Origin of the sequence: Kitasatospora sp. NPDC056651, from assembly GCF_042792155.1 — a bacterium.
GTDB lineage: Bacteria > Actinomycetota > Actinomycetes > Streptomycetales > Streptomycetaceae > Kitasatospora.
The window spans coordinates 1-45,828 of the sequence record NZ_JBHTWX010000074.1 but is presented as its reverse complement, the minus strand read 5'-3'; the positions used below and the strand labels follow the sequence as shown (position 1 = coordinate 45,828).

Sequence of the window (45,828 nt, the reverse complement as noted above, 5' to 3'; positions counted from 1 at the left end):
TATCTCTTTCTTAAATTTGTTTGGGTCTTTGTTTTTTTTAATCATCGCCGACACCCCACCCGCCCCGCCCCCCCCGGCGGGCGCCGGGCCCCCCGGCGGGAGCCCGGAGCGACGGCGCGTCAGAACATGTGTCAGGACGCGCGTCAGGACGCGCGCCAGGACGCCACTGCTCGCCGGCGAGGCCAAGCACCTGCGGGCCCCGGACCGCCGGGCACAGGCCGGCTGACCGGCCGCGCCCGGAGCCCCGGGGCCCTCGGGTCCGTCAAGCCGCGGCGGGCCCGGCGGTTCCGTCCGGTTCGGCCGGGTCGTCGATGATCGCGACCACCCGGCTCCAGCCGGCGCCCAACCCGGCCAGTCGGACCGGGAAGCAGCTGACCGTGAAGCCGTGCGCGACGGGCAGCTCGTCCAGCCGGGCGAGCTTCTCCAGCTGGCAGTACGCCCGCTCGCGCCCGTACAGATGGGCCGGCCACAGCACGCCGTTGTCGCCGGTCTCCCGGTAGTCGCCGAGCATCGAGGCGAACGGCCGGTCGAAGCCCCAGGCGTCGATGCCGATCACCTTGGCACCGCGCTCCACCAACCACGCGGTGGACTCCCGGGTCATCCCGGGGTGGTCGGTGCGGTACGCCTCGGTACCCCAGAGCCGGTCCGCGCCGGTCCAGATCAACGGGATGTCGCCCGGCTGCAGCTGGTACGACTCCTTGGCCAAGGCCTCCTCCAGGTCGGCGGCGGTGATGCCGACGCCGGGCGGCACGTGCCGCAGGTCGAGCCGGACACCCGGAGCGAAGCACCACTCCAGCGGGACCAGGTCGATCGCCTCGGCCGGCCGGCCCTCGCTGACCAGGCCGTAGTGCAGCGGCGCGTCCATGTGCGTGCCGGTGTGGGTGGTCAGGGTGATCGTCTCGTTGGAGATCGCCTCGCCCTCCGGGAAGTCCTCCGGGCGCAGTCCCAGCGCGGCCGGCGCGGAGGCGTGGTCGAGCACACTGACCTCCACCGGGGTGGCCTCGCTCGGGCCGTCCAGCACCGGCACACTGAGGTCGATCAGGCGTCTCCTCACGCGGCGCCGCCCGCAGCCTTCGCGCGCCGCTCGGACTCCTGGCGCACCGCGTCCAGGTCGGCGTGGCTGTTGCGCTCCACGGCGGCGCTCAGCAGCTCGGTGGCCTTCTCCTGGCTGGGCACCTGCTCGGTGGGCCGGGCCGCGAAGTCGTGGGTGATGACCAACTGGGTGCGGTTCTCGTCCAGCGGCAGCGCCCGCCAGTCGCCGCCCATGAACTCCACCATCGGCGCGTTGTCCAGCTGCCGGTAGGAGATGGTGCGGCGGGCCCGGTCCAGGTCGCGCCGGGTGACCCAGCTCTGCCGCTGGCCACTGACGTCGACCACCAGGCGGGCGATCTGGTGGGTCTCCGACTCCTCCAGCAGGGTCGAGATCTCGGTCGGCGGGAACAGCTTCGCGTAGCCGCCGATGTCGGCCAGCACCTCGTAGACGATGTCCGCGTTGGCCTCGACGGTCACGGTGTGTTCGGTGTGGAACATCGTGCTCCCTCCGCTGCCGGACGGCAGCATCTCCTCGTGGTTGGCGTACGCGGCCTCGTAGGCGAGCTTGCCGCGCCACTTCGCGATGAACTCGTGCACGCCGGGGCGCTCGGAGAACTTCCGCAGGGTCGCCACGTCGGCGCAGGAGAACTGGGCGACGTGGGTGGCGGTCATGCCCTTGGCGTGCTCGTCGACCGGCAGCAGCACGTGCGGCCGCCAGCCGAAGCCGGATACCAGCCCGGAGTCCAGGGCGAGACCGCGCAGCCCGTCGAAGAAGGCCCGGACGTCCTCCTCGGCGGCTTCCGACGGGAACCGGTAGACCAGCGTGTGCACGATCATGACTACCTCCGAGAGGTGGGACCGGCGGACTGCCGCCCCGGCGCGAACGACGCTAGAAATCCCGCCTTGAGGAACCCTCAACGGCCACTCAACCAGCTCGCCTTGACGTTGCGTCAGGCACGCCCGCAGGCGCCCGTCCCGCCACGGCCGGGCGCAGCACCTCCGCGCACCAGGTCCGGAACGCGGTCGGCGAGGCGCTCCGAGCGGTGCGCGGCTCGGCACTGTCCAGGCCCGCGTTCTTGGCCTCCAGCATCTCCACGGTGCCCGCCGCCATCACCTCCGACATGCCGGCGGCGGTCAGCGCCGCCCGGAACTCCGCCGCCGGCACTCGCCGGTAGCGCACCGGCCGGCCCAGCACTTCGGTGGCGATCGCGGCGATCTGACGGAACGACAGGCTCTCCGGTCCGAGCACCGGCACGCTGTCGTACCCCTGCCAGCCCTCGTCCAGCAACAGCCGCACCGCGGCCTGCGCGACGTCGCGCACCGCCACCGCGGGCAGCCGCAGGTCGGCCTCGACGACCGAGCAGAACTCGCCGCGTTCCCGGATCGCACCTGCCTGCTGGAGCAGGTTCTCCATGAACGCGGGCATCGCCAGCGCCCGGTACGCCACCCCGGTGGAGGCGATCAGCTCGTCCATCGCCAGCGAGGCCGTCACCAGCCCCGCCGGGCCCGCGAAGTGCCGGCCCAGCGCCGACACTCCGACCACCCGGCCGACCCCGTGCCGCACCAGCGCCCTACAAGCCGGCCGGGTGAAGCCGGAGAACGCCGCCTCCAGGTCAGCCGACCGCACGTCCGGCGGCACCAGCCAGAACACCGCCCGCGCCCCGTCGAACGCCCGGTCCACCACCGCCGGGTCGCCGTGCGATCCGCGCACGACCTCGACCCGCTCCCGGACCTCGGCGGGCAACCGCTCCGGGTCGCGGACCACCACCCGCACCTGGCGGCCGGCCGCCAGCACACCGGAAAGCACCAGGCGCCCCACGGCGCCGGTGGGAGTGGTGACAACGATCATGGGACTCTCCTCGAACGACTCGGAACGGCACGCCGCCGGTGGCCGGGAACCGTCTCACGGCCGGCTGGAGCCCAGGCCGAGGCACCCTGAACACCCTGCGTGCGGCGGGACTTGAGCGGACTTCTAGCCCACCGCGGGATGGTGCTCGGCACACGCGGACGACACATGTCGCCGCCGGGAGCGAGACCGGGGAGCGGTGATGGTGAGCGAACAGGACCTGATCGGAGCCTGGCAGCTGATTGCCCACTACTACCTGGAGGACGACGGCAGCACCAGCGAGGGCCCGCTCGGCGACGACGCCGTCGGGCTGCTGATCTACCACCAGAGCGGCCATATGGCTGCCAGCATGATGCGCACCCGGCCGGCCACCGACGGCACCGCGACGTACCTCGGCAGCGCCGACGACTTCCTGAGCTACGCCGGCCGCTGGCAGCTCCGCGAGGGCGCCGTGGTCCACCGCGTCTCCATCGGCTCGCATGCCCGGGTGATCGACACCGAACAGGTCCGCGAAGTCCTTCTGACGGACGGCAGACTGCGCCTGCGGCGCCGCCTCGGCGGTCCGCACGACTACGTGGTCATGGACTGGCAGCATGCCTGACGGGACGCCGGCTCACCACCACCGGGCGCCCGAACGGAGGAGACGGAGCGGGTGGAGACGGCTGTTGGTCCCGCTGCTGGGGTTCCTGAAAACCGGCCTGATCGCGCTCGGCTGGATCTGGGCGGCCTACCCGTTCCATCCCTACGCCCAGGACCTGCTCGGACAGGTCCTCGACGAGCCCCCGCCCGCCCACCCCGAGCGGCTCGCCCCCGAGGACCCGCCGACCCCCGAGGAGCACGCCCTCTGGCGCGACCTCGGCCGCCTCAGGACCAGGCTGCTGCCGTGACCGCCGCCACCGGCACCCGCGGCCGCATCGACGAGCCGCACGAACCGCGTGAGCGGGTGCGCCGCGGGCCGGAGCACCCGATGCCCTGACGACCGCGGTCAGGGCCCGGCAGCCGACGCGAGCGCGGGCACCCGAAGGCACGAAAAAGCCGGGAGGAGACGTCTGTCTCCTCCCGGCTTTCCCTGTCTCCTCCCGGCTCCACGCAGCCCGCGCTCATCGCCGGGAACACCCGGTCATCGGACGGCGGCGGCAGCTTCGGGAGCCGCGCCCCGGTCCATCTCCTCGAACAGCTCCGCGGCACGCGCGGCGGTGCCCTTGGCCCAGCCGCCGGTGCTCAGGAGGCACAGGACGATGATGCCGAGGCCGAGCCCGAACAAGGCCCACCACACGCCCCGCTCCGCGTGGGTGTACGCCGTACCCCCCTGGGCCACGGCCGAGCCGACGATCGTCCCGGAGATGCCGACGCCCAGCGACGTACCGGTCTGCCTGGCCGCGGAGATCAGCGAGGTGGCCACCCCCGCCATCGAACGAGGCATCCCGGAGACGGCCGTGTTGGTGATCGGCGGGTTTCCCATGCCGAGGAAGAGACCGAAGAACAGGTAGATCGCGAGCACCACGAGCATCGGGGTGGCCTGCCGGAGCCACAGCGAGGCCAGGCTTCCCAACGCCAGGGCGGACCCGGAGATCAGCAGCGGGATCTTGGGGCCGCGCGCACCGACCAGCCGGCCGGTGTACGGGGAGAGCACGGCGATCAGGCCACCGACCGGCAGCAGGCTCAGCCCGGCCGCCAGCGCGGACATGCCGCGCACGGTCTGGAGGTACTGGGTGGTCACGAACAGGAACGCGCTGAACCCGCACAGGGCGAACACCGCCATCAGGATCGCCGAGCTGAAGGGCACGCTGCGGAACAGGCGCAGCTCGAGCAGCGGGTCGGCCCGACGCGATTCGTAGGCCAGGATGCCCAGCACGCTGAGGAGCGCGAGGGCGAGCAGGCCGAGGATGAGCGGCGAGGACCAGCCCAACCGACTGGACTCGATGATCGCGTAGACCACGCTGCCCAGAAGCAGGATCATCAGGAGCTGCCCCACCGGGTCGAACCGGCGAGCGCGGGGCGCGCGCGACTCGGGAACGAACAACGCGGTGAGCACGATCGCGGCGACCACGATCGGCAGATTGATCCAGAAGATGGAGGTCCAGCCGAAGCCGTCCACCAGAGCGCCACCGATGATCGGTCCCAGCGCCAGCGACAGGCCCGTGATGGAGCCGAACACCCCGATGGCCTTGGCCCGTTCGGCCGGGTCGGTGAAGACGGTGGCAACGATCGCCAGCGCCACCGGGTTGAGCATGGTGCCGCCGATGGCCTGCAGCGCGCGAGCCGCGATCAGCCAGCCGATGCTCGGCGCCAGTCCACACAGCAGCGAGCCGAGCCCGAAGAGGGCGAGGCCGACCAGGAAGACCCGACGGCGGCCCACCCGGTCAGCGGTGGATCCGGCCAGCATCAGGAAACTGGCGAGCACCAGGGTGTAGGCGTCTACGGTCCACTGCAGGCCGGACACCGAGGTGTGCAGGCTGCCCCGGATGGTCGGCAGTGCGACGTTGACGATGGAGATGTCCATGACCACGACGATCACGCTGGCGCAGCAGATCGCCAGCACCAACAGCTTTCGTTTGCAGGTGAGTTCACCGGCCGCGGTCAGGGTCTCCGGAAGGCTTGAGGGCTTCATGTCGACGACGCTACGATCTAGACCATGCTCGAAGTCAAGGAGCCGATACCCGACGCGGGCCTGACCATCGGTGAGGTCGCCCGCCGCACCGGCGTCAGCGTGCACACGCTGCGCTACTACGAACGGGTGGGTCTGGAGGTCTCCCCCGTCGACCGCACCACCGGCGGACGCCGGCGCTATCACCAGCTCGATCTCGACTGGATCACGGTCTGCACGAGGCTGCGGGCCACCGGCATGCCCATCAAGACCATCCGGCGCTACGCGGAGTTGGTGACCGCCGGTCCGGGCAACGAGCAGGAGCGCCTCGCCCTGCTGGAGTCCCATTACGCCGATGTGGCCGCCCGGATCGCCGAGTTGCAGGACAACCTCAAGATCGTCGACCACAAGATCGACGTCTACCGCGGCAGGCTGACCGCCGGTGACGCCGATCGGCTGTGGGCCCCGAATCGCATGGCCGACCATTGACAGGAAGAGCCACCCCGGCAGGGCGGGACGGCAGCGCGGGACCCCGGTACGACGGTGTCGTACCGGGGTCCTGGCCCTACCGGAGTCCCTCCGCCCGGCGTTCCGCTCAGCGCTCGCTGTCCAGGTAGGCCATCTGCCACTCCGCATAGCGGGTGCCGGCGACGGCTTCGACGGGGACGGCGTGCTCAAGGGCCGCGAGGTCCTCAGGACCGAGCTTGAGGTCGGCGGCGCCCAGCGACTCGGCGAGTTGGGCGCGCGTGCGCGCACCGACGACGGGGACGATGTCCTGCCCCCGCGCGGCCACCCAGGCGATCGCGATCTGGGCGACGGTGGCCCCCCGCTCCTCGGCGAGGACGCGCAGCTTCTCCACCAGCTCCAGGTTCCGCAGGAGGTTCTCCTTCTGGAAGCGGGGCGCGCGAGCACGGAAGTCGCGTTCGGTGGTCCGGCGCTCCGGGGTCCAGTGCCCGGACAGCAGGCCCCGCGACAGCACGCCGTACGCGGTGATACCCACACCGAGTTCCCGGCACGTCGGCAGGATGGCCTCCTCGATCCCCCGGGAGATCAGTGAGTACTCGATCTGCAGATCGGCGATCGGGTGCACCGCGTGGGCGCGCCGCAGCGTCTCCACGCCGACCTCGGACAGGCCGATGTGACGCACGTAGCCCGCCTGGACCATCTCCGACAGCGCGCCGACGGTCTCCTCGATCGGCACGTTCGGGTCCACGCGCGCGGGCCGGTAGACGTCCACGTAGTCCGTGCGGAGCCGCTTCAGTGTGTACGAGAGGAAGTTCCAGGCGGCCTCGGGCCGGCAGTCGAAGCCGCTCCAGTGCCCGTCGGGCCTGCGCAGCCCGCCGAACTTCACGCTGATCCGCACGTCGTCGCGGTCGCGGGTGCGAAGCGCCTCATGAATGAGCAGTTCGTTGTGGCCCATGCCGTAGACGTCACCGGTGTCCAGCAGGGTGACCCCGGCGTCCAGCGCGGCGCGTATCGTAGCGACGCTCTCCGCCTCGTCCGCCGGGCCGTAGTTGTCCGACATGCCCAGACAGCCCAGGCTCAGCTTCGAGACCTCAGGGCCGTTCGTCCCCAACCTTCGTGTCTCCACGTCGACCTCCGTGTCGTTGTCCAACGATCGCGACCGCCTCATCCACACGGCGCCGAGCTCGGCGAGCCTTCCGGGAGCAGGCCCGGGTGGAATCGGCACCTACGACTTCTCGTGCCCGATGCGACGCTAAGGAGCCGGGTTAGAAGATCCCTCAAGCCCCGCTGCACGGAGCCACGGCCGACACGTGCCCCTTCACGCGCCCTTGAGCGCCACTCGAGAGGGGCGGAACACCATGACGCCATGTCAATCACGCTGCGTCATGCGGAACTCCACGTAGAGGTACAGGACTTCTACGCACGTCAGGTCCGCCTGCAGAACGAGGGGCGAGCGGAGGAATGGGCCGCCACCTTCACCGAGGACGCCCGGCTCGCGCACGAGCCGGAGGACGTCGTGGTCCACCGCGTCGGGAAAGGAGTGTTCACCGGGCGGGCCGAACTTGCCGCGACCATGCGGAGGTTGCACGAGAAGCTCACCGAAGCCCGGATACGGCAGCGGCACCTCTACACCATGCTCACGGTCGAACCCCGTCACGACGCAACGATCGGGACGAGCTACTACTCGCTGGTCTTCAGGATCAAGCCCGGCGAGAAGCCCGCACCCGAGGTGAGCTGCCCCACGACCGACGTACTGGTGCGCGGCGACGACGGAAAGCTCCGGGTCCGCTCGCGCACCATCACCCACGACGAGCGGCCCTGGGATCAACCGTGCTGAATCCACAAGTCGAACTCGACGGACCGCCCCACGCCCCCGGCCGGCTCCGGCCGGGCGGATTCCGCCCCGACGTCCAGGCACTGCGCGCCCTGGCCGTGTCGCTCGTCGTCCTCAACCACCTGTGGCCGGCCCGGCTCACCGGCGGCTACGTCGGCGTCGACGTCTTCTTCGTCATCTCGGGCTATCTGATCAGCACGCATCTCCTCCGGGAGATCGAGAACACCGGGCGCATCAGGATCGCCCGGTTCTACGCGCGCCGAGTGCGCCGTCTGCTGCCCGCCGCGTTCCTGGTGCTGATCTGCGTCGTCGTCGCCGCATTCCTCGTCGTCCCGCACGACCGCTGGGCCGCCTACGGTCACCAGGTGATGGCCGGCGCCCTGTACGGCGAGAACTGGCTGCTCACCGCCGAGTTCTGGTCGCGTCCCGTCGACTTCACCGAGTTCACCGCGGTGACCAGCTACTGGTCGCTGTCGGTGGAGGAACAGTTCTACCTGTGCTGGCCGGTGGTGCTGCTGTTGCTGTTCCGGATGCGAACGCCCCGGATGCGGTGCACGAGCGTCGCGGCCGTGGGACTGGCCTCGCTGGCCGGGTGCGTCTACCTCACCACGGTCGACAGGGGTCCGGCGTACTTCGTCACGCCGATCCGGGTGTGGGAGTTCGTGATCGGCACGCTGGTCGCGCTGGGCGGGCAGCGGCTCGTCCTGTCGCGGGCCGCCGCGCAGGCGGCCTCGCTGCTCGGCTTCGCCGCGATCATCGGCTCAGCGGTGCTGTTCACCGGCGCGACCGAGTTCCCCGGCGCCACCGCGCTGATCCCGACAGTGGGCGCCGGACTGGTCATCGCCGCCGGCGCCGAGCCGGGACGGCGGTGGCACACCGCGGTGACGTCGTCGGCACCGGTTCAACTGCTGGGCGGCATCAGCTACTCGCTGTACCTGTGGCACTGGCCGCTGGTCGTCCTGGTGCCGCTCGCCGTGCCCGGCGGTGCGCTCACCCTCTCCATGCGCTTGGGCATCCTGGGAGTGTCACTGGTGCTGGCGCACCTGTCGACGCGGCTGGTCGAGGATCCCGTCCGCACCTGGCCCCGCCTCGCCCGCGACGTCCGGCTCACCTTCGCCGGAATGGTCGCCGGGATGGCCGTGGTCTGCCTGGCGGCCGGCGGCCTGCTGTGGGCATGACCCGGCATCAGGAACGCGCTCACGCGACTTCGTGAGCGGCGGCCACGCCGGGCGGCGTCACGTCTTTAGTCGATCTGGAGCACCACTACACCCCGTGACCGCACCATCGAGCGCGCGGTGTCCACCGAAGCGGACCACCACAACAGAGGAGCAGTGATGAGCAACGACGTCCCGCTGACCCACTCGTCCATCGGCGACCGGCCCGAGGAAACCGTCGTGCTGACCGACGCCATGGTGAAGGAGCCGATCTACATGATCAACTGCTTCTCCGTTCCGGCGGGACAGGGCGACTTGTTCCTGGAGCGCTGGAAGGACAACGTCCGGGCCATGGCCAGGCAGCCGGGATTCGTCCGGTCGCGCATGTTCCGGGCGCTGGACCCGAACGCCATGGTGAGTTTCATCAACTTCGTGCGGTGGGGCAGCGGAGAGGCACTTCACGAGGCCCGCAAGAACCCGGAGTGGCGGGCGGCCGTGCAGCGCATGCTGGACGACGAGAAGCTGCAGGTCACCCCGCGCCCGATGGTGTACGTCCCGGCCCTGGTCGTCGATGCCGGCGACGAGCTGTAGGAGCCATTGCCGAAGCAGTGGAGCAGTGGTGCCCGCTGCCCCCGCGGCAGGGCGCCCCGCGGTGCCGCCGGCGAAGCACCACCCCAGGTCAGCGCACTCGTCCACGCGCCTTCAGCGGGATGTCGGGAAGGTCCGGCGCCCGCAGACGAGCCCCGCCGTAGCCGTGCACCTCACCGAAGCGCGAGCCCTTCTCCCAGTCGTTCCGCGCCTGCGCGATCTCGTCACCGGATCGGCCGATGAAGTTCCACCACATGAGGATCTTCTCGTCGAAGGGCTCGCCCCCGAGGAGGAGGACGGCCGCGTCGCCGCGGGCGCGGAGGGGGAGTTCGGGGCGGCCGCAGCCGAGGTAGAGCATGGAGCCGGGCTCGACCGGGGCGCCGTCGACGTCGACGCGGCCGGACATGGCGAGGACGGCGTACTCGAAGTCGGGGACGAGCGGGAGGCGGAGGTCGGCGCCCCCGGTGAGGGCCAGGTCGGCGCCGACCAGCGGGGTGTGGGTGGTCCCGGGCGAGGTGGCCGTGTCGAGGGTGCCGAGGATGACGGTGGCGCGCAGGCCCCGGCCGGTGACCACGGGCAGGTCGGGGTGGTGCTCGAAGGCAGGGGCGAGGTGCCGGCCGGCCTCCGGGAGGGCGACCCAGAGCTGGGCGCCGTGCAGGTGGCGGGCGTGCGGGCGCGGGGACTCCTCGGAGTGCGAGATCGCCCGGCCGGAGGTCATCAGGCCCAGCTCGTACGGCCGGACGGTCTGGAGGCTGCCGAGGCTGTCCCGGTGCAGCACCTCGCCCTGGTGGAGCCAACTGACCGTCTGGAGGCCCATGTGCGGGTGCGGCGGGACCTGCATGCCGGGCTCGTCGGCGATGTCGTCGGGGCCGTAGTGGTCCACGAAGCACCAGGCCCCGACCATCCGGCGGCCGAGGTTGGGGAGTAGCCGGCGGACCATCGTACTTTCGCCCAGCTGGACTTGACGGGCCGTCAGCAGGTCCCGGACGGGTCCGGCGCTGGCCTCGCGGCCGCAGCTGGTCGGGGCCGGCTTGAGGTCGAGGTTGCTCATCGCGCTTCCACCACCGAACGGAGAGGGGCCGGGCAGGGTCCTCGGAGGACGGCGTCACCACGTCGCCGGTGAGCCGCCCCCGAGGAGGACACCGTCACCGATCATCCGGCACGGCGCGGTGTTCCTCCACCCGTGCCCGGCCATCCGGCCGCAGCCGGGAACACGCCGGGGAACGCAACGGCGCGCCGGGGAACGCAACGGGGAACGCGGCCGGGAACAGCGCGCGGGCCCTCAGTGCCCGCAGGCCCACCAGGCGTCCGCCGTCGCCTTGTCGGCCAGCCCGCGCAGGTTGCGGACCGCCTCGGCCGGGTCCTCGGCCCCGTACACCGCCGAGCCGGCCACGAACACGTCCGCGCCCGCCTCCGCGCAGCGCTCGATCGTGCTCGCCGCGACGCCGCCGTCCACCTGGAGCCACAGCTCCAGGTCGTGCTTGGCGATCAGCTCCCGGGTGCGGCGGATCTTCGGCAGCATGATGTCCAGGAACGCCTGGCCGCCGAAGCCGGGCTCGACGGTCATGATCAGCAGCATGTCGAGCTCGGGCAGCAGGTCCTCGTACGGCTCGATCGGGGTGCCCGGCTTGAGCGCCATCGAGGCGCGGGCGCCCTTGGCGCGGATCTCCCGGGCGAGCCGGACGGGCGCGGCGGCGGCCTCGACGTGGAAGGTGACCGAGCCGGCACCGGCCTCGACGTACTGCGGGGCCCAGCGGTCCGGGTCCTCGATCATCAGGTGGCAGTCGAGCGGGATGTCGGTGGCACGGGCGAGCGACTCGACGATCGGGACGCCGAGGGTCAGGTTGGGCACGAAGTGGTTGTCCATGACGTCCACGTGCAGCCAGTCGGAACCCCGGACGGCCTCGGCCTCGTCGGCGAGCCGGGCGAAGTCCGCGGACAGGATGCTGGGGTTGATCTGGGCCATGACCGACTACCTTCGTGCGAGGGCTTGCGAGGGCTGGGCGCCCCCGGAGCGGGCACCTCATCCCATCATCCCGTGCCACACCCCGCCGACCGCACGCGGCGACGCCCACGTGACCGTCATCACACCGCTTCCGGGATTATCGGGGCCGTCGCCGTGGTCATCAGCTGGTGAGCGGTCCACGCACCCCCGCCGGAGGGCCACCGGCCGCCGCCGGGCCTGCCGGGCCGTCCCGACCAGCCGAGCTCCCGCCCCGCCGGGAGCTCCGTCCGAGGAAGGTCTCCCGATGGCCGATCTCGTCCACCCCGCCCGCGCGCTGTGGTGGCTCTTCGAGCCGGTGCACGCCGTCACCTACTTCCAGCCCGAGGCCCGTGTCGCCTTCGAGGAGGCCGGTCTGCACGGCCGGCTGCACGGCTACTTCGCCACCCGCGCGGCCCCGCTCGGCGCGGTGGACGCGGCGCCGGTGACGGCCGCGTTCTTCAACTTCGCCCCGACGATGGTCGAAAGCGCCCTGCCGGAGGTGTGGAACCACGCGAGCCCGGAGGAGGCGCTGACCGCCCGGCTGAAGGCCTCGGCGACGGTCCTGGGCCGACTGCTGGAGCACGTGGACCAGGGCCAGGTCGAGCTGGTCGCCGAAACCCTGGAGCAGGCCGCCACCCGGCTGGACTGCGCCGGCCGGGTGCTGGCCGCCGCCAACGCCGCGCTGCCCCGCCCCAGCGGCCTGTACGAGCGGCTCTGGCAGGCCGCCACCGTGATGCGCGAGCACCGCGGCGACGGCCATGTGGCCGCGCTGGTGACGGCCGGACTGGACGGCTGCGAGGCGCTGGTGATCCGCTGCGCGATGGACCTGCGGCGCGAGGACCTCCAGCCGCTGCGCGGGTGGACGGACGCCGAGTGGGAGGCGGCGGCCGAACGCCTGGTCGAGCGCGGCTGGCTGACCGCCGAGGGGACGGTCACCGAACTCGGCCGGATCGGCCACCAGTCGCTGGAGGCCGCCACCGACCTGGCCGCGGCCCGGGTCTGGGAGGACTACCCGCGGGCCGAACTCGACCGGCTGGCGGCGGCGTTGAAGCCGATCTCGGCGCTGTGTCGCGGTCAGCTGCCGATCAACCCGATGGGGCTGCCGGACAACCAGTGACCGGCAACCGCGGTCAGAGCCCGGAAGGCCCGGGCGGGCCGAGCACGATCCCCCGCCCCGCGTAGAACCGCCCGAACGACCGCCACGGCACGCGCGCGAAGGCCTGCGACTCCCCCGGGAACCCGGAGGGGTTGTGGATCAGCAGCGCCGTGTCCGTGGCGCCCACCGCCAGCACCAGGTGACCGCCGCGCCGCACCGGCTCCGGCCCGTACGGTTCCCGGATCGACGGGTGCACCGACACCATCACCAGCCGCCCGCCGGCCAGCTCCGCCGACACCTCCTCCGGCGCCAGCTCCCGCGCCCGCGCGGCCAGTCCCCAGCGCCGCTCGACGTACTCGGCGAACGGCGCGTGGATCAGCCCGCGCAGCCCGTCACCGTCCCGCCGGTACGCCCCTGCCGCCTCGCACTCGGCCGCGAGCACCATCGCCGCCGGGGTCACGCCCCACCAGTGCTCCAGCGCCATCCGCAGGCAGGCCACCCCGCACAGCCGCCAGGACCACCACGCGTAGTCCTCCGGGGTCGCCGCGCCGGACTGCCCCCAGCGCGGGTCCGCGGCGGCGTCCAGCCGACCGTCGACGATCTCCCGCACCAGCTCCGCCGACTCCCACTGCGCGCGGTACGGCACCTCGTGCACCACCCGCAGCGGCCGCGCCGGCGCCGCCGGCCGCTCCCCGCCCTGATCCGCCATTCCCCGAAGCTCTCACGGCGGCGCCGACCGGACAACTCACGACACCCGCTGAGTAGCCGTACTCGGGCGCCCGGCCCGCGGCCTCCGGCTCCCGGTAGCTGCCTCCCCCGACCCGAACCCGAATCCCGAATCCGACATCCCGAATCCGACATCCCGAACCCGGGCGCCGGACCCCCGGACCCGCGCTCACGTTCGAGTTGTACAGGTAGCGACTACACCAGTGCCCGATGGCCCGGCCAAGGCCTGCCACAGCCACAATTCGGCTACTCGTCCGACGTGTTGGCGATCCACCGGGCAAGGGTGTCGAGCCGACGGGACGGGGTCCCGGCGACGGCGGGGACTCGACGACGGCGGGCGCGCGCCGAGGGCGTCAGGCCAGGGTCTGGGTCAGCTCGCTGCGCACCGCCGAGTGGACGACCCGGCCGCGGGCGCCGTTGACGATCGGCAGGAACGGCGGGACGTGGCCGCACTCCACGTCGGCGATGATCGGCACGCCGAGCGGGCCGAGCGCGTCGAGGACGGCCTCGTCCTGGGTGAGCGAGGCGTTGTCCGGGGCGCTGGTCCGGCCGACCAGGACGGCGTTGCCACCCGGTAGGGGGTGTCGATGAGGTTGTTGCCGTGGACGGTCGCGACGCCTGCGAGCAGCGTCAGCGGGGTGATCAGGGTGGAGATGTCCGAGTACCTGACCATCCAGGTCGGCTCGGCCTCGCGCAGCCGCTCCCAGTCGAGCAGCGGCAGCATGTCGATCGCGGTCTCCCCGCCCCACGGCGGCACCACCGCCCCGATGGTGGGGTCGGTGAGCATCGCCGTCAGCTCCCGCGCCCGCTCCGGCGCCGGGGCACTGACGTGCCCGGAGCCGTCCATGCACGCCCCGACGACGACCTCGTAGCCGCGCTCCGTCAGCTCCCGGACGGCGAACCGCAGGCGCTCGCGGTGCCTCGGCGCGACCCCGCTGGACGGGGATGTCACCCCGATGCGGTCGCCGGGACGGAGGGGACGCGGGTATCTGATCGACATGCCCGATTCCGACACGGCGTCACATCGGAACGGCGCCGCATTTTCCGGCCCCGTACGGACACGGCCGCCCCCGTCCCGGCCGGCGCGGCGCCCGGCCGCTCGCCGTCCCCGAGCACCCACCTTCGCCCGACCTGGCCCACCCCGGACCTCGAACACAACCACCAGCCGCACCCGTGGCGGCACCCGGCCCTTACCGAACTCACGCATCCGCTTCCTCATGGCCGCCAGGCCGCCGAGCCACCGCAACGAAGCACCTCACCACCTATGCACACCCGCCGAACGGAGTCCGATGTCCACGCGCACTTCCCAGCCCGCCAGCCCCGCCGCCGCCTTCGCCACCGCCTATGCCCTGCTCCGCGCTTCGGCAGACCTCGCCGACCACTGGGTCCAAACCGACCACCAGGCCGGCACAAAGGCCGACCGTTCCGCCGAGGGCCACCGCGCCTGCGCCTCCCACGTCGCGACCTACGCCACCGTCCAGGCTGTCTCCCTCGTCCTGGGTGCCCGCCTCCTCGGCCTGCGCACGAGTCGCCGCCGCATGCTCGCCGCCCTCACCCTTTCCGCCACCACCCACTACCTCGCCGACCGCCGCGCACCCCTGCGGCAGGTGGCTGAGGCCACCCGCCGAGGGAATTTCCTTCGTCTCGCCGACCACGGCATGAACGGCGCCTACATCCTCGACCTTCTCTGCACCAAGCTCGGCTCAGGTCAGCTCAACGAATCGGTGCACGCGAAAGGACGTGAGGCGGTCGGGCTCGATGCTTGCCGAGTCCACTCGGTAGCGGCCGGCATCGAGAGTGATGGCGGTGCCGTCCGTGAGTGTTCCGACCTCCGTGCCGAAGTACGCCGCGTCGAACATGACCAGCTCGCCAGGGGTGGGCAGCACGGGGCCTTCGTCCCATTCGGCGTTGGGAAGCCCGGCTGTGATGATGTCAGCGATGCCTTCCTCAGTCTCCGCGTAGTACCAACGGACGAGGACCTGGTGCTCGGGCAGGTAGGCGGTGGAGAGCGGTTCGTCCCCGAGGACGAGCGCTGCGGCTCCGTCGGGCAGTTCGAGAACACCGACGAGATCCATCACCTCGCAGGCCCGGTCGTAGTCGCCCTCCGTCCCCGACCACTGCGACAGAGCGTCGCATGGAACCACGACGAACGGGCCGCCCTCCGTGTCCAGCCACGTCAAGGACATGCCGCCTCCAGCTCGAAGATCTCCATCACGTCGCGCCAGCGTATGCGCCGGATCGGACAGGACGACCTCGCGCCTGTGGCGGCCGGGGGTGCGCGGTGACGAGCATCGAAGAGCTGACCACGCTGGCGACTTTCGGCTCGACCTGGGCCGTACTGGCCGTCGGCCACAACGTGGCGGATCACGTATTCGGCCAGAGCGACCACCAGGCCGCGAACAAGGGGGCCCCGACGGCGGAGGACGTGGCCGCCGGGGTGAGCCCGCGGCGGGGCTGGGCCGCTTGCCTGGCTCATGTCGGCCAGTACCACCTGTTCATGGCCGCGTTGCTGGCTCTGGTGTGGCTGTTCATTCCGCTGCCGTTGTCGGTGACCGGGCTGGCCGCCGGGTTCGCGTGGTCGGCGGCCACCCATGCCGTACTGGACCGGCGCTGGCCGGTGCGCTGGCTGCTTCAGCACACCGGCTCGCCGGAGTTCGCCGAGCTGCGGACAGCCGGGCTTAACGGGATGTACTTGGCCGATCAGGCCCTGCACTCCGGGGCTCTGCTCGTGTCCGCGCTGCTGATCACTCGGCTGTAGGTCGGCTGTGAGGGATCGAGGGAATACCCAGGTTCACCGGGGGCAGCCGCTGCGATCGGTGGACCTGGGACCGCTTGGAGCGCAGGAACGTCAGGGTCAGCTCGATGCCTTCGACTTCACCCTTCCAGCCCTGGGCGAGAGCGTGCTTGCGGCGGGCGACCAGGTCGTCCTCCAACTCGTCCAGCCGGGGCAGCATCTTCGGGTTGACCGAGAGCATCGGGCATCTGATGCAGGCGTGCTCGTGGGCGCACGGCGTTCCGTATGGACGTCCGCAAGACCCCAGCTCGACCTTCCGCTTGTCGAAGTGGTCCTGGAACTCCGACCACTCCTCCGACGTGGGGTCCCGGTATTCCTCCTCAGGCCGCAGCTGGCGGCGCTGGTCGAGGAACTGCTGGTAGTGGCGCACGATGTCGTCGTCGAAGACCGCGACGTAGCCACGAGTGGTCTGGATATTCAGGTGTCCGAGCAAAGCGGCACCAATGTGGATGGGCAGCCCGGAGTTGACGAGGTCGGTGGCGAAGATCCTTCGGAAGTCGTGGGCAGAGAACGACGTCCCGACGAACTCAGGGTGAGTCTTGGCCAGTTCGGTGCAGCACTTTCGCAGGCGGCGCCAGATCGTGCTGGTGCTCATTGCCTGCCGTTCCAGGCCGTTCTGGGTTTGGAACAGGTAGGGCAGCGGCGGGCACCAGACCTTCTCGTGGACGTCGTACCGGGTCACGATCGGCACCGTGCCGTAGGCGTCACGGTGCTGGCGGATGACCTGGGCGAGGACGTGGAACAGCTCGGCGGACATCGGGATCACCCGCTCGCGGTCGGTCTTGGAAGGGGTGACCACCAGCAGCGCGACGACCTCGCCATTCGGCCGCTGGTAGTTGCGGACGCTCAGGTGGGTCAGCTCGGTCAGCTCCTCGATCCGCAGCCCGGCGTGGCGGAGCGTCTCGACGACGGCCCAGTCCCAGAAGGCCGCGCTCTCATCGCGCGTGACGGCCACCAGCTCGCCGGTGTCCCGGTTGACCGCGCGGACGGGGAAGGACTTCCCGGTCTTGGCCCGCTTGACGTCGTACTCGCTGGCCGTGCGCTGCCACTGCGCGCCGGCGGCGGTGAACCGTTCACCGACCCCGACGGCCTGGGCGGCGGTGAGGATCTCGCGCAGCCTCATCCAGCGGTTGGTGACGTGGTCGACCAGCAGGGGCAACAGCGGTTGGCGGGTGCGGGTGCGTTCGGCCATCCGGGCGTTGATCTCGCGGCGGCGGACGTTGAACCAGCGCAGTTCGGCGTCCCGCACGGGGCAGGGCACCGACCAGGCCGCCCATCGCTCGGGCTCAGCGACCGCCCAGCTCTGCAGGTCCAGGTAGAAGGTGCGGACCTTGAGCAGGACGCCGTCCATATCGAGTCGGGGCCGGCCGCCGGGCAGGACGGAGATGGCCTCCTTCCACTGCTGGTAGGTCTCCTCGCTCAGCCGCAGGTCGGCCTGTTCTGGGTTGACCTTCTCGACGTTGCTCCAGAAGGTGCCGGGCAGGATGCGCGCCAGTTGGAGAAGCGAGGAGTGGTCCAGGTCGGCGGCGCGGCGGCGGAGGTATTCGACCAGCAGGTTGCGCACGTTGGTGTTGCGCAGTTGCTGTCGGTCGACGAGTTCTTCGACGGTCTTCTGTCCGCCAACGAGCGCGGCTCGCAGCACGTGCGGAGCCGTGGGCGGGAAGTGCCCCGTTTCATAGAGGATGTGCCAGGCCGCGATGCCGGCGTAGTTGTACTCCTGGCCGCGCTTGGTGGTCCCGCGGGTGAGCTGTTTGCGCCTCGATTCCAGCGAGTAGTGCAGCAGCGCCTCCGGCGTCAGATCGGTCAGGGAGATCCCGAACACGGTCAGGGCACACGCGACGTCGAACAGCGCGGTGCGCTGTGCCGCCGAGGTCGCGCCGGAGGCTTCGACCGCGGCGTGGAACTTGTCCAGCAGCGGGTCCTTGGCCACCAGGCGGAAGTCGAGGGCGTAGTTCGGGTAGGTGTGCCCGCGGAAGGCGTCCAGGCTCGGACGGATCACCCGCAGGCAGAACAGCTGCCGTGTGCCGGAGATGAACAGCTTCCGGAGTCTCTTGTTCTCTCCGCCCAGGTCGCCGGGGTTGGTGCCGGGCTCGTCCAGGCCGGCCTCCACCCATCGCTGCTGCCAGGTCCTGCCTGGAAACCGCTCCAGGTGTTCGAGGATCGTTGCCGTGCTCAGGTGGCGCAGGCGGCGCCGTTCGCGGCTCTCGTCGGCCCAGGCGGTCACGGCGGCGTCCGCCACCTTGTTCACCGAGGCGCGGGAGAGGTCACCTGCTGGTCGTGGCGGGTTCGCGGGTTCGGCGGGCGGCGCAGGCTGGATGACTTTGGTGTTCACCCGGTCCACCGGTCCCTGCTCGCGCAGTGGGTGACGCTGGATCCGGCCGGTGGTTGGACCCATGGCCCGTGCGTTGTAGCCAGCGGTACTACCCGGCACCGAACACCGCCTCGATGTCGGCCGGGTCGTAGGTCTGCGACCAGCGCGTTTCCTGCCGGGGGCGCTGGTAGTGCTCGGCGAGCTTGTCCATCAGGTCCTCCAGGCCGACCGCAGTGTAGCGGGCGGTGGTGCTGAGATGCGCATGCCGCAGGATCGTCTGCACCTCCACCAGCGTCAGCGAGGGGTCCCGCGCCATCCGCGTGGCCGCCGTATGCCGGGTGTCGTGCAGCGTGTAGTTCGTGCCGAGCACGGCGTTGGCCCGCTGGAGCACGCGGCGCATCGCCCAGTAGGTCAGCGGCCGGGGATCACCCCGGCGGGTCCGCCAAAGTGGTCTGCCCGGCTCGGGCAGCCCAGCCTGGTCCAGGTAGGCCGCCGCGTAGGCGAACGCCTGCGGGGACGCGGGCACCGGGTCCCGCTGGCCGCTGCCCTTGGTGACCACCCACAGGCGTCCGGCCGACCAGTCGACGTCCTCCAGGCGCACCCCGAGCAGTTCGCTGGCTCGGGCGCCCGAGCTGACGTAGCAGGCCAGCAGGGCACGGTCCCGATCACATCCCATCTGCGCGAACAGTTCGTCCCACAGCCGATCCGGAATCGCCCGCGGCTGCCGGTCCCGCACCTTCGGCCGCAGGCGGGCTCGCCGGGTTGGCGCCGGCGCCTCCAACGGGGAGCGGTGGGCCATCCGGGCCCTGCGCTCCCGGCTCTCCGGCACCGGATTGACCACGGGCCCTCGGCCGTAGTGCCCGTGGAAGGCGTAGAAACCGTGCACCACGGTCAACGCGTGCGCGATCGTCGTCGGCGCGTACCCGTCCCGCAAAGTCGCCTTGCCCGTCTTCGGGTTGACCACGCCGGCGGGCAGCGAGTCCGGCCGCGAGCGGCGCCGCTGAGGGTTCGGCGCCGTCCGCAGCCAGCCGACCATCGCGGCTGCCTCGGCCTCGGTCGCCTGCTCCCAGCCGACATCCACCGCCCACAACACCCGGAACCAGCGCAGCAAGTCGTACCCGTAGCTGCGGCACGACAGGGCACTCGCGTCACCGAGCGCCAGGTCCCGCAGGTACCGGCTCACCGGCTCGACCTCCCGGCCGGCCGCATCAACCACGAACCAGGGGAGCGAGGGTCTCTCCCCCTTCACCACTGCACCCACCGAGGGCAGCCGGCCGCGGCCGTCCATCAAATCCCGATGTACGGAGGACATTCCTTGAAACGAGGACATGCCGAGATCCTCAGCACCCACCAGCCGGAACACCAGGGGATCACCAACTTGGTGCAGTCAACAGACCAGGCGTGGCACCACGTCGTCGAAACCTGCGCCGCCCTGATCATCGCCTGCTGACCTCACCAAACCTGCGACCGTCATCCCGCGAGCCGCGCCGCGGTCCTGCGGAGCGCGACGGGGTCTGTGATCAGCAGGCTGCCTCCTCGCCCCTTCGGCCATCCACCGAAGGGGGCAGCGGAGGTGAGTCGCCGCACAGTGTCCCGCCCAAGGCCAAGGCAATCGGCAACCTCCTGCTGGGCAACCCTCAGGGAGACCATGCCACCCGGGCGTACCGCCTTCTCGGCATCGTCCAGTAGGGGCACTACCAGATGGGCCACTCGTGCCAGGTGATCGCCGGATCGCAGGAGCATCGCCCCCTCCCGCCCCCGACCGGAGACGTACGCCAGTAGCGCGGCGCCCCACTCACGCTGGAACTCGGCGCTCCTGAACCTCACCCCGGGAATGACTGCCACCTCGCATTCGGTCCGAGCCTTCACCGTCGCTGTTCGGGCAGTCAGCTCGGCCGCTGCCACATCGCCGATGAGGTCACCGTCACGCCGGAAGGCGATCAGTTGTTCGACATCCTGCTCACGCCCCCCGCGCTGCTCCACGCCCACCACGCCACGGATCAGGGCGTACACGGTGTCCTCCGACCACCCTTCACGTGTCAACACCCAGCCGGGCCGGCGAGTCAGCGACGGGAAGTCCTTGACGAAGCAGGCCCAGCGGCCTTCACCGACGCGCCGACGGAAGGTCTGGTGCGGTCCGAGTGATGACTCCGGTGAGGAGACGGTGCAGTTGGTCATGGCGGGAGATTAGAGACTCCCGGACCCAACACTTCATGAGGACAGGGTTGTTGGATGCAATGTCCAAGGCTTCCGACGGGCAGCTGCTACCCTCCGTCGCCCCACGATCCCCTGTGACCCAGAACACGGGCTTCCGGGCTTGGCAAGCCATTGACCGTCGCCGCCCCAGCACAGACTTGTGCCCACCGACGCTCCAACGCCGGCCGGTCATCGGACCGTGATTCCCTCACACCCTCCCCCTCGCCAGGAGACCTCCTTGCCCGAACCTCCCTGCCTTCCCCGCAGCTCCAGCCGGCCCCTGCCGCCGTACCAGGCCCTGCTCGGGCTGGACGTGAAGAACTACACCGGAATGCCCGGCGTGGTGCACGCACCGGTCAGCGCCTACCTGGAGCCCCTCCTCGACGCCGCCCTCACCGCTGCCGGGCTCGACGATCTCCGAACGGCCAAACGATTCGTGTCCAATTCCGGCGACGGTCTGACGCTCGGGTTCGATTCCACGTTCATGCCTTTCGTCATCGCCCCCGGCCTGGACTGCCTCGACAAGGAGCTCGCCCGCCACAACGCCGAGCCGAACCACGTGCAGATCCGGATGCGGGCCAGCCTCCACGCCGGACACGTAGCCGCGCCGGGAGTGTCCGGGGAGGGGAACGGCCCCGCCCGGAACGACCTCCACCGGCTGCTCGACTCCCGCGAGGTCAAGGCTCTCCTTGATCACGCCAGCCCGGCGACCACCCACCTGGTGGCGATCCTCTCCGACCACGTCTACGACACCGCGGTCAGGAACCGCTTCGCCGGCCTGCACCCGGACTTCTTCAAGCCGGTCGACGCCACCGTTCCCGGCCGCGAGGACTACAGCGAAAAGGCTTGGCTCTACGTTCCCGCCCCCTCGGGGAACCTCCTGGCCGTACCCGGGCACCACCAACCCCACCTGCCGAAGCTGCTCACCTTCCTGAGCGGTATCGATCACCTGCACTCGACGATCCGACGCTTCCTCGACCGTTACTGAGACCATTTCAACGGAAGGCCGATCCGTGGCTCTGATCAAGTACAACAGCGTCTTCGATGTCATCCACGAACGAGTCACCTCCGCCACCCATCTGCGACCGGCCGCGCTCCCGGTCGAGGCCGGCGGCGAGACCGTCCACATCGATCTCCCGCAGGCCCGCGCGGCCCTTTGGGAGCGGCCGGTGGACGGAGAACTGAGCCGGGAGGTCTGGCGGCAGGCCGTAGCGCTGGCCCAGCACGACACACTGGCTGCGGCCATCGGCTCGGCCGATGTCACCGGCTGGGTCGAGGCTGTGGTCTGGCTCGCCATGCCCCGGCTTCAGCGCGTCGCCCGGCAGGCGTCGAGCCGGCTTCGGGCGGACCGGCGGGACGTGGAGTCCGAGCTCGTGACCGGCATCGTCGAAGAGCTCGCCCTGGCCTCCCCCGACGATCCCGATGTCGGCGGCCGCTTGCTCCGAGCCGCTGCCCGTCGGGGCTGGGACTTCGCTCGTGGCGCGGTGGAAGAGCGCCCGAACGAGGACGTCGTCGCGATCGTCGACGCCCGGGGAGCCGAGACGATCGACGAGCCTTGGGAGCTCGTCATCACGCCCCCGGACCGCGCCACCGGCCTCGCGGCCCCGCTGCGCTTCAGCTCCCGGTCGGAGATCGAGGCCGCACGGCTTGGGCAGCTCGCCGGCCACCTCGGCCTGCACGACATCATCCGCCGTCCATGCCGCTCCCCCCGGGGCGCGCGAGTCGGCAGCCTCTCGCTGCGCTCGGCTGGGCGAGCCCGATGACCCCTCCGGTTCCGATCGGAGCGATGACCTTCCCCGAACTGTTCGGGCTCCCCCTGGCCGTCGACGTCCGTACTGCCTGCCGGGCCCTCGGCATCTGTTTGGGCACCGCGTACAGCCTGATCCGGCGCGATGCCTTTCCCTGCCCCGTCATCCGCACCGGTCGTCACTACCGGGTGCCCACCGCGGGTCTGCTCTCCGCGCTGGGCATCGAGGAGCTCCCGCTCTACGCAGAAGACCTGAACACCTGGGTGAGCGAGCCACCGCTCCCCGGGCTCAACTGGAAGGACCTCTCGTGATCGCGATGCCCCTGACTGCCCAGCCGCAGCCGCCCGGTCCGACGGCCTCGCAGGAACCGATGACCTGCTTCGTGATCGGGCCGATCGGGAACCGGCACGCCGAGGTCGGTACCACCGCCCGGGAATCGTACGAGTCCTCCCTCGAAACCTTCGAGAAGGTCGTCCGACCCGCATGCGCCGCCCTCGGAATCGAGCCGCTCCGCTCCGACCAGATCCAGCAAGCCGGTGAGATCACCGAGCAGATCTGCCGGCACGTGCTCCAGTCCGACATCGTCATCGCCGATGTGACCGGCGGAAACGCCAATGTCATGTACGAACTGGGCCTCCGTCACACGACCGGCCGTCTGACCATCCACATCGGCGAGCACGGCCGGCTCCCCTTCGACATCTCCCCCATCAGGACGATCCTGTTCGAGCGATCCCGCAGCGGCCTGGTGGACGCCCGCAAGGAACTGCAGGACGCGCTGGACCGGGGGCTCCGGGAAGGGTGCGCCCCGCTCACCCCAGCCCGGATCCTGCTCGGCCTCCGACCGCGGGAGGACGTTGCGCCGGCGGATGACTCGGGGGCCGCCACGGAGGACGGACCGGGACTGCTCGATCGCTTCGCCGCCGTCGAGGTCGAGATGGACCTCATGACGCAGGGCCTCGAGACCATGACCGAGTTGGTCAACACCATTGCCTCGCTGGCGGAAGAGTTCGGTCCGGACATGAAGCGAGCCACCGCACAGGGCAGCCCGCCGTCCGCGGCACTCGCCACGGCCCGGCGCTTCGCCACCGCCCTCGACAGTCCTGCCGCCGAGCTCAAGGCCTGCGCCGCGGACGTCACCTCGCGAATGTCGGGAATCGACTCGACCGTGCACGCATCCCTGGACATGTTCGAAACCGCGCCGCAGCTGTGGGAGGGCACCGAGGCCCGCGACTTCCTCCTGCAGCTCATCGGCATGTCCCGTGCCTCCCGCGAGGGCCTGGAAACCCTCCGGCTGTTCCGGATGATGATGGAATGGCTCACCACCATGAGTCGTGATCTTCGAGCACCCGGCAGGGACATCATCTCGGCGCTCGACCTTCTCACCGAAGCAATGGCCCGGGTAGAGACGTGGGACCGCCGCGCCCGCGCTCTCGTCTGACCCAGGGCATCCCGGCGGGCGCGGGGCACCCGGCCCCCTGCGCCCGCCGCGCCCGAACACCCCCATGGAACACGGGAAGCGACCAGTGGTCTGTTCAACGGGACGGCCCAGTCTGGGCCAGGACGCCGATCGAGCTCTTTTCGCTGAGTCAGCAGGGACCTGTCTGATCTGCAACAACACCCTCTTCCCTTCCGACCCCAAGCGCATGAAGTCGATTTCGATCGCAGAACGCGCTCACGTAGTGGCGCACAGCGATGACGGGCCGAGGGCCGATCCCGGAATGCCACAGGATCTGCGCGACGATCCGTCCAACTTGGTCCTTCTTTGCCCGAGCTGCCACACCAAGGCCGACAAGGATCCCGAAAGTCATCCGGCAGACGTGCTGCTCAGGGCCAAGGCGGCACGCAGGAATGCGATTTCGCTCATCGGTGGCACCCCCTGCTTCTCCAGCCGCGCCGAGAGCCGCAGGGCGGTCGGGAAACTTTTGCTGAAGAACCGGGTGGCTTTCCGGGAAATGGGTCCGAATTCCGAGGACGGGGCCGTTGCGTCCGACGAGCACGCCACACTTTGGTCAGAATGCGTCCTGCGCGAGATCGTGCCCAATAATCGCCTGATCGTCGCCATCGTGGAAATCAATGAAGATCTGGCCGCCGATGAGGAGATCGAGATCGCCGAACTCCTCCGACATCATACGGATGCACTGGAGAACAAGCACCTCGGGAGGCTGCTCGCTGGCCCCGCCCCCCGGTTCCCCGAGCAGGCTGAACTACTGTTCAAGGATGTGCGAGCGTGACCGATATTCGATACCTGACCGACTGGTTCATCCCGAAGATCTCGGACCACCAAGAAGTCACCCGTGCGAACCGGATCTCCGATCGTCGACTACTCGTGCAGCGAAGGTATTCCAGCCCGTTCACCGTCGCCCCGGTTTCCGGCATGGAATACCTCACCCCACCCCTTGTCGACGAGGTCCTGGATGAATCCGCCGCCGACGTCATCTGCCTGGTGCCGAGAGATTCGCACTACCTGTGGACCGCGAGGGAGCGGGCAAGGGAGCGCGGCTCCGATGTCCAAACCATGAGCGAGGTCTTCTGGACCGTCACGGAGGAAGACCCTCAAGGGTTCCTCAACAAGAACGTGGCCTATGCGCGGCGAGTTTTGATCCAGCACTCCCACGTGCGCAGCGTGGAAATGATCTGCGAAGCCTCCATGAGGCTCCTCAGGGGAGGTTCACTGCCACACGTCCGACTGTCTGTCGAGTATGAGTACGAGTTCAGCGTGGAGGCCCTGGTCAAAGCGTTGGAGAGACACCCGGGAGTGAATGTGGTACTGAACTCAAACCCGAACGGCAAGCCCACCGGTGCGGCACTCCGCCATGCCGAGCACGCCGGTGTTCGGCTGCTGGACATGAGCTCCTTGATGGGCGCTCTCAATAGGCCATAAATTGAATCACCATTCGTCGGCAGAAATACTGATCACGGAATTTATTTCACGGCTCCAATCGACCCGACCGAAGCGGATGGAGTTCTATCTCTTCGGATCCGCGCTGCAGACCTCCGGCCGACGGCCGAGGGACATGGACATTCTGGCGCTCTACGATGCCGAGGACTTCGACCAGGCCCACGAAGCCTGCAAACAGTTGAGGCGCCTGGAGACCTCCCTGCGACTCGACGTCCTCGCCCTGGACCTTGAAGAGGAAAGGGAAACAGATTTCCTGAGACAGGTCGGCGCCAGGAAACTCTCAGTCGGAGGGACAGTCAGCCCACGACCTCAAGCCGGCCCAGCGGTCCGTGGCTCCGATCGCACAACCGGAGCCACGGACCGAGGAAGGCTCTACCGGTCGTAGCCCTCCGGGTCAGGCCGGTGCGGCCGAGGTGGGTGTACTCCATGGCGAACCACCTTCGGCCGCGCCGGGCCCGGTGTCCAGTACATTCCGCCGGACGTGGCCGGTCACCGACCGTGGGTGGCGAACCTCCGTACGGCGAGCGGCACGCAGGCCGCGAGCAGGGCGGCGCTCCAGAGCAGCGCGACGAGGGTGGCGTGCCGCATCGGCCAGGCCGATGCGGCTGCCGAGGGGTTGCCGAACAGTTCCCGGCAGGCCTGGACGACGGCGCTGATCGGGTTCCAGTCGGCGAGGAGGCGCAGCCAGCCGGGCATGCCGCCGGTGGGCACGTAGGCGTTGGTGACCATCGCCAGCGGGAAGACCGCGACGGACAGCTGTCCGGCCGCCTCCTCCTTGCCGACGGTCAGGCCGAGCAGGGTGCCGACCCAGGTCATCACGAAGCGGAAGAGCAGCAGCAGGGCGAACGCCCCTGCCGCGTCGGCGAGTCCGTTCCGGGCGCGCCAGCCGGCCCCGAGCCCGACCAGGGCCAGCAGGGCCAGGACGACCACGCTGACGAGCAGGTCGGCGAGGGTCTGCCCGAGCAGCAGCCCGGTGCGGGAGACCGGCATCGAGCGCAGCCGGTCGGTGACTCCGCGCCCGACGTCTCGGGCGGCGCCGACCATGGTGGGCATGACGCCGTTGGTGGCGACCATGGCGAACATGCCGGGCATCAGGAACTCCCGGTAGTCGCCGCCGCCCGGCACCTGGATGGCGCTGCCGAAGACGTACCCGAAGACCACCACCATCACCACCGGTACGCCCAGTGATGCGGCCAACAGGCCTGGCGAGTGGCGGTAGTTGAGCAGGACTCGGAGCATCGACGTCCCAGTGTCGGAGACCAGGCGGGCCGCGGCGGACGGCCGCGGGGCGATGCGCGCGGCATGGGCGACGGTGACCATCAGGCGGCCTTCCCTTCGGTGAGCGCGAGGAACACGTCGTCCAGCGAGGGCGCCCGCACCCCGACGTCCTGCGCGACGACCCCGGCGCCGTCCAACTCCCGTACCAGCGAGGGCAGTAGGACGGAGACGCCCGGCGCCGTCAGCACCGTGACGGTCCGATCGGCGACGTCCACCTGGACGTCGCCGCCGGCGATCGAGGACAACACCACGGCGATGGCGGCGAGTTGCCCGGGGTCGGCCAGGGTGACGGAGACCTGGCTGCCGATCGCGGCCTTGAGCCTGTCCGGCGGTCCGGTGGCGATGGCGGCACCGTGGTCGACGACGACGATGTCGTCGGCGAGCCGGTCGGCCTCCTCCAGGTACTGGGTGGTGAGCAGCACGGTGGTGCCGCCGTGCGCCAACTCCTTGACGGTGTCCCAGATCGCCTGGCGGCTGCGCGGGTCGAGCCCGGTGGTGGGCTCGTCGAGGAAGAGCACCGGAGGACTGGTGACCAGACTGGCGACGAGGTCCAGGCGCCGGCGCATGCCGCCGGAGTAGGTGCGGACCAGCCGGTCGGCGGCCTCGTCGAGGTCGAAGCGGGTGAGCAGTTCGTCGGCGCGCTCCCGGGCCCGGCGGGCGCCGAGGCGGTGCAGCCGGCCGAGCAGGCGGAGGTTGTCCCGGCCGGTGATGCCCTCGTCGACGGCGGCGTGCTGCCCGGCGAGGCCGATGGCGCGCCGGACGTCCTCGGCGGCGCGGACGACGTCGTGCCCGGCGACCCGGGCGGTGCCGCGGTCGGGGGCGACCAGGGTGGCGAGGACGCGGACGGCGGTGGTCTTGCCGGCGCCGTTGGGGCCGAGCAGGCCGCAGACGGTGCCGGCCGGGACGGTGAGGTCGAGGCCTCGCAGGGCCTCGGTGGCGCCGAAGCGTTTCTCCACACCCGCCATCTCGATGGCGGGCGCCGCGCCCGCGGCGGGTCGGGCGGTGTCGGCCGGAACGGTGTCGGTTCGGGCGGTGTCGGACATGGCTCTGCCCTTCTCTAGGTACAGCGTACGTAGAAGCGCGCTCGGGCGCCATCGTACTACGTACGCCGTACGTATCTAAGATGGGTGAGCGAGGTGATCTTCCAGTGCCGTCCAGCAAGTCCCCCACCGGCTCCGACCGGCCGCAGCAGCCCGGCAGGCCCACACCCCCCGAGGCCCCCGAGCTGATCTGGCTGCGCCCCGAGCGCACCGGCCGCGGCCCGCGCCCGGCCCACAGCCGCGACTCCATCGCCGCGGTGGCCATCGCGATCGCCGACACCGAGGGCCTGGACGCCGTCTCCATGCGCCGGGTCGCGGCGGCGCTCGGCGCGGGCACCATGTCGCTCTACAACTACGTGCCGAAGAAGGAGCACCTGCTCGACCTGATGCTCGACGCGGCCACCGGCGAGTACCACCTGCCACCCGAGCCGACCGGCGACGTGCGGGCCGACCTCACCGCCCTCGCCCACCAGCAGCTCGCCATCCTCCGCCGCCACCCCTGGCTGCCCGCGCTGGTGCTGGCCCGCCCGAGCATCGGCCCCAACGCCCTGCGCTACACCGACCACTTCCTGGCCGTCACCGCCCCATCCGGGCTCGGCGGCGGAGCCCGGATGGAGGCGATGGCCCTGTTCAACGGCTTCATCTGCCAGTTCGCCCAGTACGAGCAGACGGCCGCGGCGGGCGCCAAGTGGCAGGCGGAGCTGGTCGGTTACCTCGGCCAGGCGGCGGCCAGCGGCGAATTCCCGCACCTGGCACAGGCGTTCGCCACCGCCGGCCCGCCCGCCGATCCGGACCAGGCCTTCGACCGCACCCTGGGCCGGGTGGTCGCCGCCATCCTGGCGCCCGCGGACGAGACTTAGCCCAGCGCCTCCCGCGTCACCAGAGCCGCCACCCGCCCGTCCACCAGCACCGGCACGGCCGCACGCCGCTCCCCCAGCACCGCCCGCGCCTCGGCCGGTGACTGCCCGACGCCGACCGTGGGCAGCGCCGGACCGAGCAGCCCGCCCAGCGGGTCGTCCGGCTTGGCGGCGCCGTCCGCGAGCGCCGCCGTCAGCACCTCCCGGGACACCGAGCCGACCACCTCGGTCGCGGCCACCCCGAACGGGCGCGCCGCCCGCGGCAGGACGGCCGGCGCGAGGCCGCTCGGCGCACCGCGCAGCAGCTCCAGCGCCTCGCCGACGGTCGCGCCGGTGTCGACCACGACCAGCGGACCGGCGGTGTCGAGCGACGCCCGGAGCGTGTCGTCCCCCTCCTCCAGGAAGCCCCACTCCCGCATCCACGCGTCGCTGTGCACCTTGGACAGGTAGGAGCGCCCCGAGTCCGGCAGCACGACCACCACCAGGTCGTCCGGCCCGAGCGTGCGCGCCACCCGCAGCGCCGCCGCGACGGCCGAGCCGGAGGAGGGGCCGGCGAGCAGGCCCTCCTCCCGGGAGAGCCGGCGGGCGGTCAGCAGCGACTCGCGGTCCGGGACGCACTCGTAGGAGTCGATCACCTCCGACCGCAGCGCCTGCGGCCAGCGGTCCTCGACGGTGTCGGGGTGGAGGTAGTGCCCGATGCTCTCGACGTACCACGGGCTGCCGTCGCCGCCCCCGTAGGACGAGGCCTCCGGGTCGGCGCCGACCACGGTCACCGCGCCGCCGGACACCTCCTTCAGGTAGCCGCCGGTACCGGTGATGGTCCCGCCAGTACCGACGCCCGCGACGAAGTGGGTCACCCGGCCGCCGGTCTGCTCCCAGATCTCGGGGCCGGTGGTCCGGAGGTGGGCATCGGGATTGGCCAGGTTGTCGTACTGATTGGCGAGCCAGGCGCCGGGGATCTCCTCGACGAGGCGCTCGCACACCTTGAAGAGGTGCCGCGGATCCTCCTGCGGCACCGCGGTCGGGGCGAGCACCACCTCGGCCCCGTACGCCCGCAGGATGTCCGCCTTCTCGGCCGACGACTTGTCGGCGACTCCGGCGATCACCCGGTAACCACGCTGCCGCCCGACGATCGCCAGGCCGATGCCGGTGTTCCCGGAGGTCGCCTCGACGATCGTCCCACCGGGCTTCAGCAGCCCGTCCCGCTCGGCGGCGAGGACCATGCCGAGCGCGGCGCGGTCCTTGACGCTGCCGCCGATGTTGAGGAACTCGGCCTTGGCGTAGATCGGCGCGGGCAGTCCGGCACCGAGTCGGGCGAGACGGATCAACGGCGTCCCGCCGATCGCGTCGAGGACGGATTCGTGCACTGCGGTCATCATCGGCCCTTTCACTGGCTCTCCGCTCCAGCCTGCCCAGCCCCGAGGGCCGCTAGACCGTGGGACACCACTCCTCACCTGGCCGAAACACATGTCCGACGGGCACTCAAGACCGGTTGTCCGCCAGGGAGGCCCCCCGGGTCAGACGGTGGCAGGAGGGACGAGCCGGCCCTGGTGGATGAGGGAGGCGGACTGCTTGAGACGGCGCTCCCGAACGCTGATCTCGTAGCCGTTGATGCCCTCGACGCGGGCGAGCCGGCTGCTGAGGTAGCGGTAGAAGTCCGGGGTGTCCCGGCAGATGACGACGGCCATCAGGTTGTGGCGTCCGCTGATCGCGCCGGCGAAGGCGCACTCGGCGTGGGCCCCGACCTCCTCTCCGATCCGGTGCAGCCGGGGCAGGCCGACCTGGAGCCACAGGGTCGCGTTGACCTCGTAGCCGAAGCGCTCGGGCAGCACGTCGACGTCGTAGGTGAGGGACCCGGCGGCCTCCAGGGCCTCCAGCCGACGGGCGACGCGGGGTTTGGACCAGCCGGTGAGCTCGGCGAGGCGGGTGTGGGTGGCCCGGCCGTCCGCCGCCAGGGCGTCGAGGAGGGCGGTGTCCTCGTCGGCGGCGGGCAGGACCGGGCCTTCGGGGGCCGGGCGGTCCGCGGTCAGCCGGAGCACCTGGTCCGGCGTGAGGGAGCCTTCGCGTCCGGTCCAGCCCGCGGTGCCGGGGGTGCCGAACGTGTGCAGCACCAGGTCGAGGCTCACGTCCAGGACCGCGCTCGCCCGGGGGAGGTGGCGCAGCAGCAGGTCGTCGCGGGAGATGTCCGCGGGGGAACGGATGACGCAGATGATCTCCGACCCGCCGGAGGCGACGCTGGTGTAGGAGACCTCGGGCCTGCGGGCGAGGGAACCCGCCAGCGGGCCCGTGGCGTCCGGCCGGCAGCGCAGCCGGGCGATCCACTCGGCCTGGCCGTGGACGGCCGGGTTGCCCGTCCCGACGACACGCAGCACGCCGCTGCGGCACAGGGCGTTGTACCGGCGCGCCACGGTCTGTTCGGACACGTCGAGGACCTCGCCGAGCCTTCGGAAGGAGACCCGGGGCGCACATCGGAGGGCGTGGATGATTTTGCGGTCCAGGTCGTCGGGCATGAGGAAATGATGCCACCGGGGCGAGCCTATGTGGAGGTTTGGATACGCCCGGCCGGATCGCTTGCGAGATTTCGGCCCGCAGGGTGGAGGCTGGTCGGCGCTCCCACCCCACAGTCGGCGCCCCGTGCGGGGCGCCCTCCACAGCATGCGAAGGAACGACTCCGTGAACTCCGCAACCACGCCGGAACCCCGGGCCGGACGGGCCGCCACGCTCGTCATGGCCTGCCTGGGCGTCTTCGTGGCCTACCTGCCCGTCACCACCGTGTCGGTGAGCCTGCCGGCGATCCAGCGCGCGCTGGGCGCGTCCACCTCCCAACTGTCCTGGGTGTCCGACGCGTTCGTGCTGCCGATGGCCGCGCTGATCCTGACCACCGGCGTCTGGGGCGACGTCCACGGCCGCAAGCGGGTCTTCCAGGCCGGCCTGGCGTTCTGCGTCCTGGGCGCCGCCGTCTCGCTGATGTCCGGCTCGGTGGAGACGCTGTGGATCGGGCAGGCCGCCTCCGGCATCGGCGCGGCCGCTCTGCTGCCCACCACGCTGGCGCTGATCAGCCACGCCGTCCCCGACCACCGCGAGCGGGGCAGGTTCATCGCCCTCTGGGCGATGTCCATGCTGGCCTCGCTGGCCACGGGCCCGCTGATCGCCGGTGCGCTGCTGGATCACGTCGCGTGGCGCTGGATCTTCCTGCTGCCGATCCCGGTCGCCGCGGCCGTACTGGTCGCCGCCGCGTTCCGGCTGCCCGACTCGCGCGCCCCGCACGGCCGCCGGCTCGACTGGCCCGGCCAGATCACCGCCGCCGTCGCGATCACCGCGCTCGTGTACGGCGTCATCGAGGGCGGCGCGGAGGGCTTCGGCACGCCCGCCGTGGTCACCGCGCTGGCGCTCGGCGCGGTCGGTGCCGTCGCCTTCGTCCTGGTCGAACTCCGCAGCACCGCACCGATGCTGGACCCGGTGCTGTTCCGCAGCCCCGCGTTCACCGCCACCGCGCTGGTCGCCGTGGTCAGCTTCCTCGGTCTGATCGGCTTCTTCTTCGTACTCAGCCTGTACTTCGGCATGGTGCAGCACCTGAGCACGATGCAGGCGGCGCTGCGGATGGTGCTGGTGGCCGGGACGTCGCTGGTCGTGAGCATCCCGGTCGGCCGTCTGATGCACCGGGTGTCGCCGCGGGTGCTGATCACCTCCGGACTGGTGGCGGTCGCGGCGTCGATGCTCTCGATGACCGGGCTCGACGCCCACACCTCCTACCCCGCCCTGTCCTGGCGACTGGTACTGCTCGGCCTCGGCATGGGCGCGGTCCTCACCCCGATGACGGCCTCCGCGGTCTCCTCCGTCCCCTTCCACCTGGCCGGGATGGCGGCGGCCGGCAACAACGCCGTCCGCCAGGTCGGCGGCGCCCTCGGCCCCGCCGTTCTCGGAGCCCTGCTCACCACTCGCGCCCTGAACACGCTCCCCGGGCACCTCGCGGACGCCGGAGTGCCGGCCGACCTCGGCGACGGGATCGTCCACACCGCCCGTGAGCAGGGACTCGGCGCCGTCGCGGCACTCGACCTCGGTCCCGCCACCGGTCAGGCCCTCGGCGCGCTGGGCGGATCCTTCCTGGACGGCATGCGGCTGTGCCTACTGGTCTCCGCCTCGCTCGCGCTGGTGGCCGCCCTCGCCTGCGCGGTGCTGCTGCGCCCGACCGCCCGCACGTCGCCGGTCGCCGCGGGTTCCGCCGCCTCCGGGCCCGAGGTCGCCGCGGCGCCGCAGCGGGAGTTCGACCACAGCTCCTGAACCTCGCCGCCCCGCCGCCTCCCGCCGTCCTCCCCGGCCGCCCGCCCGTGCCGGGCTCACGCCCCCCGCTTGCCGAGCCACGCGGTCAGGGCCGCCCTGAACCCCCGGCGCTGCGGCTGCTTCGTGACCGGAGCGGCCGGAACAACCGGAACAGCTGGAGCGGTCGGAGCGGCCGAAACGACCGGAGCGGCCGGAGCGGCCGGAGCGGCCGGCACCCGACCATCCGGGCCCGGAGGCGTGATGCCCTGGACCCGGATGGCCTCCAGCCAGGCCGGGAGGTCGGCGAGCAGCAGGTCGTACAGCTCGTCGTCGGAGACCGTCCGGGGGTCGCGCCCCAGGTGGACGAAGCCCGCGTTGTCGACGGGCCGCTTCTGCGGGACGGCCAGGCCGGTGAGCTTGCGCAGGAACTCGAACTGGCGGCTGTCCGGGTCGCCGAAGCCGATGAACTGCCAGAAGATCGGCAGCTTCGCCGCCTCGCACAGGCGGGCCTCCGCCGCGGCCTTGCTGATCGGCCCGCCGTCCGTCTGGAACAGGACGAGGGCCGGGTCCGTGGCGCCGCTCGCGAGGTAGTGCCGGACCACCGCGTCCATCGCCAGGTGGTAGCTGGTCTTGCCCATGTGGCCGAGGCCCGCGACGATCCGGTCGATCCAGCCCGCGTGGTGTTCCAGCTCGATCTCCTCCTCGGCGTCGACCTCGGTGGAGAAGAAGACGACCGGCACGCTGCCGTCGTCGTCCAGGTGGGCGGACAGGCCCAGGACCCGGTCGGCGAGCGCCTGGACGCTGCCGTCCTTGTAGTAGGACCGCATCGAGCCGGAGTAGTCGACCACCAGGTACACCGCCAGCCGACGGCCGCTCAGCCCCCGCCGCTCCACCGAGGCGCCGGCCTTCTTGTAGAGGCTCACCAGCGCGGGTGCGCTCTGCTCGACCTTGCTCAGACTGACGGCCATGGCTCGCTCCCTCGCTCGCGGCGGCAGGCGCACCGCCGGGGCGCGTGATCGCCTACGCGCTCCGGACACTCTGCGGGGCGCACCGGGGCCGCGGCAAGCCCTTCCGCGCGCCGGGCGCTCACATGCCGCTCGGGTAGGGCGACAGCCACTCGGCGTGCCGCTCCTTCAGCCGGTCGCGCTCCTCCGCCGTGGCCAGGTAGACGTCCGCGCCGCCGTCGTACGGGTGGTACAGCCGCCGCAGGCCGGTGCCCGCGATGATCACGCCGCCCTCGATGTCGTCGGCGACCCGGCGCAGCAGCCGGTCCAGGCCGCCCCGCTGCCACCGCCGCCGCTCCACGAACACGTGGCAGTAGAAGCTGAGCTCCGGATCGGTGTCGTCGGCCCGGAGCCAGGTCCGCCAGTGCCTGGTGTCCCGGTTCATCCGGGGCGCGCTCGGCCGGTCCGACCACCTCGGGACCATGACGTACACCTCGGTGCCGGCGAACAGCTCGTCCAGCACGGTGTTGTGGCGTTCCAGCACGATCGCGTACTCACGCTCGTCGTCGGGGTAGCGCTTGGACTCCGGCAGGCTGTGGAAGCGCACCCAGGCGTCCCGCTCATCCCGGCCGAGCTCCCACCCGACGGGCTCCGTCCCGGGCCACCGCCGCTCCCAGAGTGCCGTCAGTGCCTCGCGATCCGCCTGGTCCCTCTTCCTCGCCACCGGGCGAGTCTGCCACACCCGCCCCAGCAGCCCCGAGCTGGGGAAATCCGCTCGTCACGGCGGCCCGGCTCCCGTAGCGTGGTTCGGTCGATCTTGAGGGCAGCTCAAGGACAGCTCGAAGGCAGAACGGGGTACCACCATGCAGCAGCACCAGGGCTGGGCCGACGAACGCTTCGGCGCCGTCGTGGACGTCTTCGCCGCCAACTTCGCCGACTTCCCCGAACTGGGCGCCGCCGTCACGGTGTTCACCGGCGGCCGGAAGGTGGTCGAGCTGTGGGGCGGCACGGCCGACGAACGCACCGGTCGGGCCTGGACGCAGGACACCCTGGTGCCGGTGTTCTCCTGCGCCAAGGGCGCGGTGAGCATCTCCGCGCACCTGCTGGCCGAGCGGGGCCGGCTCGACCTGGACGCCCCGGTCGCCCGGTACTGGCCGGAGTTCGCCCGGAACGGCAAGCAGGGGATCACCACCCGGATGATCCTCGGTCACCGCGCCGGCATACCGGCCCTGGACGCGGTGCTCTCCTTCGAGGAGGTCGCCGCCTGGGATCCGGTGATCCGGGCGATCGAGGCCCAGCGGCCACTGTGGGAGCCGGGCACGACGTACGAGTACCACGGCCATGTGCTCGGCTTCGCGGTCGGCGAGGTGATCCGCCGGATCACCGGGCTGACCCCGGGCGCGTTCCTGCGCGAGGAGATCGCCGAGCCGCTCGGCCTGCCGCTCTGGATCGGCCTTCCGGAGAGCGAACTCCCGTCCCTGGCCCGCCTGGTGGAGGCCGAGGGCCGCCGCCCGATGCCCGGCCCGGAGCACCTGCTCACCCGGATCGTCACCATGAACGGCGCGCTGGCCTTCCCCGGCCTGGACGTGCCGCACGGCTGGAACGACCCTGACCTGCACGCGATGGAGCTGCCCGGCGCGGGCGCCGTCGCCTCGGCCACCGGCCTGGCCGGCGTCTACGCGGCGGCGGTCACCGGACTGGACGGCTCGCCCCGGCTGCTCTCCCCCGCCACCGTCACCGACGCGGTGCGCGAAGTCTCCTCCGGCGCGGGCTTCCTGGGCTTCGACATGGGCGCCCGCTGGGGCTCCGGCCTGCTGCTCGACTCCCCCGCCTTCCGCCCGCTGCTCGGCGCGCGCAGCTTCGGCAACGACGGCGCCGGCGGCCAGTTCGCCTTCGGGGACGACGAGTTCGGCGTCGGCTTCGGCTACGTCGCCAACCGGATGATCGGCCACGGCGACGCCCGGGCGAACCGGCTGATCGAGGCGGTGCGGGCGTGTCTGGGCTGACGGGCTTCCTCCCCCTCGTCACCACCCTGGCCACCACCGGCGGCCTCGGCGAGCTGCGCTACGGCGCCTCGCTGCCCGAACTCGCCGCCCGCTACGGCGAGCCCTGGGACGGCGGGCGCGTCCACAAGCAGACCCGCTGGCCGCACGCCTTCGGCTGGGGCGACGTCCGGACGGTGTTCTGCCGCTGCCGCCGGCTCCACTCGCTGTCCCTGCCGATCTGGCACGGCGAACTCGACCTCCCCCGGCCGGACGGCGACCCGGTGACGCTCGACTCCCGGGTCACCGAGGCCGAACTGCTGGCCGCGCTGACCGCCACCGGCCACGGCTGGCGGACGGTGGCGTACGAGAACCTCCCGGGCCAACGGACCCTGGAGTTCTCTCCGGCCGAGGAGGTCCGGGTCGGGCTGGTGCTCGTCGACCGCGACGGCTACGACCAGCCGCCGTTGCCGGAGTGGATGCTGCACAAGGCGGTGCTGTGGGGCTACGAGCACGTCGACTGCCCCGAGCCGGACCCGCTCGCCGACGACGGCTGGGGCGCGGCCGAACTCTGAACCGGCGGCGGGCCGTTCAGCCCCGTGCGGAACGGCCCGCCCCCCCCCCCCCCCCCCCCCGACCCCCCCCCCCCCCCCCACCCCCCCCCCCCCGCGCCACCCCCCCCACCCCCCACGCCCGCGCGGCGAAGGGGGGGGGGGGGCCCCCCCCCGCCCGGGGGGGGGGCGCGCCCCCCCCGGGGCCCCCCCCCCCCCCCGCCCGCCACCCCCGCCGCTACGAGTCGCAGCGCCTCATTCCAGCGCCCGCGGCAGCACCACCCGCACCCACTCCTCCGGCTGCGACAGGTGCGGCGCGTGCCCGGCACCCTCGTACAGATGGCGTTCCGCCACGGGGAGGGTGAGGTCGATCAGGTCCAGCACCTCGCCGAACATCGGCGCGCTGTCGTCGCTCTGGGTGAGCAGGGCCGGTTCGTCGAACCCGGACAGCCCGGTGAGGTCCAGGTCGAGGGCGTCCGGGTCGCGCAGCTCGTCCAGGTAGGTGGGCGCGTTGCGGATGTAGGCGTGCCGGACCGGCGCGGGCAGCTGCTCCCAGGCGCCCGGGCCGAACGCGAGGCTGTCCACGTACAGTTCGGCGGCCGCGGCGGACTCCGCCTGCTCCAGCAGCTCCCGGACGGCCGCGATCCGGTCCGCGAAGTCGGTACCGATCGGACGCAGGTCCGGGTCGGCCAGCAGGATGCCGGTGCCCGGTGGCTCGTGCACGGCGATCCCGCGCAGCAGGTCGGGCCGGGCGGCGGAGAGCCGGAGCGTGACCAGCGCACCGTAGGAGTCGCCGTAGACGAAGGCGGGCGCGAGGCCCAGCCCCTGGATCAGCCCGGCCAGGTCGGCCGCGTCCTCGTGCACCGATCCCTGGGTGAGCGGGTCCTCGCTGCGGCTGTGCCCCCGGCGGTCGTAGGCGACCGCGGTGGTGGACTCGGCCAGGCCCGGCAGCACCCGCGCCCAGGAGTCCGCGTCGCTCCAGGAACCGTGCACCAGGACGACGCCGGGGCCCTCGCCGTGGGCCTCGTAGTGCAGCGTCACCCCGTTCACCCTGATCTCGGCCATCACGAGTCTCCCGGTCTCGGCGGTGCTCCCCCACCAGCCTGACACAACCACCCGGAAGGCTCAGATCCTCCGCTGCCGGGCCCGCTGCCGGGCCCGGCCCTCCCGCCCGGCGCCCGGCTCATCACCCACCGCTCAGCTCATCACCCGCACCGGCGGCTCGTCCCGCGTCCCGTCCTCCGCGACCACCGTGAACCGCTCCGAGCCCGACACCGACAGGTCCACCGGATAGAGCGACGCGGTGTCGTTGACGTCCAGCACGGCGCTCTGCCGCCCGGTCGCCGCCTCCACCCTGGTCACCCGGCCCCGGGTCATCGCCCACACCGAGCCGCCGTCCACCACCAGGCCGGTCACCTGGTCGTCCAGTCCCGCCGTCCACCGCTTGCCGCCGTCCGCGAGCGAGTACGCCAGCAGCCGGCCGGTGGCGGTCCGGCTCGGGTGCTTGCCGCCGCTGATGCCGACGTCGCCGGGCTTCTCCCCCGGCACGATGAACAGGTCGCCCACGACCACCCCGCCGAACAGCGGCCGGGCGATGAACTCGTCGAAGGCGTGCAGCCCGCCGAGCATCACGTCCAGGTCGTACTCCTCCCCGGCGACCGGTATCGCCGCCCGCTGCCGGCCGGCCCGGTCGTAGCTGAGCACCGCGTGGGTGCCGCGCTCGGCCTGGGCGTCCACCCAGACCGCGAGCGGGTCCACCGACACCACCGCGAGGTTCCGCAGCCCGCCCGCGGGCAGGTCGATCCGCCGCTGTTCCCGCCCGTCCGCGGGCGCCAGCGAGCGCAGCACGGGCGCCGCGTCGCCGCACTGGGCGACCGTGACGGCGTCCCCGGGACCGCCCGCGACCTGTAGCGGCGCGCACCCGGGGTCGGCCGTGCTGCGCCAGGCGTCCCGGCCGTCCGCCAGCCGTACCGCGTGCCAGCCGGTCCGCTCCTGGAGCAGGGCCTGCTGCCCGGCCACGGCGACCACGTCCGGGGTGGCGTCGTCGCCGTCCCGGGCGGGCGCGTCCACGGTGGCGGTCCAGCCCTCCGTGCCGTCGGCGAGGTCGAGCGCGGTGACGGCGGAGCACGGCCTGTCGTGCGGGGAGTGGCCGATCAGCCCGACGGCGCCGCTCCGGGCCGGGCCGGCGGGCCCGGTCCCCCGGCTCATCGCGCAGACCGAGTCCTCCCCGGGCGGGGTCCAGCGCCAGATGACGGCCCCGGTGGAGCTGCGGTACGCCACCACCAGGTCCGGCCGGACCCGCACCACCAGGTCCCCGCTGGTCCAGCTGCCCACGGCGCGGATCGTGGACGGCCGGTCCAGCGCCGCCTTCCAGGAGTCGTTGAGGCCGTCCCCGGCGAAGCCGACGAAGACCACGAGCCCCAGCAGCCCTCCGGCGGCGACCGCCGGGAGGCCGGCCCTGGGGTGGATCAGCGCCCAGACGAAGCCCGCCCCGCAGGGCATCAGCCCGAGGATGCTGATGATCCCCATGTACGCCAGGCTGTCGCCGCCGAACCCGTTCGCCGGTCCGAACAGCACCGCCAGCCCCATGCTCGCGAACATGGCCCCCAGCACTCCGCCGGAGACCACGATCCAGGTCTCCTTGCCCCAGGCGAGGCTGGCGGTCCACCTCGCCCGGACGACACTGTCCTCGGGCCACACGGCCATGCCGGTCTCTCCCCTGCGACGCGCCGCCCACCGCGTCGGGGCGACGATCATCGGATCGTCGCAGAGCGAGCCATGATCCGGAACAAAGAGCAGGAAAAACCCCGGCCATGGCCTGGTCCCGCCGGGCTCCGACCAGGAGGAAGGGCCGCGGCCGGACCCCCGTACCGGCCGCTGCCCTTCCTCCTGGTCGGAGCCCTTCAGCCCCGGCTCGGTCCAGGCTCAGCCCCGGCCCGGCCCCGGCTCAGCCCCGGCTCGGCTCGCCGCCCGGCACCCAGTTCCCGTGCAGGCCCAGCGGCACCCGCACCGGCAGGTGGATACGGGCGACGGGCTCGCCGGCGACGTCCTGGGCGGCGAGGATCACCAGGTCCGTCGCGCCCCGGTCCGGGTCGAGGACGTACGCCATCAGATACCCGTCGTCCTCCGCCCCCGGCGACTCGGCGGCGACGAACACCGCCTCGCCCACCGCGCCGTCGCGCCCGAACTCGTGGGCCTCGACGGTCCCCCGCTCCAGGTCGTGCTTGAGCAGGGCGTTGCTGAAGCCCGCGTCGGGGCGGTCGTCATCGGGGCCGGCGGGCGGCGCGTAGAGCTCGACGGCGGCGGTGTAGCCGTAGCGGTAGGGGCGGCCGCTGTGGCGCGGGTTGAGGCGCGGGAACTCCTGGACCCGGTCGTCCAGCCGCTCCTCCCGCACCGTTCCGGCCGCCAGGTCGAGCGTCCAGCGGTCGAGGGTGGGGCGGCTCGCGCCGATGTCGCGCAGGTCCATGCCCGGCGGGTGCCGCACCACGTCGACGACCAGGCGGTCCGCCGTCCGCTCGTACGCGTTGAGGGTGTGCCCGACCAGGTGCGGCGCGAGTTCGAACCACCGCACCGGGCCGCCCTCGCGCGGCATCACCCCGACCCGGGCGGTCCGCCGGTCGTCCCAGGTGAAGGGCACGCCGGTGGCCAGGTGCGCCGCGCTGAACACCACGGGTGTGTCGTACAGCAGCACGAACCGCTCGGTGAGCGCGAAGTCGTGCATGTAAGGGTTCCCGGGCACGTCGATCAGGGTGCTGCGGCGCACGGCGCCGGTGGCGTCCATCACGATGTGCTGGACCTGCTCCGATCCGTACCGGAAGGCCAGCGAGTGCAGTTCCCCGGTGTGCGGGTCGAGGATCGAGTGGGCGTTGGCGCTGTACCCCTCCGGCGTGGCGCCCAGCTCGCACGGCCCCAGCGTGTCCAGCTCGTAGCCGAGTTCGTACGGGCGGATGCCGCCCTCGATCAGCGCGTAGGTGCGCCCGGCGAGGCCCGCGACCTGCACGTTCGGGGAGATGTCCAGCCGCTCGTCGACGGGGGTGCCGCGCCGGGGCTCGCCGAGGTGGTCGGCGACCGCGCCGGAGCGGACCCAGCGGTTGCGGTACCACTCGGCGCGTCCGTCCCGGATGCGGACGCCGTGCACCATGCCCGCGCCGAGGGTCCACAGGTGGGCGACCGGGTCCTCGATGCCCAGCGGGTTGGGGCCGTTGCGCAGGTAGCGGCCGTCGAGGTGGGCCGGGATCCGGCCGGTGACGGGCAGGTCGTGGACGGTGACCTCCTCCGTCACCGGGGCGAAGTTCCCGGACAGGTAGCGGTTGCGGCGGGTGGTGCCGGTGGCGCTCGTGGTGCCTGCGCTCATGGTGCCGGTGCTGATGGTGCCTGCGCTCATGGTGCGGACCTCTCGTCGGGTGATGGGGTGCCGGTGCCGAACGCCCGCCCCAGCGCGGCCATCAGCGCCTCGTAGCGCGCCCCGGCCTCGGCCGGCGCGAAGTGGCCGGCCAGCTCCAGGCTCACCGCGCCGTGGGTGGCCGCCCAGAAGAGATGGGAGACCTCGCGGGCGTCGCCGGGGCGGAAGACCCCGGCCGCCATGCAGGCGTCCACGGCGGCCACCGAGGCGCCGAACGCGCCGTCCGCCACCGCCAACGCCTCGTCGCTGGGCCGGAATCCGGGCGCCGGCTGCTCGAACATCACGCGGTAGTAGGCGGGTTCGGCGATCGCGCGCTCCCGGTAGGCCCGGCCGAGTTCGGTCAGGTGGGCCAACGGGTCGTCCCCGCGCGGGACTTGCTCCTGTGCCCGGCGCAGCCGCGCGAAGCCCTCGCGGTACAGCGCGTCGAGCAGCCCCTCCTTCCCGCCGAACATCGTGTACAGCACCTTGGTCGAGGAGCCGATCTCGGCGGCGATCCGGCGAACCGTCAGCGCGGCGGAGCCTTCGGCGACGAGGAGGGAGATGGCGCGGTCGAGGATCACGGCGCGGACGGCGTCCTGGCCGATCCGCTGCGCGTCCTGGTAGGGCGTGCTCATGGGTAACAACGTAACCGATCAGAAACAGTGTTACCAGCCTTTTCCCGCACCGGTGTTCGGATTCGGCCCGGCATGACCGTCCTGCCGTCTGACTAGAATGGCGCGCTCCACAGCCGAGGGGAGTCAGCGATGAGTGGCCTCACCCGCTGCGACGAGGTCGCGGCCAAGGCGGACCTGGGTGAACGGCGGCGGGTGTACCGGACGACCCGCCGGATCGGCGACGGAACGGCCAAGTGGGGCCTGGGCCTGCCCTCCCTGCTCGTCTTCGCCGCCTCCGGCTGGACTTGGTGGGGCGCCGCCATCGCGGCCGCCGTCCTGGCCGCGGGCATCTGGGCCTACAAGACGGTGCCACCGCGCACCGGGCTGGTCGCCGTGGCGCGCTACCGGGGCGGTCTCGTCCTCCACCACGCCGGCGGCGACTTCACCGCCCTGCCCTGGGACGCCATCGAGAGCTACGAGTACATACGCTCCCGGACGGACTTCCAGGGCAACCTGATGCTCGAACGCTTCGCCCGCGTCCTCATCCAGCCGTACGGGCGCGAAACACCCTACGTGGTCACGAAACTGGCGGGCCGGTACGAGCCGGGCCTGGCGGAGGCCATCCGGGCCGGCCTGATGCCGCGCCACACCGGACACCTGCGCGCACGGTTCGAGGCGGAGGGGCGCGTCGTGTTCGGGCAGGCACTCGCCGTGGTGCCCGAGGGGCTCGTCATCAGCCCCGGCGACGTCCACCACAGCGAGACCCTGCCGTGGAGCGGTCTCGACGAGGTCACCGCCGAGGACCAGCGCGAGCTCCGGATCACGACCCGCACCGAACTGGAGCGGGGCGGGCGGCAGGTCGGATTCCTCATCCCCGACGCGGACGTCGCCGCGGCCTTCGTCCTGGAGACCCGGGCGAGGTTCCTGCCGGGGGGCGCCGAGTGACCGGGCCGCGGTCCGCCGCCACCGGCTCCCGGACCCCTGCCGTCCGGCACCCCCGGCCGGGCCGCTTCCCGGCCTCGCGCTGAGCTCGCCGGCCGCCCTCCGGGGCCCGGCAACCATCCACCACGGCACGGCGGTCGGCGGCACGGCGGTCGGCGACTCGCCGACTGCCCGCGCCCGGCACCGCGCGGGGGCCGTGGCCGTGACCGGCCGTGCGGCAGCCGCCGTGCTCGCCCTGGGCCCCTGCCGGCCCACCGCGACCCGGCGCCGGAACCGCGGGACCCGCGGGAACCCACCGGAACCGTAGAATCCGCCGGTACGTACCAGGAAGGATTTCGCGTGTTCCGAGCGCAGCGTCCGCGCACCGCAGAGCTGACCCCGTGGCCGGGCGAGGGGCCGGTCAACGGCGTCGTCCTGCTGCTGCCGGGCGGATTCATCCGCAGCCGGCGCGCCCCCGTGAAGGTCGCCGAGCTGGGATTGCGGGACCTGGCCGCCGAGCTCACCGAGCGCGGCCGGCCCCACGGCCTCGCGGTGCACCTGCTGCGCTACCGCCACGGCGGCTGGAACGGCGCCGACGCCGACACCGCCGTCGACACCCGCTGGGCGCTCGACGAGCTCACCCGGCGGTACCCGGGCGCGCCCGTCGTGCTGATCGGGAACTCACTGGGCGGGCGGGCCGCGTTCTGGTGCGCCGGGCACCCCTCCGTGGTGGGCGTGGCCGGGATCGCCCCCTGGCTGCCGAGCGGCGACGCGGTCGAGCAGCTGGCCGGGCGCCGGGTGCTGATCGTCCACGGCACCGGGGACCACAGTTCGGCCGGCGCCGCCCAGTCCCTGGAGTACGCGCTGCGCGCCCGGCGGGTCGTCCCGGACCTCGCCCGCTACGAGGTCCCCGGCGGCAGCCACTACCTGATCCGCGAGGCCCGCGACATCAGCGCGCTGACCACCGCCTTCGCCCTCGCCGCCGTGGGCGCCGAGCCCGCTCCGCTGGCGGCGGGGGCGGTCTGCAGCCGGCTCCCCGCCCGGGCGTAGCCCGGCCCCGCCCCGGCCTCGGGCCTCCCCGACCACCTCGGGCCTCCCCTGCCGATCGGCAGGGGAGGCCCGGTCGCCTTCGTGCGGGATTCCTGCCGATCGGCACATGCTCGAAGGGGCTGTCGGCGATCAGTCTTGGAGGCACCGCGAGAGGCGGCCACCCGGGCCGCCGCGGAAGGGAGGCTCCACCGTGTTCCGCGACCAGTTCCCTGCCGGTGTCCGTCCCCCCGGCTTCGGTCGAGCGCAACTGATCGAGCGTCAGTCTCGTTTTCTCCGTGGCGGCTCGTCCCGCCCCGCACCCGCCCCGACGACAGCCGCCATCGCCATCGCCATCGAGAGGAGACCGGGTGATCGAGATCCCCGACGGGCTCGTCCGCTCCACCGTCGACCGCGAGGGCGCCCCCGGCGCGGCCTGGATCGGCGAACTCCCCGGCCTCGCCGCCAGGCTGCTGGAGCGCTGGGGGTGCGCACCGGACGGCGAGGCCGCCCATGGTGGCGTCGGCCTGGTCCTCCCGGTCCGGCGGGGATCGGGGCGGCCGGCCGTGCTGAAGGTCTCGTTCCCCCACCCGGGCAACGTGCACGAGCCGGACGCCTTCGCGGTGTGGACGGGCCGGGGAGCCGTCCGGCTGTACGAAAGGGACGACGAGCGCTTCGCGATGCTGCTCGAACGGGCGAGCCCGGTCACGCTCGCGGAGGTCCGGGACGGCGACGAAGTACTGACGGTCGCCGGGCGGCTCAGCCTCCGGCTCGGCGTCCCGGCGCCACCCGACCTGCCCGGCCTGCCCCGCCTGCCCCGGCTCAGCGACCGGGCCGCCGGCTGGGAGGAGCAACTACGCCGCGACGCGGCCTCGTTGGCCCACACCATGCCGGCCCGCAGCGTGGCCGCCGCCCTGGCCACCGTCCGCGAACTCGCCCGCGACCAGCCGGAGGTGCTCGTCCACGGCGACCTCCATCCGCGCAACGTCCTGCGCGCGGAACGCGAACCCTGGCTGGCCGTGGATCCGAAGGGGTACGTCGGGGACCGCGCCTACGACGGCGGCACCCTGCTCACGGTCCACGCGCTGACCACACTCGGCGGGGCGGCCCCGCGCCAACCCGTCCTCCGGGCGCTCGACGTCTTCGCCGAGGCCGCCGAGCTGGACCGCGAGCGGATCCGCCGCTGGGCCCAACTCCAGGCCGTCCAGGCGGCCTTCCGGGGCCGGCGGCACGGCTTCCGGCGTGCCCGGGGCGGCCCCGGACTCGACCTGCTCACCGGCTACGCCGACCGGCTCGCCGAAGCGCTCACCCCTACCTGACGGAGCCGCCACGGACTCGAAGCACGCCCACCCCGAAGACGGCCGCCGCCCGGAGGCGCCCCACCCCCGGGCCACCCCCGGGCACCCCGGTCCGCGCCCCTGTTCGACCATCGGATTCGGGCCGCCATCCTCCGGCCCCGGAAATCGGGTTGGCGGCCGACAGTGCGCACTGCCTATCGTCGGGGGATGACCACTCGAACCTTCCGCATCATGGTGCGCGGCGTCTTCGACGGCCTCACCGACGAACAGCGCGCCGAACTGCTCGCCGCCGCCCCCGAGCACGACGTCCTGCGCGCCGCCTTCACCCGCGAGGGCCACCTCAGCTACGACCTGTCCGCGCGGGCCGCCTTCACCTTCCGCTTCCTCGACGAGGGCGAGGCCGAGGAGGACATCCTGGAGGCCACCGAGCGGGCCGAGCAGTCGGCGCGGGACTGGCTGGGCGAGCGCGGCTACGGCCACAAGAACCTCCGCTCCCAGGCCGAGGACCTCTCCCAGGCGCCCCTCGGCAAGCGGCAGCGCCGCGCCGCCAACAGCGCCCACTGACCCGCCCCCCTCCCCCTCCGCCACCTCCTTGGCGGCTCTTCGTCGAGGTATACTTGAGCAGTCAAGGAGGTGGCAATGACAAACCACTCGGAACTGCCCCAGCACCCGGAGCCGACCGGGCCGGCTCAGCCCACGGCGGGCACGGGCCCCGACCCACTGGACACCGCCCTGCGGCTGGTCCGCGCCCAGGCGGCCCTGGTCAAGCGCTTCGACGCGGGTCTCAGCGGCCTGCACGGCGTCAGCCTGGCCGACTTCACCATGCTGCTCCACCTCTCCCAGGCCCCCGGCGGCCGGATGCGCCGGGTCGACCTCGCCGAAGCCCTCGGACTCACCGCCTCCGGCGTGACCCGCGGCCTCGCACCGCTGGAGCGGATCGGTCTGGTCTCCCGCGAGGCCGCCGCCCGCGACGCCCGGGTCACCTATGCCGCCCTCACCCCGACCGGCCGGGAACGGCTCGCCGAGATGCTGTACACCGCCCGCAAGATCGCCGCCGAGCACTTCGCGGCCGACCAGTGGAGCGCCGATGACCTCGGCCGGATCTCCGCGCTGCTCACCCGCCTCGGCGGCACCGCCCCCGGCCGGCGCCTCGGCTGAGCCGCGCGCCCCGGCCTCCGCGCACACCCACGACCCGGCGTGGACCCGGCCCACGCCGGGCCCACGCCGGGCCCACGCCGCGTCCACACCAGGGCCCACGCCGGATCCACACCCGCCCCCCGCCCGGCACGCACCCCACCTCACCCCTCGCGCGCGCCCCGGCCTAGTACTCCAGCCGCACTTCGTGATCTCGCAGGTCGGGGCTGGAACTGGAACGGCCACCGAATGATCTTGGTGAGGTGTGTGGACTCTTCAAGA

45 protein-coding genes and 2 pseudogenes are annotated in these 45,828 nt (G+C 72.1%); 24 read left to right on the top strand and 23 right to left on the bottom strand.

From position 1 onward, the window contains the following. Positions 1–262: 262 nt before the first annotated feature. The 3 genes from ACFRAR_RS26020 to ACFRAR_RS26010 all read right to left on the bottom strand — a co-directional run bounded on the left by ACFRAR_RS26020 (position 263) and on the right by ACFRAR_RS26010 (position 2,881). The gene (locus ACFRAR_RS26020) at positions 263–1,054 is read right to left on the bottom strand and encodes a cyclase family protein (protein ID WP_380700600.1); all 792 of its coding nucleotides are present in this window, start codon (positions 1,052–1,054) and stop codon (positions 263–265) included. Continuing rightward, the gene (locus ACFRAR_RS26015; RefSeq protein ID WP_380700599.1) at positions 1,051–1,869 is read right to left on the bottom strand and encodes an aromatase/cyclase; all 819 of its coding nucleotides are present in this window, start codon (positions 1,867–1,869) and stop codon (positions 1,051–1,053) included. Before ACFRAR_RS26015 ends, ACFRAR_RS26020 begins: the two co-directional genes overlap by 4 nt. A gap of 88 nt (positions 1,870–1,957) precedes the next feature. After that, entirely contained in the window at positions 1,958–2,881 is a 924-nt protein-coding gene (locus tag ACFRAR_RS26010; RefSeq protein ID WP_380700598.1) for an NAD(P)H-binding protein, read from the bottom strand. 199 nt (positions 2,882–3,080) lie between these two features. Here ACFRAR_RS26010 and ACFRAR_RS26005 point away from each other — a divergent pair, with 199 nt between their 5' ends. Together ACFRAR_RS26005 and ACFRAR_RS26000 are read left to right on the top strand one after the other, a co-directional pair. Continuing rightward, complete coding sequence (locus ACFRAR_RS26005) at positions 3,081–3,479, top strand: lipocalin-like domain-containing protein (RefSeq protein WP_380700597.1); 399 nt, start codon at positions 3,081–3,083, stop codon at positions 3,477–3,479. A gap of 64 nt (positions 3,480–3,543) precedes the next feature. Further along, positions 3,544–3,765: a DUF6059 family protein gene (locus ACFRAR_RS26000; protein WP_380700596.1), complete on the top strand. Its 222-nt coding sequence runs from the start codon at positions 3,544–3,546 to the stop codon at positions 3,763–3,765. Between the two features lie 233 nt (positions 3,766–3,998). On the opposite strand, the gene ACFRAR_RS25995 is transcribed toward ACFRAR_RS26000, so the two are convergent. Continuing rightward, positions 3,999–5,489, bottom strand: coding sequence for an MFS transporter (locus ACFRAR_RS25995; protein ID WP_380700595.1), 1,491 nt, complete (start codon positions 5,487–5,489; stop codon positions 3,999–4,001). 24 nt (positions 5,490–5,513) lie between these two features. On the opposite strand from ACFRAR_RS25995, the gene ACFRAR_RS25990 reads away from it, so the two are divergent. Beyond that, a complete protein-coding gene (locus tag ACFRAR_RS25990) occupies positions 5,514–5,954 on the top strand; it encodes a MerR family transcriptional regulator (RefSeq protein ID WP_380700594.1) in 441 nt (146 codons plus the stop codon). Between the two features lie 106 nt (positions 5,955–6,060). Here the strand turns inward: ACFRAR_RS25990 and ACFRAR_RS25985 are convergent, their stop codons facing one another. Next, positions 6,061–7,056, bottom strand: a complete 996-nt coding sequence (locus ACFRAR_RS25985) for an aldo/keto reductase (RefSeq protein WP_380700593.1) — start codon at positions 7,054–7,056, stop codon at positions 6,061–6,063. 240 nt (positions 7,057–7,296) lie between these two features. Between ACFRAR_RS25985 and ACFRAR_RS25980 the strand changes: the two genes are divergently transcribed. The 3 genes from ACFRAR_RS25980 (at position 7,297) to ACFRAR_RS25970 (ending at position 9,509) form a co-directional block, all read left to right on the top strand. Next, positions 7,297–7,767, top strand: coding sequence for a nuclear transport factor 2 family protein (locus ACFRAR_RS25980; RefSeq protein ID WP_380700592.1), 471 nt, complete (start codon positions 7,297–7,299; stop codon positions 7,765–7,767). Further along, positions 7,761–8,942: an acyltransferase family protein gene (locus ACFRAR_RS25975; RefSeq protein ID WP_380700591.1), complete on the top strand. Its 1,182-nt coding sequence runs from the start codon at positions 7,761–7,763 to the stop codon at positions 8,940–8,942. The genes ACFRAR_RS25980 and ACFRAR_RS25975 overlap by 7 nt, the downstream gene beginning before the upstream one ends. Before the next feature lie 156 nt (positions 8,943–9,098). After that, a complete protein-coding gene (locus tag ACFRAR_RS25970; protein WP_380700590.1) occupies positions 9,099–9,509 on the top strand; it encodes an antibiotic biosynthesis monooxygenase family protein in 411 nt (136 codons plus the stop codon). Positions 9,510–9,597: 88 nt separating this feature from the next. Here ACFRAR_RS25970 and ACFRAR_RS25965 read toward each other — a convergent pair whose 3' ends face one another. Both ACFRAR_RS25965 and rpe read right to left on the bottom strand, forming a co-directional pair. After that, complete coding sequence (locus tag ACFRAR_RS25965) at positions 9,598–10,557, bottom strand: pirin family protein (protein ID WP_380700589.1); 960 nt, start codon at positions 10,555–10,557, stop codon at positions 9,598–9,600. 231 nt (positions 10,558–10,788) lie between these two features. Beyond that, entirely contained in the window at positions 10,789–11,472 is a 684-nt protein-coding gene (gene rpe, locus ACFRAR_RS25960) for a ribulose-phosphate 3-epimerase (protein ID WP_380700588.1), read from the bottom strand. 283 nt (positions 11,473–11,755) lie between these two features. Here rpe and ACFRAR_RS25955 point away from each other — a divergent pair, with 283 nt between their 5' ends. Beyond that, entirely contained in the window at positions 11,756–12,607 is an 852-nt protein-coding gene (locus ACFRAR_RS25955; RefSeq protein WP_380700587.1) for a hypothetical protein, read from the top strand. A gap of 13 nt (positions 12,608–12,620) precedes the next feature. Here ACFRAR_RS25955 and ACFRAR_RS25950 read toward each other — a convergent pair whose 3' ends face one another. From ACFRAR_RS25950 to ACFRAR_RS25940, 3 genes and pseudogenes are all read right to left on the bottom strand, one after another. Then, positions 12,621–13,295 (bottom strand): C39 family peptidase, encoded by a 675-nt coding sequence (locus ACFRAR_RS25950; RefSeq protein ID WP_380700586.1) that lies wholly within the window; start codon positions 13,293–13,295, stop codon positions 12,621–12,623. Positions 13,296–13,665: 370 nt separating this feature from the next. Next, a pseudogene (locus tag ACFRAR_RS25945) lies at positions 13,666–14,312 on the bottom strand (LD-carboxypeptidase). A 703-nt stretch (positions 14,313–15,015) separates the two neighbouring features. Further along, the gene (locus ACFRAR_RS25940; protein ID WP_380700585.1) at positions 15,016–15,498 is read right to left on the bottom strand and encodes an Imm21 family immunity protein; all 483 of its coding nucleotides are present in this window, start codon (positions 15,496–15,498) and stop codon (positions 15,016–15,018) included. Positions 15,499–15,593: 95 nt separating this feature from the next. Between ACFRAR_RS25940 and ACFRAR_RS25935 the strand changes: the two genes are divergently transcribed. Then, positions 15,594–16,070, top strand: a complete 477-nt coding sequence (locus ACFRAR_RS25935) for a hypothetical protein (RefSeq protein WP_380700584.1) — start codon at positions 15,594–15,596, stop codon at positions 16,068–16,070. Here the strand turns inward: ACFRAR_RS25935 and ACFRAR_RS25930 are convergent. Both ACFRAR_RS25930 and ACFRAR_RS25925 read right to left on the bottom strand, forming a co-directional pair. Continuing rightward, positions 16,057–18,501: a tyrosine-type recombinase/integrase gene (locus tag ACFRAR_RS25930; RefSeq protein ID WP_380700583.1), complete on the bottom strand. Its 2,445-nt coding sequence runs from the start codon at positions 18,499–18,501 to the stop codon at positions 16,057–16,059. The two genes, ACFRAR_RS25935 and ACFRAR_RS25930, sit on opposite strands and share 14 nt — an antisense overlap. A 25-nt stretch (positions 18,502–18,526) precedes the next feature. Continuing rightward, positions 18,527–19,600, bottom strand: coding sequence for a tyrosine-type recombinase/integrase (locus ACFRAR_RS25925; protein ID WP_380700582.1), 1,074 nt, complete (start codon positions 19,598–19,600; stop codon positions 18,527–18,529). A 132-nt stretch (positions 19,601–19,732) separates the two neighbouring features. Between ACFRAR_RS25925 and ACFRAR_RS25920 the strand changes: the two genes are divergently transcribed. Beyond that, positions 19,733–19,867: a hypothetical protein gene (locus ACFRAR_RS25920; protein WP_380700581.1), complete on the top strand. Its 135-nt coding sequence runs from the start codon at positions 19,733–19,735 to the stop codon at positions 19,865–19,867. A gap of 20 nt (positions 19,868–19,887) precedes the next feature. On the opposite strand, the gene ACFRAR_RS25915 is transcribed toward ACFRAR_RS25920, so the two are convergent. Further along, positions 19,888–20,595, bottom strand: a complete 708-nt coding sequence (locus tag ACFRAR_RS25915) for a Crp/Fnr family transcriptional regulator (protein WP_380700580.1) — start codon at positions 20,593–20,595, stop codon at positions 19,888–19,890. A gap of 256 nt (positions 20,596–20,851) precedes the next feature. On the opposite strand from ACFRAR_RS25915, the gene ACFRAR_RS25910 reads away from it, so the two are divergent. The 6 genes from ACFRAR_RS25910 (at position 20,852) to ACFRAR_RS25885 (ending at position 25,242) form a co-directional block, all read left to right on the top strand. Then, the gene (locus ACFRAR_RS25910) at positions 20,852–21,601 is read left to right on the top strand and encodes a hypothetical protein (RefSeq protein WP_380700579.1); all 750 of its coding nucleotides are present in this window, start codon (positions 20,852–20,854) and stop codon (positions 21,599–21,601) included. A gap of 25 nt (positions 21,602–21,626) precedes the next feature. Continuing rightward, a complete protein-coding gene (locus tag ACFRAR_RS25905; protein ID WP_380700578.1) occupies positions 21,627–22,376 on the top strand; it encodes a hypothetical protein in 750 nt (249 codons plus the stop codon). Positions 22,377–22,399: 23 nt separating this feature from the next. After that, complete coding sequence (locus tag ACFRAR_RS25900; protein WP_380700577.1) at positions 22,400–22,672, top strand: DNA-binding protein; 273 nt, start codon at positions 22,400–22,402, stop codon at positions 22,670–22,672. Beyond that, the gene (locus ACFRAR_RS25895; RefSeq protein ID WP_380700576.1) at positions 22,669–23,799 is read left to right on the top strand and encodes a hypothetical protein; all 1,131 of its coding nucleotides are present in this window, start codon (positions 22,669–22,671) and stop codon (positions 23,797–23,799) included. The genes ACFRAR_RS25900 and ACFRAR_RS25895 overlap by 4 nt, the downstream gene beginning before the upstream one ends. 64 nt (positions 23,800–23,863) lie before the next feature. Next, a complete protein-coding gene (locus ACFRAR_RS25890) occupies positions 23,864–24,592 on the top strand; it encodes an HNH endonuclease (RefSeq protein ID WP_380700575.1) in 729 nt (242 codons plus the stop codon). Beyond that, complete coding sequence (locus ACFRAR_RS25885; RefSeq protein WP_380700574.1) at positions 24,589–25,242, top strand: hypothetical protein; 654 nt, start codon at positions 24,589–24,591, stop codon at positions 25,240–25,242. Before ACFRAR_RS25890 ends, ACFRAR_RS25885 begins: the two co-directional genes overlap by 4 nt. A 507-nt stretch (positions 25,243–25,749) precedes the next feature. Here the strand turns inward: ACFRAR_RS25885 and ACFRAR_RS25880 are convergent. Both ACFRAR_RS25880 and ACFRAR_RS25875 read right to left on the bottom strand, forming a co-directional pair. Beyond that, the gene (locus ACFRAR_RS25880) at positions 25,750–26,580 is read right to left on the bottom strand and encodes an ABC transporter permease (RefSeq protein WP_380700573.1); all 831 of its coding nucleotides are present in this window, start codon (positions 26,578–26,580) and stop codon (positions 25,750–25,752) included. Then, the gene (locus ACFRAR_RS25875; protein ID WP_380700602.1) at positions 26,580–27,503 is read right to left on the bottom strand and encodes an ATP-binding cassette domain-containing protein; all 924 of its coding nucleotides are present in this window, start codon (positions 27,501–27,503) and stop codon (positions 26,580–26,582) included. The genes ACFRAR_RS25880 and ACFRAR_RS25875 overlap by 1 nt, the downstream gene beginning before the upstream one ends. Positions 27,504–27,685: 182 nt before the next feature. On the opposite strand from ACFRAR_RS25875, the gene ACFRAR_RS25870 reads away from it, so the two are divergent. Further along, positions 27,686–28,438, top strand: a complete 753-nt coding sequence (locus tag ACFRAR_RS25870; protein ID WP_380700572.1) for a TetR/AcrR family transcriptional regulator — start codon at positions 27,686–27,688, stop codon at positions 28,436–28,438. On the opposite strand, the gene ACFRAR_RS25865 is transcribed toward ACFRAR_RS25870, so the two are convergent. Both ACFRAR_RS25865 and ACFRAR_RS25860 read right to left on the bottom strand, forming a co-directional pair. Then, entirely contained in the window at positions 28,435–29,811 is a 1,377-nt protein-coding gene (locus tag ACFRAR_RS25865) for a pyridoxal-phosphate dependent enzyme (protein WP_380700601.1), read from the bottom strand. The two genes, ACFRAR_RS25870 and ACFRAR_RS25865, sit on opposite strands and share 4 nt — an antisense overlap. Positions 29,812–29,952: 141 nt before the next feature. Further along, entirely contained in the window at positions 29,953–30,945 is a 993-nt protein-coding gene (locus ACFRAR_RS25860) for an Lrp/AsnC family transcriptional regulator (protein WP_380700571.1), read from the bottom strand. Between the two features lie 163 nt (positions 30,946–31,108). Between ACFRAR_RS25860 and ACFRAR_RS25855 the strand changes: the two genes are divergently transcribed. Continuing rightward, on the top strand, positions 31,109–32,716 hold the full coding sequence (locus ACFRAR_RS25855) for an MFS transporter (RefSeq protein ID WP_380700570.1): 1,608 nt from the start codon (positions 31,109–31,111) through the stop codon (positions 32,714–32,716). A 239-nt stretch (positions 32,717–32,955) separates the two neighbouring features. Here the strand turns inward: ACFRAR_RS25855 and ACFRAR_RS25850 are convergent. Then, a pseudogene (locus ACFRAR_RS25850) lies at positions 32,956–33,663 on the bottom strand (VWA domain-containing protein); the annotation flags it as partial. Positions 33,664–33,781: 118 nt separating this feature from the next. After that, positions 33,782–34,363: a hypothetical protein gene (locus tag ACFRAR_RS25845; protein ID WP_380700569.1), complete on the bottom strand. Its 582-nt coding sequence runs from the start codon at positions 34,361–34,363 to the stop codon at positions 33,782–33,784. A 139-nt stretch (positions 34,364–34,502) separates the two neighbouring features. On the opposite strand from ACFRAR_RS25845, the gene ACFRAR_RS25840 reads away from it, so the two are divergent. Beyond that, positions 34,503–35,645, top strand: a complete 1,143-nt coding sequence (locus ACFRAR_RS25840; RefSeq protein ID WP_380700568.1) for a serine hydrolase domain-containing protein — start codon at positions 34,503–34,505, stop codon at positions 35,643–35,645. After that, positions 35,633–36,196, top strand: a complete 564-nt coding sequence (locus ACFRAR_RS25835; protein ID WP_380700567.1) for a hypothetical protein — start codon at positions 35,633–35,635, stop codon at positions 36,194–36,196. Before ACFRAR_RS25840 ends, ACFRAR_RS25835 begins: the two co-directional genes overlap by 13 nt. A 231-nt stretch (positions 36,197–36,427) precedes the next feature. Here ACFRAR_RS25835 and ACFRAR_RS25830 read toward each other — a convergent pair whose 3' ends face one another. The 4 genes from ACFRAR_RS25830 to ACFRAR_RS25815 form a co-directional block, all read right to left on the bottom strand. Next, a complete protein-coding gene (locus tag ACFRAR_RS25830) occupies positions 36,428–37,237 on the bottom strand; it encodes an alpha/beta fold hydrolase (RefSeq protein WP_380700566.1) in 810 nt (269 codons plus the stop codon). Between the two features lie 132 nt (positions 37,238–37,369). Next, a complete protein-coding gene (locus tag ACFRAR_RS25825) occupies positions 37,370–38,878 on the bottom strand; it encodes a PQQ-binding-like beta-propeller repeat protein (protein WP_380700565.1) in 1,509 nt (502 codons plus the stop codon). Positions 38,879–39,119: 241 nt separating this feature from the next. Then, positions 39,120–40,556, bottom strand: coding sequence for a carotenoid oxygenase family protein (locus ACFRAR_RS25820; protein WP_380700564.1), 1,437 nt, complete (start codon positions 40,554–40,556; stop codon positions 39,120–39,122). After that, entirely contained in the window at positions 40,553–41,188 is a 636-nt protein-coding gene (locus ACFRAR_RS25815) for a TetR/AcrR family transcriptional regulator (RefSeq protein WP_380700563.1), read from the bottom strand. The genes ACFRAR_RS25820 and ACFRAR_RS25815 overlap by 4 nt, the downstream gene beginning before the upstream one ends. A gap of 129 nt (positions 41,189–41,317) precedes the next feature. On the opposite strand from ACFRAR_RS25815, the gene ACFRAR_RS25810 reads away from it, so the two are divergent. From ACFRAR_RS25810 to ACFRAR_RS25790, 5 genes are all read left to right on the top strand, one after another. Continuing rightward, positions 41,318–42,112, top strand: a complete 795-nt coding sequence (locus ACFRAR_RS25810; protein ID WP_380700562.1) for a hypothetical protein — start codon at positions 41,318–41,320, stop codon at positions 42,110–42,112. A 336-nt stretch (positions 42,113–42,448) separates the two neighbouring features. Beyond that, complete coding sequence (locus ACFRAR_RS25805; RefSeq protein WP_380700561.1) at positions 42,449–43,138, top strand: alpha/beta hydrolase; 690 nt, start codon at positions 42,449–42,451, stop codon at positions 43,136–43,138. 347 nt (positions 43,139–43,485) lie between these two features. Further along, on the top strand, positions 43,486–44,433 hold the full coding sequence (locus ACFRAR_RS25800; RefSeq protein WP_380700560.1) for an aminoglycoside phosphotransferase family protein: 948 nt from the start codon (positions 43,486–43,488) through the stop codon (positions 44,431–44,433). Between the two features lie 186 nt (positions 44,434–44,619). Beyond that, complete coding sequence (locus ACFRAR_RS25795; RefSeq protein ID WP_380700559.1) at positions 44,620–44,976, top strand: DUF6204 family protein; 357 nt, start codon at positions 44,620–44,622, stop codon at positions 44,974–44,976. A gap of 75 nt (positions 44,977–45,051) precedes the next feature. Further along, complete coding sequence (locus ACFRAR_RS25790; protein WP_380700558.1) at positions 45,052–45,570, top strand: MarR family winged helix-turn-helix transcriptional regulator; 519 nt, start codon at positions 45,052–45,054, stop codon at positions 45,568–45,570. Positions 45,571–45,828: the final 258 nt, after the last annotated feature.

Coding starts and splice junctions, on each gene's coding strand:
- ACFRAR_RS26015 (WP_380700599.1), bottom strand. CDS start 1,869: ATGATCGTGCACACGCTGGTCTACCGGTTCCCGTCGGAAGCCGCCGAG.
- ACFRAR_RS26010 (WP_380700598.1), bottom strand. CDS start 2,881: ATGATCGTTGTCACCACTCCCACCGGCGCCGTGGGGCGCCTGGTGCTT.
- ACFRAR_RS26005 (WP_380700597.1), top strand. CDS start 3,081: ATGGTGAGCGAACAGGACCTGATCGGAGCCTGGCAGCTGATTGCCCAC.
- ACFRAR_RS25995 (WP_380700595.1), bottom strand. CDS start 5,489: ATGAAGCCCTCAAGCCTTCCGGAGACCCTGACCGCGGCCGGTGAACTC.
- ACFRAR_RS25990 (WP_380700594.1), top strand. CDS start 5,514: ATGCTCGAAGTCAAGGAGCCGATACCCGACGCGGGCCTGACCATCGGT.
- ACFRAR_RS25980 (WP_380700592.1), top strand. CDS start 7,297: ATGTCAATCACGCTGCGTCATGCGGAACTCCACGTAGAGGTACAGGAC.
- ACFRAR_RS25970 (WP_380700590.1), top strand. CDS start 9,099: ATGAGCAACGACGTCCCGCTGACCCACTCGTCCATCGGCGACCGGCCC.
- ACFRAR_RS25965 (WP_380700589.1), bottom strand. CDS start 10,557: ATGAGCAACCTCGACCTCAAGCCGGCCCCGACCAGCTGCGGCCGCGAG.
- rpe (WP_380700588.1), bottom strand. CDS start 11,472: ATGGCCCAGATCAACCCCAGCATCCTGTCCGCGGACTTCGCCCGGCTC.
- ACFRAR_RS25955 (WP_380700587.1), top strand. CDS start 11,756: ATGGCCGATCTCGTCCACCCCGCCCGCGCGCTGTGGTGGCTCTTCGAG.
- ACFRAR_RS25950 (WP_380700586.1), bottom strand. CDS start 13,295: ATGGCGGATCAGGGCGGGGAGCGGCCGGCGGCGCCGGCGCGGCCGCTG.
- ACFRAR_RS25940 (WP_380700585.1), bottom strand. CDS start 15,498: ATGTCCTTGACGTGGCTGGACACGGAGGGCGGCCCGTTCGTCGTGGTT.
- ACFRAR_RS25930 (WP_380700583.1), bottom strand. CDS start 18,501: ATGGGTCCAACCACCGGCCGGATCCAGCGTCACCCACTGCGCGAGCAG.
- ACFRAR_RS25915 (WP_380700580.1), bottom strand. CDS start 20,595: ATGACCAACTGCACCGTCTCCTCACCGGAGTCATCACTCGGACCGCAC.
- ACFRAR_RS25900 (WP_380700577.1), top strand. CDS start 22,400: ATGACCTTCCCCGAACTGTTCGGGCTCCCCCTGGCCGTCGACGTCCGT.
- ACFRAR_RS25890 (WP_380700575.1), top strand. CDS start 23,864: ATGGAACACGGGAAGCGACCAGTGGTCTGTTCAACGGGACGGCCCAGT.
- ACFRAR_RS25880 (WP_380700573.1), bottom strand. CDS start 26,580: ATGGTCACCGTCGCCCATGCCGCGCGCATCGCCCCGCGGCCGTCCGCC.
- ACFRAR_RS25875 (WP_380700602.1), bottom strand. CDS start 27,503: ATGGCGGGTGTGGAGAAACGCTTCGGCGCCACCGAGGCCCTGCGAGGC.
- ACFRAR_RS25865 (WP_380700601.1), bottom strand. CDS start 29,811: ATGACCGCAGTGCACGAATCCGTCCTCGACGCGATCGGCGGGACGCCG.
- ACFRAR_RS25860 (WP_380700571.1), bottom strand. CDS start 30,945: ATGCCCGACGACCTGGACCGCAAAATCATCCACGCCCTCCGATGTGCG.
- ACFRAR_RS25840 (WP_380700568.1), top strand. CDS start 34,503: ATGCAGCAGCACCAGGGCTGGGCCGACGAACGCTTCGGCGCCGTCGTG.
- ACFRAR_RS25830 (WP_380700566.1), bottom strand. CDS start 37,237: ATGGCCGAGATCAGGGTGAACGGGGTGACGCTGCACTACGAGGCCCAC.
- ACFRAR_RS25825 (WP_380700565.1), bottom strand. CDS start 38,878: ATGGCCGTGTGGCCCGAGGACAGTGTCGTCCGGGCGAGGTGGACCGCC.
- ACFRAR_RS25820 (WP_380700564.1), bottom strand. CDS start 40,556: ATGAGCGCAGGCACCATCAGCACCGGCACCATGAGCGCAGGCACCACG.
- ACFRAR_RS25815 (WP_380700563.1), bottom strand. CDS start 41,188: ATGAGCACGCCCTACCAGGACGCGCAGCGGATCGGCCAGGACGCCGTC.
- ACFRAR_RS25810 (WP_380700562.1), top strand. CDS start 41,318: ATGAGTGGCCTCACCCGCTGCGACGAGGTCGCGGCCAAGGCGGACCTG.
- ACFRAR_RS25795 (WP_380700559.1), top strand. CDS start 44,620: ATGACCACTCGAACCTTCCGCATCATGGTGCGCGGCGTCTTCGACGGC.
- ACFRAR_RS25790 (WP_380700558.1), top strand. CDS start 45,052: ATGACAAACCACTCGGAACTGCCCCAGCACCCGGAGCCGACCGGGCCG.